At 39.9% G+C, this 57,671-nt stretch carries 54 protein-coding genes, 4 tRNA genes, 1 rRNA gene and 4 pseudogenes (2 of these 63 cut by a window edge); 47 read left to right on the top strand and 16 right to left on the bottom strand.

The features are described 5' to 3' along the window. The 3 genes from F3D68_RS00490 to F3D68_RS00480 all read right to left on the bottom strand — a co-directional run. Positions 1-605 carry the 5' portion of a response regulator transcription factor gene (locus tag F3D68_RS00490; protein ID WP_151192589.1) on the bottom strand. The gene continues 100 nt to the left of window position 1, outside the view, so 605 of the gene's 705 nt are visible here — the first part of the coding sequence; the start codon lies at positions 603-605; the stop codon falls past the left edge of the window. 75 nt (positions 606-680) lie between these two features. Next, a complete protein-coding gene (locus tag F3D68_RS00485; protein ID WP_411954532.1) occupies positions 681-2,264 on the bottom strand; it encodes a SulP family inorganic anion transporter in 1,584 nt (527 codons plus the stop codon). Between the two features lie 167 nt (positions 2,265-2,431). Further along, positions 2,432-3,157, bottom strand: a complete 726-nt coding sequence (locus tag F3D68_RS00480; protein ID WP_151192588.1) for a DNA-binding protein — start codon at positions 3,155-3,157, stop codon at positions 2,432-2,434. A gap of 199 nt (positions 3,158-3,356) precedes the next feature. Here F3D68_RS00480 and F3D68_RS00475 point away from each other — a divergent pair, with 199 nt between their 5' ends. Next, positions 3,357-5,600, top strand: coding sequence for an NADP-dependent isocitrate dehydrogenase (locus F3D68_RS00475; RefSeq protein ID WP_151192587.1), 2,244 nt, complete (start codon positions 3,357-3,359; stop codon positions 5,598-5,600). A gap of 72 nt (positions 5,601-5,672) precedes the next feature. Beyond that, a tRNA-Val gene (locus F3D68_RS00470) sits at positions 5,673-5,750 on the top strand. A 299-nt stretch (positions 5,751-6,049) separates the two neighbouring features. Here F3D68_RS00470 and F3D68_RS00465 read toward each other — a convergent pair. Then, a tRNA-Ser gene (locus tag F3D68_RS00465) sits at positions 6,050-6,139 on the bottom strand. A gap of 451 nt (positions 6,140-6,590) precedes the next feature. Here F3D68_RS00465 and F3D68_RS00460 point away from each other — a divergent pair. From F3D68_RS00460 to rpsJ, 11 genes are all read left to right on the top strand, one after another. Beyond that, complete coding sequence (locus F3D68_RS00460) at positions 6,591-7,829, top strand: MFS transporter (RefSeq protein ID WP_151192586.1); 1,239 nt, start codon at positions 6,591-6,593, stop codon at positions 7,827-7,829. A gap of 60 nt (positions 7,830-7,889) precedes the next feature. Next, positions 7,890-8,876, top strand: a complete 987-nt coding sequence (locus F3D68_RS00455) for a glucosaminidase domain-containing protein (protein ID WP_151192585.1) — start codon at positions 7,890-7,892, stop codon at positions 8,874-8,876. 189 nt (positions 8,877-9,065) lie between these two features. Beyond that, positions 9,066-10,082, top strand: coding sequence for a succinylglutamate desuccinylase/aspartoacylase family protein (locus F3D68_RS00450; RefSeq protein ID WP_151192584.1), 1,017 nt, complete (start codon positions 9,066-9,068; stop codon positions 10,080-10,082). A gap of 1 nt (position 10,083) precedes the next feature. Then, positions 10,084-11,376, top strand: coding sequence for an MFS transporter (locus F3D68_RS00445; RefSeq protein ID WP_151192583.1), 1,293 nt, complete (start codon positions 10,084-10,086; stop codon positions 11,374-11,376). A 4-nt stretch (positions 11,377-11,380) separates the two neighbouring features. Continuing rightward, positions 11,381-11,803 carry a hypothetical protein gene (locus F3D68_RS00440; RefSeq protein ID WP_151192582.1) on the top strand — a complete coding sequence of 141 codons (423 nt, stop codon included), beginning with the start codon at positions 11,381-11,383 and terminating at the stop codon, positions 11,801-11,803. A gap of 111 nt (positions 11,804-11,914) precedes the next feature. Then, positions 11,915-13,354, top strand: a complete 1,440-nt coding sequence (locus F3D68_RS00435; RefSeq protein WP_151192581.1) for a catalase — start codon at positions 11,915-11,917, stop codon at positions 13,352-13,354. 83 nt (positions 13,355-13,437) lie between these two features. Next, positions 13,438-14,730: an adenylosuccinate synthase gene (locus F3D68_RS00430; protein ID WP_151192580.1), complete on the top strand. Its 1,293-nt coding sequence runs from the start codon at positions 13,438-13,440 to the stop codon at positions 14,728-14,730. Positions 14,731-14,933: 203 nt separating this feature from the next. Beyond that, positions 14,934-15,308 carry a 30S ribosomal protein S12 gene (rpsL, locus tag F3D68_RS00425; RefSeq protein ID WP_119327900.1) on the top strand — a complete coding sequence of 125 codons (375 nt, stop codon included), beginning with the start codon at positions 14,934-14,936 and terminating at the stop codon, positions 15,306-15,308. Positions 15,309-15,337: 29 nt separating this feature from the next. Then, positions 15,338-15,811: a 30S ribosomal protein S7 gene (gene rpsG, locus F3D68_RS00420; RefSeq protein WP_117002725.1), complete on the top strand. Its 474-nt coding sequence runs from the start codon at positions 15,338-15,340 to the stop codon at positions 15,809-15,811. Between the two features lie 15 nt (positions 15,812-15,826). Next, positions 15,827-17,923 carry an elongation factor G gene (gene fusA / locus F3D68_RS00415; protein ID WP_117002727.1) on the top strand — a complete coding sequence of 699 codons (2,097 nt, stop codon included), beginning with the start codon at positions 15,827-15,829 and terminating at the stop codon, positions 17,921-17,923. 30 nt (positions 17,924-17,953) lie between these two features. Further along, positions 17,954-18,265 (top strand): 30S ribosomal protein S10, encoded by a 312-nt coding sequence (gene rpsJ / locus F3D68_RS00410; RefSeq protein ID WP_117002805.1) that lies wholly within the window; start codon positions 17,954-17,956, stop codon positions 18,263-18,265. A gap of 83 nt (positions 18,266-18,348) precedes the next feature. Here the strand turns inward: rpsJ and F3D68_RS00405 are convergent. Further along, positions 18,349-18,861: pseudogene (locus tag F3D68_RS00405) on the bottom strand (outer membrane protein); the annotation flags it as partial. 273 nt (positions 18,862-19,134) lie between these two features. On the opposite strand from F3D68_RS00405, the gene serC reads away from it, so the two are divergent. Continuing rightward, positions 19,135-20,184: a 3-phosphoserine/phosphohydroxythreonine transaminase gene (gene serC / locus F3D68_RS00400; protein ID WP_151192578.1), complete on the top strand. Its 1,050-nt coding sequence runs from the start codon at positions 19,135-19,137 to the stop codon at positions 20,182-20,184. Here the strand turns inward: serC and F3D68_RS00395 are convergent. Together F3D68_RS00395 and F3D68_RS00390 are read right to left on the bottom strand one after the other, a co-directional pair. Beyond that, complete coding sequence (locus F3D68_RS00395) at positions 20,174-20,476, bottom strand: nucleotidyltransferase family protein (RefSeq protein ID WP_151192577.1); 303 nt, start codon at positions 20,474-20,476, stop codon at positions 20,174-20,176. The genes serC and F3D68_RS00395 overlap by 11 nt on opposite strands. 4 nt (positions 20,477-20,480) lie before the next feature. Next, complete coding sequence (locus tag F3D68_RS00390; RefSeq protein ID WP_151192576.1) at positions 20,481-20,897, bottom strand: nucleotidyltransferase substrate binding protein; 417 nt, start codon at positions 20,895-20,897, stop codon at positions 20,481-20,483. Positions 20,898-21,014: 117 nt separating this feature from the next. Between F3D68_RS00390 and cmk the strand changes: the two are divergent. From cmk to rrf, 19 genes and pseudogenes are all read left to right on the top strand, one after another. Further along, positions 21,015-21,683: pseudogene (gene cmk / locus F3D68_RS11350) on the top strand ((d)CMP kinase); the annotation flags it as partial. A gap of 18 nt (positions 21,684-21,701) precedes the next feature. Beyond that, positions 21,702-22,712, top strand: a complete 1,011-nt coding sequence (locus F3D68_RS11345) for an AGE family epimerase/isomerase (RefSeq protein ID WP_224728193.1) — start codon at positions 21,702-21,704, stop codon at positions 22,710-22,712. Positions 22,713-22,727: 15 nt separating this feature from the next. Next, positions 22,728-23,300, top strand: coding sequence for a YqiA/YcfP family alpha/beta fold hydrolase (locus F3D68_RS00380; protein WP_151192574.1), 573 nt, complete (start codon positions 22,728-22,730; stop codon positions 23,298-23,300). Position 23,301: 1 nt separating this feature from the next. Further along, on the top strand, positions 23,302-24,495 hold the full coding sequence (locus F3D68_RS00375) for a beta-ketoacyl-[acyl-carrier-protein] synthase family protein (RefSeq protein WP_151192573.1): 1,194 nt from the start codon (positions 23,302-23,304) through the stop codon (positions 24,493-24,495). Positions 24,496-24,502: 7 nt separating this feature from the next. Further along, entirely contained in the window at positions 24,503-24,958 is a 456-nt protein-coding gene (locus F3D68_RS00370) for a hypothetical protein (RefSeq protein ID WP_151192572.1), read from the top strand. Then, complete coding sequence (gene fabG, locus F3D68_RS00365) at positions 24,955-25,683, top strand: 3-oxoacyl-ACP reductase FabG (RefSeq protein WP_151192571.1); 729 nt, start codon at positions 24,955-24,957, stop codon at positions 25,681-25,683. The genes F3D68_RS00370 and fabG overlap by 4 nt, the downstream gene beginning before the upstream one ends. After that, positions 25,680-26,918 carry a beta-ketoacyl-ACP synthase gene (locus tag F3D68_RS00360; RefSeq protein ID WP_151192570.1) on the top strand — a complete coding sequence of 413 codons (1,239 nt, stop codon included), beginning with the start codon at positions 25,680-25,682 and terminating at the stop codon, positions 26,916-26,918. The genes fabG and F3D68_RS00360 overlap by 4 nt, the downstream gene beginning before the upstream one ends. Continuing rightward, on the top strand, positions 26,911-27,696 hold the full coding sequence (gene dapF, locus F3D68_RS00355; RefSeq protein ID WP_151192569.1) for a diaminopimelate epimerase: 786 nt from the start codon (positions 26,911-26,913) through the stop codon (positions 27,694-27,696). Before F3D68_RS00360 ends, dapF begins: the two co-directional genes overlap by 8 nt. Further along, on the top strand, positions 27,696-28,808 hold the full coding sequence (locus tag F3D68_RS00350; RefSeq protein WP_151192568.1) for a succinylglutamate desuccinylase/aspartoacylase family protein: 1,113 nt from the start codon (positions 27,696-27,698) through the stop codon (positions 28,806-28,808). The genes dapF and F3D68_RS00350 overlap by 1 nt, the downstream gene beginning before the upstream one ends. 93 nt (positions 28,809-28,901) lie before the next feature. Continuing rightward, on the top strand, positions 28,902-29,147 hold the full coding sequence (locus tag F3D68_RS00345) for a DUF1778 domain-containing protein (protein WP_119327914.1): 246 nt from the start codon (positions 28,902-28,904) through the stop codon (positions 29,145-29,147). A gap of 113 nt (positions 29,148-29,260) precedes the next feature. Then, complete coding sequence (locus F3D68_RS00340; protein WP_191092636.1) at positions 29,261-29,650, top strand: GNAT family N-acetyltransferase; 390 nt, start codon at positions 29,261-29,263, stop codon at positions 29,648-29,650. A gap of 59 nt (positions 29,651-29,709) precedes the next feature. Next, positions 29,710-31,482 carry an arginine--tRNA ligase gene (gene argS / locus F3D68_RS00335; protein WP_151192566.1) on the top strand — a complete coding sequence of 591 codons (1,773 nt, stop codon included), beginning with the start codon at positions 29,710-29,712 and terminating at the stop codon, positions 31,480-31,482. 58 nt (positions 31,483-31,540) lie between these two features. Further along, positions 31,541-32,635: an iron-sulfur cluster carrier protein ApbC gene (gene apbC / locus F3D68_RS00330; RefSeq protein WP_151192565.1), complete on the top strand. Its 1,095-nt coding sequence runs from the start codon at positions 31,541-31,543 to the stop codon at positions 32,633-32,635. 10 nt (positions 32,636-32,645) lie between these two features. Next, entirely contained in the window at positions 32,646-33,212 is a 567-nt protein-coding gene (gene dcd, locus F3D68_RS00325; RefSeq protein WP_117002762.1) for a dCTP deaminase, read from the top strand. Between the two features lie 176 nt (positions 33,213-33,388). Further along, on the top strand, positions 33,389-33,523 hold the full coding sequence (gene rpmH / locus F3D68_RS00320) for a 50S ribosomal protein L34 (RefSeq protein WP_100550565.1): 135 nt from the start codon (positions 33,389-33,391) through the stop codon (positions 33,521-33,523). Next, a complete protein-coding gene (gene rnpA / locus F3D68_RS00315; RefSeq protein ID WP_151192564.1) occupies positions 33,513-33,854 on the top strand; it encodes a ribonuclease P protein component in 342 nt (113 codons plus the stop codon). Before rpmH ends, rnpA begins: the two co-directional genes overlap by 11 nt. Beyond that, positions 33,815-34,090 carry a membrane protein insertion efficiency factor YidD gene (yidD, locus tag F3D68_RS00310; RefSeq protein WP_411954520.1) on the top strand — a complete coding sequence of 92 codons (276 nt, stop codon included), beginning with the start codon at positions 33,815-33,817 and terminating at the stop codon, positions 34,088-34,090. The genes rnpA and yidD overlap by 40 nt, the downstream gene beginning before the upstream one ends. Before the next feature lie 14 nt (positions 34,091-34,104). Further along, complete coding sequence (yidC, locus tag F3D68_RS00305) at positions 34,105-35,790, top strand: membrane protein insertase YidC (RefSeq protein WP_151192563.1); 1,686 nt, start codon at positions 34,105-34,107, stop codon at positions 35,788-35,790. Between the two features lie 49 nt (positions 35,791-35,839). After that, a 5S ribosomal RNA gene (rrf, locus tag F3D68_RS00300) occupies positions 35,840-35,954 on the top strand. A gap of 347 nt (positions 35,955-36,301) precedes the next feature. Here rrf and F3D68_RS00295 read toward each other — a convergent pair. Continuing rightward, positions 36,302-37,702, bottom strand: coding sequence for a peptide MFS transporter (locus F3D68_RS00295; RefSeq protein WP_191092635.1), 1,401 nt, complete (start codon positions 37,700-37,702; stop codon positions 36,302-36,304). A 340-nt stretch (positions 37,703-38,042) separates the two neighbouring features. On the opposite strand from F3D68_RS00295, the gene F3D68_RS00290 reads away from it, so the two are divergent. The 9 genes and pseudogenes from F3D68_RS00290 to murB all read left to right on the top strand — a co-directional run bounded on the left by F3D68_RS00290 (position 38,043) and on the right by murB (position 47,028). After that, positions 38,043-38,119, top strand: a tRNA-Met gene (locus F3D68_RS00290). Positions 38,120-38,225: 106 nt separating this feature from the next. Then, positions 38,226-38,690, top strand: a complete 465-nt coding sequence (gene rimP, locus F3D68_RS00285) for a ribosome maturation factor RimP (RefSeq protein ID WP_151192561.1) — start codon at positions 38,226-38,228, stop codon at positions 38,688-38,690. Positions 38,691-38,720: 30 nt separating this feature from the next. Beyond that, the gene (nusA, locus tag F3D68_RS00280) at positions 38,721-40,202 is read left to right on the top strand and encodes a transcription termination factor NusA (RefSeq protein WP_151192560.1); all 1,482 of its coding nucleotides are present in this window, start codon (positions 38,721-38,723) and stop codon (positions 40,200-40,202) included. 10 nt (positions 40,203-40,212) lie between these two features. After that, positions 40,213-40,473 (top strand): annotated as a pseudogene (locus F3D68_RS11500) (translation initiation factor IF-2 N-terminal domain-containing protein); the annotation flags it as partial. Between the two features lie 195 nt (positions 40,474-40,668). Beyond that, positions 40,669-42,936: pseudogene (gene infB, locus F3D68_RS00275) on the top strand (translation initiation factor IF-2); the annotation flags it as partial. 2 nt (positions 42,937-42,938) lie between these two features. Next, the gene (gene rbfA, locus F3D68_RS00270) at positions 42,939-43,376 is read left to right on the top strand and encodes a 30S ribosome-binding factor RbfA (RefSeq protein WP_151192558.1); all 438 of its coding nucleotides are present in this window, start codon (positions 42,939-42,941) and stop codon (positions 43,374-43,376) included. A gap of 82 nt (positions 43,377-43,458) precedes the next feature. Further along, on the top strand, positions 43,459-44,898 hold the full coding sequence (gene der / locus F3D68_RS00265) for a ribosome biogenesis GTPase Der (protein ID WP_151192557.1): 1,440 nt from the start codon (positions 43,459-43,461) through the stop codon (positions 44,896-44,898). Between the two features lie 7 nt (positions 44,899-44,905). Beyond that, entirely contained in the window at positions 44,906-46,189 is a 1,284-nt protein-coding gene (locus F3D68_RS00260; RefSeq protein WP_151192556.1) for a UDP-N-acetylglucosamine 1-carboxyvinyltransferase, read from the top strand. Between the two features lie 2 nt (positions 46,190-46,191). Continuing rightward, complete coding sequence (murB, locus tag F3D68_RS00255; RefSeq protein ID WP_151192555.1) at positions 46,192-47,028, top strand: UDP-N-acetylmuramate dehydrogenase; 837 nt, start codon at positions 46,192-46,194, stop codon at positions 47,026-47,028. 220 nt (positions 47,029-47,248) lie between these two features. On the opposite strand, the gene F3D68_RS00250 is transcribed toward murB, so the two are convergent. From F3D68_RS00250 to F3D68_RS00235, 4 genes are all read right to left on the bottom strand, one after another. Beyond that, positions 47,249-47,323 (bottom strand) — tRNA-Gln (locus tag F3D68_RS00250). Between the two features lie 35 nt (positions 47,324-47,358). After that, entirely contained in the window at positions 47,359-48,198 is an 840-nt protein-coding gene (gene ispE / locus F3D68_RS00245; RefSeq protein ID WP_411954550.1) for a 4-(cytidine 5'-diphospho)-2-C-methyl-D-erythritol kinase, read from the bottom strand. Further along, a complete protein-coding gene (gene lolB / locus F3D68_RS00240) occupies positions 48,177-48,821 on the bottom strand; it encodes a lipoprotein insertase outer membrane protein LolB (RefSeq protein WP_151192553.1) in 645 nt (214 codons plus the stop codon). Before lolB ends, ispE begins: the two co-directional genes overlap by 22 nt. Before the next feature lie 5 nt (positions 48,822-48,826). Next, on the bottom strand, positions 48,827-49,366 hold the full coding sequence (locus F3D68_RS00235) for a gamma carbonic anhydrase family protein (RefSeq protein ID WP_151192552.1): 540 nt from the start codon (positions 49,364-49,366) through the stop codon (positions 48,827-48,829). A 415-nt stretch (positions 49,367-49,781) separates the two neighbouring features. Here F3D68_RS00235 and F3D68_RS00230 point away from each other — a divergent pair, with 415 nt between their 5' ends. The 3 genes from F3D68_RS00230 (at position 49,782) to F3D68_RS00220 (ending at position 51,386) form a co-directional block, all read left to right on the top strand. Then, positions 49,782-50,048: a DUF1778 domain-containing protein gene (locus tag F3D68_RS00230; RefSeq protein WP_191092634.1), complete on the top strand. Its 267-nt coding sequence runs from the start codon at positions 49,782-49,784 to the stop codon at positions 50,046-50,048. Between the two features lie 11 nt (positions 50,049-50,059). Next, positions 50,060-50,563, top strand: a complete 504-nt coding sequence (locus F3D68_RS00225) for a GNAT family N-acetyltransferase (RefSeq protein WP_151192550.1) — start codon at positions 50,060-50,062, stop codon at positions 50,561-50,563. Positions 50,564-50,711: 148 nt separating this feature from the next. Further along, positions 50,712-51,386 (top strand): pyrimidine 5'-nucleotidase, encoded by a 675-nt coding sequence (locus F3D68_RS00220; RefSeq protein ID WP_151192549.1) that lies wholly within the window; start codon positions 50,712-50,714, stop codon positions 51,384-51,386. 10 nt (positions 51,387-51,396) lie between these two features. Here the strand turns inward: F3D68_RS00220 and F3D68_RS00215 are convergent, their stop codons facing one another. The 4 genes from F3D68_RS00215 to F3D68_RS00200 form a co-directional block, all read right to left on the bottom strand. Further along, positions 51,397-52,092 carry a winged helix-turn-helix domain-containing protein gene (locus F3D68_RS00215; RefSeq protein ID WP_151192548.1) on the bottom strand — a complete coding sequence of 232 codons (696 nt, stop codon included), beginning with the start codon at positions 52,090-52,092 and terminating at the stop codon, positions 51,397-51,399. A 176-nt stretch (positions 52,093-52,268) separates the two neighbouring features. Beyond that, positions 52,269-53,153 carry a hypothetical protein gene (locus tag F3D68_RS00210; RefSeq protein ID WP_151192547.1) on the bottom strand — a complete coding sequence of 295 codons (885 nt, stop codon included), beginning with the start codon at positions 53,151-53,153 and terminating at the stop codon, positions 52,269-52,271. Between the two features lie 68 nt (positions 53,154-53,221). Further along, positions 53,222-55,168: a hypothetical protein gene (locus F3D68_RS00205; protein ID WP_151192546.1), complete on the bottom strand. Its 1,947-nt coding sequence runs from the start codon at positions 55,166-55,168 to the stop codon at positions 53,222-53,224. A gap of 128 nt (positions 55,169-55,296) precedes the next feature. Next, a protein-coding gene (locus F3D68_RS00200; protein ID WP_411954513.1) for an IS3 family transposase occupies positions 55,297-56,522 on the bottom strand; the annotation gives its coding sequence in 2 pieces (ribosomal slippage) (positions 55,297-56,244 and positions 56,247-56,522; 1,224 coding nt in all). Positions 56,523-56,612: 90 nt separating this feature from the next. On the opposite strand from F3D68_RS00200, the gene F3D68_RS00195 reads away from it, so the two are divergent. Both F3D68_RS00195 and F3D68_RS00190 read left to right on the top strand, forming a co-directional pair. Further along, complete coding sequence (locus F3D68_RS00195) at positions 56,613-57,113, top strand: ATP-binding protein (RefSeq protein WP_224728188.1); 501 nt, start codon at positions 56,613-56,615, stop codon at positions 57,111-57,113. A 294-nt stretch (positions 57,114-57,407) separates the two neighbouring features. Next, positions 57,408-57,671 carry the start of a hypothetical protein gene (locus F3D68_RS00190; RefSeq protein WP_151192544.1) on the top strand. It continues 1,500 nt past the right edge of the window, so 264 of the gene's 1,764 nt are visible here — the first part of the coding sequence; it begins with the start codon at positions 57,408-57,410; its stop codon lies off the right edge, out of view.

Here is a 57,671-nt window from a genome sequence, read left to right as displayed (position 1 = left end):
GAAATTAAGGTTGAGATAATCCGATCATCGGCAGCAATCGGGCGGTTATAAATCACTTGTGCAATATCATGCTGCGATTTTGCTTCACTGTGATTGTCATTGAGATAACTCAATAAGAGATATTCATTTTTATTAATGCTAATACTTTGCTCAGTATCATAGCGAGAGAGTGTGAAGGTCTTGCTATCAATGCGCCAGAGACTTTTCTCAGTATGTATCTTAGGCTTGTAAGCAATTGAGAGAATATTGCGAATCTTGGCAATCAATAATCGGGTATTAAACGGTTTATGCATAAAGTGCAAAGCACCCAGTTCATAAGATAAAATTTCATCGATCTCATCATCAGAAGCAGTAATGATAATGATGGGAATATTGAGTGATTCACAGATTCTGCGGCAATAGTATTTGCCATTTTCAAATCCAGGCATATTTAAATCAAGAATCATCAAATCAGCAGCAAAAGAGGTGAGAATTTCATCGGCTGCAGGTGGATTAGCAGCGTGTTGTACGTCGTATTGTTCACGTTCAAGAATATGTTTTAATTCTTGGCGAATAATCAGATCGTCGTCAACAATGATAATACGTTTTTTTTCAGTGTCTTGCATGGACTTGGTACTTCAGTACAATAATTGCCGATAATTATATCAGAATAAAATAAAGAATATGACGGTGAATAATGATTAACTAAGTTTATCGGTGGCAACATGATAATCAGGATCCTCAAGGACATTGACTTCAACGAGATTCCCGGCTTTGCCTAAGAGCTCTTTGCATTCCAGACTTAAGTGCCTTAAGTGTAAGTTTTTGCCAAGGTTGCTATAACATTCGGCAACATAAGCAATGGCGTCAATGGCGGAGTGATCACTAACACGCGAGTATTTGAAATCGATAATGACTTCACTAGGATCGTTCGCTGGGGTGAAGAGGCTTTTAAAGCGCGTACTTGAGCTGAAAAATAAAGGACCATTCAGAATATACTCTTTACTGCCGTCAGTATTGATTTTAGTTTCAGCATAGATGTTTTTGGCAGTTTGCCACGCAAAGACAAGGGACGCTAAGATCACGCCAACAATAACTGCAATCGCAAGATCCGTCATCACGGTGACAATGGTTACGACGATAATGATAAATGCATCGTGCAAAGGAATCTTGCGAATGAATTTGAAGCTTGCCCATTCAAAGGTTTCAATCACGACCATAAACATCACCCCGACAAGTGCAGCTAATGGAATGATTTTAATCAATGGCATGGCGACAACGATAAAAAATAGTAAAAACACAGCGGCAGTAATGCCAGATAAGCGTCCACGCCCGCCAGAGCTGATATTGATCATGCTTTGACCGATCATCGCACATCCTCCCATAGCTTTGAAAAAGCCCGAGATAATATTGCCAGCACCTTGGGCAATACACTCTTTGTTACCACGACCACGTGTCTTGGTGATTTCATCGATTAAGGTTAATGTCATTAACGATTCAGACAGTCCAATAATAGCCAAAATGAGTGCATAAGGTACAATAATCGTCAGTGCATGCCAAGTAAATGGAATATGTGGAATACTAAAGGCGTGGCTCACAATGTCTTTGCCAGTGCCGATCATATCACCAACGTTTAAGATGTGATTACCTGGTAGTGGGATAAATAAGGCAATTACGGTGACAATGATAATTGCCGTTAATGCCGATGGAATTGCTTTAGTAAATTTGGGTAAGAAATGTGTAATGAGCATAGCAAGTACGACAAGTCCAATCATCACATATAAGTCAATGCCTTGTAACCAAACTTTATGATCTAGTCCAGTTGGCGTGTATTTGAACTGTTGTAATTGTGATAAGAAAATGACAATAGCAAGACCATTAACAAAGCCAACCATAACCGACTTCGGTAGCATGCGAATAAACTTACCAAAGCCCAGAAGTCCTATAACAATTTGAATGATACCCGTGAGAATAACAGTGGCAAATAAGTAATTCATACCTGTAATAGGGTCATTAGGAAAAAGCAGCATAATCGAAACCATAACGACTGCCATTGAACCGGTGGCACCTGAGATCATGCCTGGTCTGCCACCAAAAACCGCCGTCATAAAGCACATAATAAAGGCTGCATATAAGCCAACAGTGGGGTTGACGCCCGCCACTAGAGCAAAGGCGACAGCCTCAGGGATTAGGGCTAAAGCGACAGTGACACCGGATAAGAAGTCGGTCATGTGTTTGCCATCTTGATTGGGCATTAAAAAGCGATTAACACGTTGTAATAACATAAATATAAGAAGTTTTTTATAAAGGTCGCATTCTACTATGATATACACCCAATGTCCTTGAATAATTGACTTATATTAGCCCCTTGCATCAAGACTTTGCCAAGATTAAAGAGATTAAGTTAACAGATTTTAGATTTGATAAACGCTTATTGAGATCGTAAGTTAGTTTATGAACGCTTTTTCTCAGCTAATGCATTATTTGATTTTTCAAGCTGTTTGCGATAGTACTCAAGTGTTTGCTCGGATTCGCGCTTCAATTGACGAATTTGTCCATTTAAAAAAGCAATTTGCCCTTCTAAAGCATCACGCAAGTCTGAAATACGCTGAGTTGTTTGCTCTTTTAGTGTTTCTGCATAAATACGCGCTTCTTTAGCAACTTGCTCGGCTGATTCGCGACGAGTTTGCTCTTTAACTAAAGCGGCATATAGCTTACGCACTTTAAGCTCAGGGTTGCTTTCGTTTAAAATCATGCTCCACTCATCAGACATGCTGCTAAGAATATCACTGCTTAATGCGTGAGAGCTCGTAAGAAGTGCTTGAATTATTGGGTCTTGTGCCTTCATTGTGCCAGTTACAGCTGACGGTTTGTCGCTAACTATTGCTTTTGCTTGAGGCTTTTCTTTAAGAGTTTTTGCTGCTTTTATTTTTGCAGTCGCGGTGTTTTCTGAGATAGGTTGCATAGTATCTTCTGTGTTCTTTGTGGTTGCCGGTTGTGCGGCTGTTTGATCAGTTGCACGCTCTTCACGCCACTGTTTTAAAAATTTACTGATAGTCGTTGGGCTGCCGCGACCAACTGTATCACGAACATTATTTATGCTAGGAGTCATGCCTTCTGCTTCTAGCTTGGTAATCGCTTCGAGTATATCTTCGTAAGAAATGCCTGGACGAGCCATGGTTTGTTATATCCTTAATCGAGTAATTGATTTAACGAAAATTTAAAGAGAATTAATATCTACAATCCATGGCGATTATAGCAAGATATTCAATTGCGTCAAACATAAGATAGGCGTCAAGCATATATTTTGTTATGATAAGGCGCGAATTTAATGTAGCAATCACTGATTGATATCCACAATATAAGAGGACATAAGCATGAGCTCAACAAAGCTAATTTATACCCATACAGATGAAGCGCCAATGCTGGCAACTTATTCATTACTGCCGATTATTGAAGCGTTTACTAAGCCTTGTGGTATAGATGTTGAAACAAAAGATATCTCACTTGCAGCAAGAATACTTGCGCATTTCCCAGAGTCATTAACAACAGAACAGCGTCATGAAGATGAGTTAGCTATTTTAGGCGAATTAGCTAAAACACCAAATGCCAACATCATCAAGCTGCCAAATATCAGTGCATCAATCCCGCAATTGCAAGCGGCAATTGCTGAGTTGCAAGCACAAGGATATCCGATTCCTGATTATCCAGTTGATGCCAAAACAGCTGAAGAAAAAGAAACAAAAGCGCGTTATGCTAAAGTGCTAGGCAGTGCCGTTAATCCGGTATTGCGCGAAGGAAATTCAGACCGCCGTGTGGCTAAGGCGGTAAAAGAATATGCCAAAAAACATCCGCACTCAATGGGTGCGTGGGATAAAGGCTCTAAATCACATGTCGCACATATGTCAGGTGATGATTTTTATGGTAGCGAAGTATCAACTGTTATCGCTGATGATACCAAAGTGAAAATTGTATTTACCGATAAAGCAGGACAAAGTGAAACACTTAAGTCAGATTTCCCATTATTAAAGGGAGAAGTCATTGATGCCTCTAAAATGTCGGTTAAAGCCTTAAGAGCATTTTTTGCTGAACAAATTGATCTAGCGCAAAAAGATGACGTATTGTTGTCACTACATATGAAAGCAACAATGATGAAAGTGTCTGATCCAATTATTTTTGGACATGCAGTGAGTATTTATTACCAAGATGTCTTTAACAAATATGCAGATGTTTTTGCCAAGCTTGGTGTGAATCCCAATAATGGTATTGGCGATGTTTATGCCAAGATTAAGAGTTTGCCAGAATCTGAGCAAGCTGCGATTAAACAAGATCTTGAGAATGTTTATAAGACGCGCGTTGAGCTTGCGATGGTTGATTCTGATAAAGGCATTACCAACTTACATGTGCCAAATGATGTCATTATTGATGCATCCATGCCGGCGATGATCCGCTCTTCTGGCAAGATGTGGGGGCGTGATGGCAAATTGCATGATACTAAGGCGATGATTCCTGATCGTTCATATGCTGGTGTTTATCAAGAAACAATTGATTTTTGTAAAGAACATGGCGCTTTTGATCCAACAACAATGGGTAGTGTTGCCAATGTCGGTTTAATGGCAAAAAAAGCAGAAGAATACGGCTCACATGATAAGACCTTTGAAATCACGGCTGATGGTAAAGTTAGTGTTATCGATGCTAATGGTAATACGCTATTAGCACATGATGTTGAAAAGGGTGATATCTGGCGTATGTGTCAGACCAAAGATGTTGCGATTGAAGACTGGGTGAAACTTGCAGTATCACGTGCGCGCATCACCAACACACCTGTTGTGTTCTGGCTAGATGAAAAGCGCGCGCATGATGCTAATTTGATTGCTAAGGTAAAAACATATCTTAAAAATCACGACACCAATGGTCTTGAAATACATATCATGTCACCTGTTGATGCGACGCGCTTTTCACTTAAAGCGATCAAAGCTGGTAAAGATGTGATCTCAGCAACAGGTAATGTGTTGCGTGACTATCTAACGGATTTGTTCCCAATATTGGAATTAGGTACTAGTGCTAAGATGTTATCGATTGTGCCATTACTAGCCGGTGGTGGACTGTATGAAACAGGTGCCGGTGGTTCAGCGCCTAAGCATGTACAGCAATTAGTAGCTGAGAACCATCTGCGTTGGGATTCATTAGGTGAGTTCCTTGCATTAGCTGCCTCTTTAGATGATTTAGCCAATAAAACAAATGATGGCAAAGTGCGTGTATTAGCCGACGCGCTAGATCAGGCAAATGCTAAGTTTTTGGATAAAAATAAATCACCATCACGTAAAGTCGGTGAGCTTGATAATCGTGGTAGTCATTTTTATCTGGCGATGTACTGGGCAGAAAGTTTAGCCAAGCAAACACAAGATGCGCAATTGGCGCATGTCTTTAAACCTGTAGCAGCAGCGCTTCAAGACAATGAAGCTAAGATTGTTGCTGAACTTAATGACGCGCAAGGTGTTGCCGTTGATATCGGTGGTTATTATCATCCGAATGCGCAGAAAATTGAAAAAATAATGCGCCCAAGTGCTACACTTAATCAGGTTATCAATAACTTGGCAAAAGAGCCTGTTAGCGCTTAATTATTAAAGTTGGCAGAAAATCACGAAATGGGCTTGTGATTTTCTATAAACGAATTATAATCTCCGCTCATTGGTCGCTTAGCTCAGTCTGGTTAGAGTACTACCTTGACATGGTAGGGGTCACTGGTTCGAGTCCAGTAGCGACCACCATCATTTTTCCTCAATTATTCCAAAATAAATGGAACATTTATGCATAAATCGTGTATTTAATATAAGTATTTTGTTTTGTATCTCAAGATTTAATGTATTTACTGTTTTAATAGGGATTTGAGTGCTGTCGAGATAATTGATTATGGGGTTATGATTATATTGCTGCCCACCTTGATTGTGTAAGCGTTGGCTGAGCGTAAGTCGAAGCCTCTATGAAGTGGTTTTCTCTAGCTTACCCTTCGACTTACGCTCAGGGTACGATGAGCACTTGTGGATGAATATCTAGTTTTAGTCTATTCTGGCGGAGGGGAAGAGATTCGAACTCTCGATACGCGTTAACGTATACACGCTTTCCAGGCGTGCTCCTTCAACCACTCGGACACCCCTCCAGAAAATTAACTTGTTCAACTCGTGGTTGATTTGTTACTAAACTCGATCATCGTGATCTTGTTAAGTAACCCGGCCTTTCGCTCCTGCTACAGGCGCTCATTAGCTCGCAGCTCAGTCGCTGCTCGAGGGTCTAATTCGCCCACTCGGACACCCCTCCAGAAAATTAACTTGTTCAACTCGTGGTTGATTTGTTACTAAACTCGATCATCGTGATCTTGTTAAGTAACCCGGCCTTTCGCTCCTGCTACAGGCGCTCATTAGCTCGCAGCTCAGTCGCTGCTCGGGGGACTAATTCGCCCACTCGGACACCCCTTGCAGAAACTTCATTAAGCTCATGCTGTAATAAAAGCATGTGCATCCTAGCAAAGTCGATCCTAGAAAGCAAGGCGCTTGACATCTTAAAATATCACGGTAAAGTCGGCGCAAATTAATTTTATCTCGCATCTTAAAATGCATAAAAATACAAATGACTCATTACGTGCGTGGCTTTCGATGTTTGCCGCAGCACTTTTCTTTTTTTATTGGTTTATTCAGTTATCACTTAATAATACGATGATTGACTATTATATTGCGCGTTACCAAATCGGTTCATATGGTTTATTTACGTCGATGTATCTGATTGGTAATGTGCTTATGTTTATTCCAGCAGGCATGATTTTGGATCGTTACAATAGCAAAAGAGTAATTGTGTCGGCACTTATTGTAATGTTGATTGGTGTGGCAATCATGACATTTGTCAGTAATCAGTTTATTGCTTACGCCTGTATGCTATTAGTCGGATTTGGCGGTGCTTTTACCTTATTGTCATGTGTACGTGTGGCAACGAGCTGGTTTGAGCATGGGCGAGTCGGCTTCCCCATCAGTATGGCGATTACGATCGCCTTTTTAGGAAGTTACTTAGGAAATGCCGGTGGGCATGCGCTGTTGGTATATTCTGGCTCTGGGCAGGTCGTGCAGATCACTAATATTGTGATGGGGCTTGTGATTATTGCTTTGGCATTACTACTGATTCAAAAGAAGCCACAGAGAGCTCAGCAAAATGAGCAACATCAAGAAAACAATAAAGCACAGCAGTCAATTTGGCGTGCGTTTAAAAATTTACGTTATGTGGTGAACAAAAAACAAAACTGGTTAGCGGCACTTTATATTTCACTAATGAATTTCCCTGTGATGATTCTGGAGTTTAGTTTTGGGCAGGCGTTTTTAAGGCATAGCTTTAGCATCAGCGCACAAGACGCGGCAATGATAGCGGGGATCATTAGTATTGGCTATATGATTGGTGGACCTTTATGGAATAAACTTTCAGATTATTATCGCTCACGCAAGCCTTTTATGTTGCTGGGGGCGAGTCTCTCATTGGTAGTAACTTTGTTATTGCTTAATGCAAATCTTGGCTATCATGCGCTGATTGTGATCTTCTTTTTTATCGGTGCGTTAACTGCAGCGCAAAATATTGGTTATCCTGTTATTGCTGAGTCAAACCCAACAGAGATTGCTGCCTCAGCAACATCATTAGGATCTTTAATTATTATGGGCGGCGGAGCCTTAGCACAGATTGGCTTTGGCATGCTTGAGCAATCATTAAGTTTTCGTGGTGCTTATATCGTTATTCCAATATGTATTAGCATTTCATTGCTATTGGTTTTCCTGATAAAAGAGCCAAAACGCACAGAAATAAAAGCGGAATAAGTCTAAGGCGACTATACTCTAAGCGGTAAAATGTCCGCATAGCATGTAAAGAGAAAAGAGATGGCAAGAATAAATAGTATTAGAAGTATTAAAAGTAACAGCATTATATTTATGGTTGTGCTTTTAAGCGCGTGCACAACAGCAAATAATATGCCAGATTCATCAAGTTATTCAGTGGTGCAAAAAGAGCAAAAAACGCAAAAACAGCAAATACACGCGGAAAGAAATACAGATACTAATAAGCATGACGTTTTAACAACACTGAATTTGCCACCAAGTTGTAGTTATGATAGTGCTTATAAGTATTTGGTATTAAAGGGTGATGCGATTGATAGGATTGCTCATCGTATTGGTGTTTCATCTGGCTGCATTGTGCAGATGAATAACCTTGAGGATAATGACTTATCTATTTCACAAGCGCTGCGATTGCCAAAGCAAGCATTTATTAATATGATGCTTACTAAGATGTGTCCGATCAACCGACAGATTCTCAAAGATCGAGACTTTTTATTAGCATTAGAATCAAAGCCTAGTGTTACTCGTCAAGATAAAGTACGTTTAAACAAGTTGGCAGATGTTTATGCGCTACAAGCTTACGCAAAGAATGATAGCAGTTTGATTAATCATCTATTGTTAAGGGTGAATATTATCCCTGAAAGCTTGACCTTGGCGCAGGCAATTGTTGAGAGTAATTGGGGTGGCTCGCGTTTTGCGGTGCATGGTAAGAATTATTTCGGATTACATTGCTTCTCACAAGGTTGTGGTATTGCACCTAAATATCCAACATCAGGAGTGATTGATGAAGTCAGTAAATTTACGGATGTGAGTGCTGGCATTGCAGATTATTATCGAGTGCTTAATACTTTGGCGCCCTATGCTGAGTTCAGAGAGCAACGAGCGCAGTTAATTATGTTAAATGGCTATGACTTAGCAGATTATTTGCAGTCTTATTCAGGTTTAAAAGGTGACGAATATGCGACGATTCTAAAGACTGTTATGCGTCATAATAATCTTGGGCAATATGATGGTCTATGTGAAAAAATCTAGGCGATTTAATGCTCTTTTTATATTAAAAAAGTAAAAATTTATGTGTTTTACTGTTTAGCTTATGTCAATAATAGCTATACTCTTTCTAGATGATTTTCAATGATTTCAGTTATGTAATATTTAGGGTCTTTTATAGGATCCAAGTTGCTGTTGAGATTAAAATAAAACAAACAAGGTCAGTAATAAAAAATGAAAAATAGTAGTTTCAAAATTTGTGATGCCAGTGTCCACCCTGGTGAGAAAGCGACATTGGCATTGCCCTTGCCTGAGCAGTATTCATGCTCGCCAATGTATATGCCAATTAAAGTCATCAATGGCAAACAAAATGGACGTAAACTATTAGTCTTTGCAATGGTCGATGGTAATGAATTTAATGGGTTGGAAATTGCTAATCAATTATATGATGACATCTCTGCTGATGAACTGCAGGGGACATTGATCGCTATTCCAGTTTTGAATGTTTATGGTTTGTCGCATTTCCCCAAGCCAACGCCAAGTGGTGTGAGACTAAGTGCTTGCTTCCCAGGCGATGAACATGGCAGTTTTGGTGAGCGTATTGCACATATCTTTACCAAAGAAATATTGACACAGATCGATTGCTGTATTGAGTTAAATACGGGCTCGCTAAACCATGAGATTTTGCCACAAGTGTATTGCAGCTTTGATAATGTCGAGGCGAAGAAATTAGCCAAAGCATTCCAAGCGCCAGTGATTACTGAGGTTGAGACTAAGCAAAGCGGTATTCGTGTCACGGCAGAGAGTTTGAATATTCCTTTGCTAGTGTATGAAGCAGGCGAGGCACAACGTTTTGACCAAACGGCGATTCAGGTTGGTTTAGATGGTATTAAAAATGTGATGTGCAAACTTGGGATGCTCAGTGGTGAGATCGATGATAGTGTGACACCGGTATTCTCAAAGGATGATGATTGGCTTATTTCATCATCATCCGGTGTCTTGCATAGTGAAGTGGCATTGGGTGAGTCGATCAAGAAAGGTGATAAAATTGGGCGCCTGACAGATCCATTTAGCAATGAGAATGCAACAGTAATTAAATCAGATCTTGACGGGGTGATTGTTGGGATTAATCGCTCACCATTGATTCAAGAGGGCGTTTCTATCTTTAAGGTGGCGTCTTTTATTGATAACCAAAAGGCTGAGGAAATTCTAGAGGAATGGGAAGAGAATAAACCTGAGGTTGACGAATAATATGAGTCAAAATCAAAAAATGAGTTTTATCGGCACGATCATTTGGTTGGTGTGTGCGTTATTCTTCATGTATGAGTTTTTACTTAGAACGATTTTGGGCACATTTGAGCATCCTATTATTCAAGATCTTAATTTAAATCTTGTGACATTTGCCATCTTAAGCTCAACCGCTTACCAGCTGGTTTATGGCATTATGCAAATTCCAGTAGGTATTATTACCGATCGCTTAGGCTTAAAAAAGGCATTATTCGTTGCCGTATTTTTCTGTGCATTGGCAGTTACTGGTTTTGGCATGAGCTTTGGCTTTGATAGTGCTTTTGTCTTTCGAGTATTAATGGGGCTTGGTTCATCTTTCGGCTTTATCTGTTTGTTAGTGGCTGTATATGACTGGATGCCACGCAAACATATTGCATTGTTTATTGGCTTATCGCAATTCATAGGCACGATGGGACCCATGTTGGCAGCAGGTCCTTTAAATAGCTTATCATCGCACTCTGAGCTGCCATGGCGTTATATTTTTTATGCGTTAGGTGCAATTGGTATTGTGATTGCGATTATTGTGCTTCTCATCGTTCGCAATAATACCGATTACACGGGAAGCTTTCGTATTTTAAAGCGCCAAGAGCGATTGCAAGTCAATCTTTGGCAGCTGATGCGTCAACGTCAGGTTTGGTATATTGCCTGTTATTCAGCATGTGTGTATTTCGCCATAGAATATTTCTCTGAAAATAGTGGTAAAGCATTTTTGATGTTGCATGGCTTTAGCTCGGGTGTGTCATCTTATATGTTAACGCTATCATGGTTGGGTTATGCCATTGGCTGCCCACTTTTGGGCTTTATCTCAGATCGCACCAGTAAGCGTAAACGCATGATGGTGTTTGCCGCAGTTGTTTGTGTGTTGTCGGTTTTATGCATTACCTATTTTCCGGTCAATATTGTCGTCATTAGTATTGCCTTTTTTGGTCTTGGTATTGGTGCCAGTGGTCAGAGTATTGGTTTTGCGATTATGGCGGAGCAATGCAACAACAACTATCTAGCAGCAGGCTTGGGTCTTAATAATGCGATGATTATGCTTGTAACCTCTTTGATGGCGCCTTTGATTGGCGGGGTACTTGCCTATTTGTCAAAAGGGCACGCTTTAAGTATTACTAATTATCAGCATGGCTTTTTATTAATTATTTCTGTGATAGCTATTGGTGTATTAATTAGTATTTTCTTGATTAAAGAGACGTTTTGTAAGTCAACCAAAGAAACCACCAAGTTGACTGTAACCACATTGAAAACAGTAGAGTAAATCAATGACGACGGTGAAAGTGGCATTAAAACGATCTTTCATCCAGCTTGTCGTCATCATCTTATTATTTGGCTTTTGTCTTGTTATCATTTTTGAGCTCTTACATGCAGCGCTTTTTTATAGCGCTTTTATACTATGGGTTATTGCCTTTATTGGCATGTTATTACATTATTTATCGAGTAGGCAATTAAACGAAATTATTTTAGTTGAAACTGCGCATACACGTAAAATTAATCTGCACTATGGCGCTCAGTGGCATAACGATGTGACCGTTCGCCGTAGCATTATGATTGCAGGAACGTTATATTTAGAATGCCAATGTGCACAGGAGAAGCGTTTAAAGCTGTGGTTATTTAAGGATCGGTTTAAAAGTAGCAAGGAGCGTTATCAGTTGATTAGATTTTTAGTATTGCATAATGATAAATAAAATATATTAAAAATAAAAATATAATATATTTCTCATAAGAGAGAGGTGGAGATAAGATTGAAAGTATAAAAATTTCAACAAGTTGCATAACCACAATAAGGAGAGTTCAAGATGGACAAGAAGTATTTAACAACCAATAATGGCGCACCGGTGCCCAATGATAATACCAGTATCAGTGCTGGTGAGCGTGGCTCGTTAACCTTTGATAATTTCAGGTTATTTGAGAAGCTTGCGCATTTTAATCGTGAGCGTATTCCTGAGCGTGTTGTACATGCACGTGGCTCTGGTGCCTATGGTGTATTTACTTTGGAAGAAGATTTGTCACATTTAAGCATTGCCGATTTTTTACAGGGCAAGGGTAAACAAACAGAGGTATTTATCCGCTTCTCCACGGTTGGTGGCGGTCAGGATTCAAGTGATTATGCACGTGATCCAAGAGGTACCGCAATTAAGTTTTATACCAAGCAAGGCAATTACGATATCGTCGGTAATAATACACCAGTATTTTTCCTAAGAGATCCCAGTAAATTTCCAGATTTTATCCATTCACAAAAGAAAAACCCACAGACCAACTTACCAGATCCCGCAGCGATGTATGAGTTCTGGTCCAAGAATCCACAATCGTTACATCAAATGACGATTTTAATGTCTGATCGTGGTATTCCTAAGAGCTATCGCCATATGCATATGTTTGGCTCACATACCTTAAGTTTGTATAATGCTAAAGGTCAACGTTTTTGGGTCAAATGGCATTTTAAAACCCAGCAAGGTATAGAGAATCTAACCGATGAAGAAGCGGCTAAAATGCCTGGGTTTGGTGCGCAGAAAGATCTTTTTGATGCTATTGCCAAGGGTGATTTTCCAAAGTGGGATGTCAAAATTCAGGTAATGACAGAACAAGAGGCGCAGAATTATCATATTAATCCATTTGATTTAACCAAAGTCTGGCCACATGCTGATTTCCCATTACAAAAGATTGGTGTGCTTGAGTTAAATCGCAATGTTGATAATTATTTTGCCGAAGTTGAGCAATCAACTTTTGCGCCAAGTAATCTCGTACCTGGTACGGGTGCATCTCCTGATAAAATGTTGCAGGCAAGACTGCTAGCCTATCAAGATGCACATCGATATCGAGTTGGCGTTAACGCGCATCATTTACCTGTTAACGCGCCAAAATGCCCAATGCATAATTATCAACGTGATGGTGCGATGGCAGGCACGGGCTTAGATATCTCGCAAAATAGTGATGTGAACTTTTATCCTAACCAACAAACCAGTGCTCCAACTGAAGCGCCTCAATATCAAGAGCCACCATTAAGAGAATCTGGAGATATTGGTTATTATGATGCGCAAGCTGAGGATAATTACTCACAAGCGGGTGATTTATTCCAATTGATGAGTGAAGCACAGAAGCAGCAGTTAGCACATAATATCGCCGGCGGATTAGTGCATGCGACAAAAGAAGTTCAAGCAATCATGCTCGAGCAATTTAACTTGGCACATCCGGAATATAAGAAGTATGTAGAGGCAGCGCTCATGCAGATACGTTAAACAATAAAACCCAAGCATTTTGTTTGTCAAGCTTATCAAAAATCTTTAACATGCTACTGTAATTAGCAAAGTGAGGAATTTCAGTGAACCATAACATTGTTATCTTAGGTAGCCAGTGGGGTGATGAAGGTAAGGGTAAAGTCGTGGACTTTTTGACAGATAAAGCCGATGCGGTGGTGCGTTTTCAAGGTGGGCATAATGCTGGTCACACCTTGGTGATCAATGGCGAGGTAACTAAGCTTCGTCTTATTCCATCAGGTATTTTACACAAAGGTGTTAAGAGCTTTATTGGTAATGGTGTCGTAGTGTCATTAGAGGCTTTACATGCTGAGATGGATGAACTGTTGGCGCGCAATGTGCCGGTGTCTGAGCGCTTACGTATTAGTGAAGCATGTCCTTTGGTGTTGCCTGTGCATGTCGCTTTGGATGAAGCGCGTGAAGCAGCATTAGGTGAGCATAAAATTGGTACAACAAAGCGTGGCATAGGTCCAGCGTATGAAGATAAGATTGCGCGTCGCGCGATTCGTATTGGCGATTTGGCGCATCCTGAGAAGTTAAAAGCAAAACTTACGAATCTATTAGATCTACATAATTTTACTTTGCAAAACTATTACAAAGTAGATGTCCATTTTGATTTGGAAGAAACCTATGCATCATTGTTGCATTATGCAAAAACGATTTTGCCAATGATTACCGATGTATCTGCGGAATTAAATGCTATTCGTGTGAATAAAGGCAAAATTATCTTTGAAGGTGCGCAAGGAACATTACTTGATATCGATCATGGTACTTACCCCTTTGTAACCTCATCAAATACGATCTCGGGTACGGTTGCCTCAGGAGCGGGCTTTGGTCCATGCTATATTGATGCGGTTGTTGGTATCACAAAAGCCTATACTACGCGTGTAGGAAGTGGTGCTTATCCCACTGAGTTGTTTGATGAAATTGGCGAGCATTTGGGTGTCAAAGGCTGTGAATTTGGGACAGTAACAGGGCGTAAGCGTCGCACAGGTTGGTTGGACTTGGTGGCATTGCGTCGTGCGATTGAGATCAATAGTATCACGTCTATTTGTTTAACAAAGCTTGATGTTTTAGATGGTTTAACAGAGATAAAGGTTTGTGTGGCATATGAATTAGATGGTAAAGAGGTTTCCTATCCGCCGTATGATAATGCCGACTATGTGCGTTGCAAGCCGATTTACAAAACATTAAAAGGCTGGTCCGAAGAGACATTTAAGCAAACAGACTATAACAAATTGCCTCAAGCGGCGCGTGATTATGTGCGCTTTGTTGAGCAAACTTTAAATGTGCCGATTGATATTATTTCAACGGGTCCTGAGCGCAATCAGAATGTGATTGTAAAGAATATTTTCTAATTACGATGGACGTTATCTTGTGATTAATCGTCATGTCGCTGGCGTTTACATTTCAGTTGAGATTGCCATCGCGTCAATGGTTTAAAGTCCGCGATTAAAAACCTAAATCCATTTCTTGCAAAACAGCATGGCTTTTGTATATAATGCCGCGTCTTTTTATATTTATGCAAAGATTAGATGTTTAAAAAACTACGGAGTAAATAATGGCAACTATTAACCAGTTGGTGCGCAATCCGCGCAAAAAAAAGGTTGTAAAAACAAACGTGCCAGCGTTGAAAGCATGTCCGCAAAGACGTGGTGTATGTACGCGTGTTTATACAACAACCCCTAAGAAACCAAACTCAGCGTTAAGAAAAGTAGCGCGTGTGAGATTAACTAGCGGTTTTGAAGTAACGACTTATATTGGTGGTGAAGGTCATAACCTACAAGAGCATAGCGTTATTTTGATTCGCGGTGGTCGTGTAAAAGACTTACCAGGTGTGCGTTATCACACAGTTCGCGGTGCGCTTGATACTTCAGGTGTTAAAGACCGTAAGCAAGGCCGTTCTAAGTACGGTACTAAGCGTCCTAAAGCATAAGTTTAATTTGTATTTGAAGGAAATATAAAATGTCTAGAAGAAATCGAGCACCAAAGCGCGAAGTGTTGCCAGATCCGAAGTTTAAAAGCGAGATCGTTGCAAAATTTATCAATCACATCATGTTATCAGGTAAAAAGTCTGTAGCCGAGAGAATCGTCTATGGTGCTTTTGACCAAATCGAAACTAAAAAATCAGGCGAGAAAGCGACTGAAGTTTTTGAAAAAGCTTTAGAAGCTGTTGCTCCTATGGTTGAAGTTAAGTCACGCCGTGTTGGTGGTGCAACTTACCAAGTTCCTGTTGAAGTTCGTCCAGAGCGTCAAATGACCATGGCAATGCGTTGGATCATTGATGCTTCACGTAAGCGTAAAGAAAAAAGCATGGCATATCGTGTTGCAGCTGAATTAATGGAAGCTGTCGAAGGACGTGGTTCTGCTGTTAAGAAGCGTGAAGATACACACAAAATGGCAGAAGCAAACAAAGCCTTTGCTCATTTCCGTTGGTAAGATTGGAGAAAACTCATGTCACGTGCGACTGAACTTAGAAAATATAGAAATATTGGAATTTGTGCCCACGTAGATGCGGGCAAGACAACAACAACTGAGCGTGTGTTGTTCTATACAGGTGTTTCTCACAAAATTGGTGAGGTACATGATGGTGCCGCAACAATGGACTGGATGGAGCAAGAGCAAGAGCGTGGCATCACGATCACCTCTGCTGCGACCACCGTTTTTTGGCAAGGCATGGACCAACAGTTTGACAAGCATCGCATTAACATCATCGATACCCCAGGACACGTTGACTTCACAATTGAAGTAGAGCGTTCTTTGCGTGTGCTTGATGGTGCTGTGGTTGTATTCTGTGGCTCATCAGGTGTTGAACCACAATCAGAAACTGTATGGCGTCAAGCAAATAAATATCACGTACCGCGTATCGTTTTTGTTAACAAAATGGATAGAGCGGGTGCTAATTTTGAGCGTGTATTAGGTCAGATTAAAACACGTTTAAAAGCAACCGTTGTTCCTATGCAGCTTAATATCGGCGCTGAAGAAGAATTCAAAGGTGTAATTGACCTTGTACGCATGAAAGCAATCATGTGGAATGAAGAAGATAAAGGTTTGACTTACAGCTTAGAAGAAATTCCAGCTGAGCTTCGTGACCACGCTGAAGAGCTTCGTCAAGAAATGGTTGAAGCAGCGGCTGAAGCGAATGAAGAGTTGATGAACAAGTATCTTGAAGGTGAAGAGCTAACCGATGATGAGATTCATGCGGCATTACGTCAGCGTGTGATTAACAACGAAATCGTATTGGCATTCTGTGGTTCTGCGTTTAAGAACAAAGGGGTGCAAGCGGTTCTTGATGGTGTTGTGCGTTATTTGCCAGCGCCTGATGAAGTCCCAGCGATTCGTGGTGAATTAGAAGATGGCACAGAAGCATCACGTAAATCGTCTGATGACGAGCCTTTCTCAGCGTTAGCATTTAAATTGGCAGCAGATCCATTTATTGGTAACTTGACGTTTATCCGTGTTTACTCTGGTGTATTAAAATCAGGTGATGCAGTTTATAACCCAGTTAAAGAGAAAAAAGAGCGTATCGGTCGTATTGTGCAGATGCATGCTAACAAGCGTGAAGAGCTAAAAGAAGTTCGTGCGGGCGATATCGCTGCATGTATCGGCTTAAAGCAAGTCACAACAGGTGACACTTTATGTGATGAAAAGCAAATTATCACACTTGAGCGTATGGACTTCCCAGAGCCAGTTATCTCAGTTGCGGTTGAGCCAAAATCTAAAGCAGACCAAGAGAAGATGTCATTGGCATTGGGTCGTTTAGCGGCAGAAGATCCGTCATTCCGTGTACAAACGGATGAAGAATCAGGTCAAACGATCATCTCTGGTATGGGTGAGCTTCACTTAGAGATTATTGTTGATCGTATGAAGCGTGAGTTTAAAGTAGAGGCTAACGTTGGTAATCCACAAGTAGCTTATCGTGAGACGATCAAACAAACGGTTGATGCGGAAGGTAAATTCGTACGTCAATCAGGTGGTCGTGGTCAATACGGTCACGTATGGGTTAAGCTTGAGCCGCAAGAAATGGGCAAAGGCTTTGAGTTCGTTGATGAAGTTGTCGGTGGTGTTGTTCCTAGAGAATATATCAACGCGGTTGGTAAGGGTATTGAAGAGCAATTGCAAAATGGTGTAATCGCTGGCTACCCAATGATCGACGTTAAAGCGACACTTTATGATGGTTCTTATCATGATGTGGATTCATCTGAGATGGCGTTTAAAATCGCAGGTTCTATGGCGGTTAAGTCAGGTGCGCAAAAAGCATCTCCTGTGATCCTTGAGCCTTTGATGAAGGTTGAAGTAGTTACGCCTGAAGAGTACATGGGTGATGTTATTGGTGACTTAAACCGTCGTCGTGGCATGATCTCTGGTATGGATGAAAACCCAAGTGGTAAAGTAGTGAATGCATTGGTGCCATTGGCAGAAATGTTTGGTTATGCAACTAACGTACGTTCAATTTCTCAAGGACGTGCATCATTCTCTATGGAGTTTGAGAAGTATGCAGAAGTACCAAACAACATTGCAGAAGACATCATTAAAAAGCGTAACTCATAATTAGAAGGTTTGAATAAAATGGCAACAAATATTAGTAACCAACGCATTCGCATCCGCTTGAAAGCGTTTGACCATAAATTAATAGATCTTTCAACAAAAGAGATCGTTGAGACAGCGAAAAGAACTGGCGCACAAGTAAAAGGTCCTATCCCTTTACCAGTACGCAAAGAGCGTTTCACTGTATTGATTTCTCCACACGTTAACAAAGATGCGCGTGATCAATATGAGATCAGAACGCATAAGCGTTTGATCGACATCGTTGAGCCAACTGAAAAAACAGTTGATGCCTTAATGAAGCTTGATCTCGCTGCTGGTGTTGATGTGCAAATTAGCTTAAGCTAAGACCATTATCTAAGCCGCTTTAAAAGAGTGGCAATTCTTGAAAGCGACCTAGTGTCGCTTTTTTTATATCTGGGGCTGAGCAATTACATTGGTAATGTATAGCTGATATAGGCGCTTAAGCTCGCGCTTGCCATCACTTTAACATCGCTATTATGGAGCGAGTCACCAGAGCGTATTTTTGCGGTTGAGCCAAATAAGTAACTAAACTGTCCACCAATATTAATCCCATTTTGAAATTTATAACCAGCACCTGCAACAATGGTTGGTAGAAAGTCAGAGTTACTCCTGTCAACATTAGGTGCGAAATAGGCACCCATATTGGTGATATCTTGATGGACGTAAGTTGCACCACCTTTAACAAAAACATTAACGCCATTAGTGAATGTATATTTGCCGGCGACAAGAAGTGGAATATACCATTGATTGAGCATTGATTTGTCTGAACCGTCGGCTTTGAGTGACGCTAGATCATAGCCATAACCAAAGCCAGACTCCAAACCTACGCTAATATGTTGATTTAAAGCAAGGTCATAACCGATCATGACACTGCTTATTGGTCCGCCTTCTGTTTTGGTGGTATTGCTGGTAATGCCGCTTGAATCATAGCTGGCAGTCTAAGCAGCGCCTGCTGATGCACCAATAACAAGACCTGTTTGGGCGCTCTGAGCAAAAACGGATGTTGATAATAGGCATAATGCCGTGAGGCTTAATATTTTTTTCATAGATACTTTCCTTTGGTGAATTACTCAAGGTGAGTATAACCTTTAACAGTTGGTAAATGGAATAGAAAGATGCTTCAATAAACACTGCAAAATAAGGTGCGAGTAATATATAATTTTCAGCAATTTTAATGCACCAATTCACATAAAATGTATCAACTTAATTTTTGCGCAGGTCCTGCGAGTTTGCCAGAGTCTATTTATCAAGCGTTGAGCCAAATGGTTTTAAACTACCACGATACCGGTTTATCGCTGTTGTCCTTGTCGCATCGTGATCAGTTGTTTGCTGAGATCAATAATAAGATTAAGCGGCATTTGCGTACTTTGTTAGCGTTGCCTGAGAGTTATGAAATACTGCTCATGCCAGCAGGAGCTAGTGCGCAGTTTGCCGCTGTTCCAATGAACCTTAAGCAAAATGGCAGGGCGCTATATATCAATAGTGGTTACTGGGCAGCTGCAGCAATTAAAGAGGCAAAAAAATTTATTGAAGTCGATCCGATTGAGGGTGTAGATAATGTCATTGATCATATTGTAGATGGCTATGATTATATTCATTACACAGAAAATGAGACCATTGATGGCGTGATATGGCAAAAGATTCCTGAGACTAATCTGCCGTTGGTTTGTGATATGTCTTCAAGTTTTTTATCAAAGCCCATCGATGTCGCAAAATATGATGTGATTTATGCTGGAGCGCAGAAAAACATTGGTTTGCCGGGTGTGACGGTTGTTTTAATTAAAAAAGCATTGATTGAAAATATCAAGCAAAAGGCGATTCCGGCTGTGTTAAGCTATCAGGCAATGCAGCAGGCGGATTCTTTGTATAATACGCCAGATATGTTTGCTTGGGCAGCAATGGAGCTGGTACTTGCTGATTTAATCAAACAAGGCGGGTTAGATGTTGTTACTGAGAAGAATGCGCGTAAAGCTGCGCTACTTTATGAGACAATTGATCAATCAAAACTATTTAGCAATAATGTTTCGCTGCATAATCGCTCACCCATGAATATTGTATTTCAACTACCAAGCGATGATTTAACGGCTAAATTTCTAAGCTTTGCCGATAGCCAAGGTGTTTATGGCATTGCCGGGCATCGCAGTGTCGGTGGTGTGCGTGTCAGCTTATATAATGCAATTGAGCTTAAGGCTGTAGAGCAGCTTGTTTCAGTGATGTGTGAATTTGAAACGCTTAACGTGTAAATAGTGTAATACCATGGCGATCAATATGTGACTTAAGCTCAGGGTTGGTTAATTGTGTATAAATCGATAGATCAAACAAATAAGGCAGGAAAAGCGCATCAATAGCTTCTTCAAGTTGAAATAAATCCTTCACTGTTAGATCATCTCCAACAAGTGTCAGATCAATATCAGAACCAGTGTGATAGTTTCCCTTGGCGCGTGAGCCATACAAAATAGCTTTTGTAATCTTTGGCTGCTGACTTATCGCGTGGGTAATTGCAGCAAGCGTTTTATCCGTTAATCCGTAAGGCATGTTGCTACTCTTTTGCTGTTAGGTTTTTTAATGTTTCGGCAAGCTCAGTAAAGCAGCTGATATATTCATTTAAGATCAATGTAGCAATTTCTTCGACCGTGCTTTCATCATAAGTGTGAGAGGTTAAATTGCGACTTTTAATCATTTGCATCCAAATATCACCCTTGTCAATTAAGCCATTGGTAAATGCTTGCCTTGTTGCATCTTTTGATCCGAAAATATCTTCGGTACTGCCGCGATGTTTAAGAAAGTCTTTTAATGTTTTCCAAGCGAGTTCATGGGTATATTCAAAGGCTTGAATAAGACCTTGCTTTTCAAGTAATGACAAAGGTCTTTGATGTGCTAGCTTGACGGCACTTTGTAATTGCGAGAGTGCTTTTTGATAATTGTCAAAGCGTTGCAGCCAGCGAATATCTGTCATTATTATATTCCTAGTTAAGTTGAAAGTGCTTATAAGGGGTATTATAGATTGGTTTCTGAAACAATAGATAGTAGAATTGGGCAAAGACTCGCGTATCGCGCTTAGGATTTATTTTAGATGTCAAATAAAGTTGAAATTATTACCATTGATGGTCCAAGTGGCGTCGGCAAGGGGACGTTATCACGCCTATTAGCACAGAAGCTTGATTATGCATTGTTGGATAGTGGTGCGATTTACCGCTTGGCAGCACTTTATGTGCTTGATCATGGGATTGATATAAGTAATGAGCATTTGCTGTATGATGAACTGAGGCAATTAAATATTCACTTTGCCGTTGAGGGCAATCAAACAAAAGCTTTTTTAGATGGCGTGGATGTCACTATGCGTATTCGTCAAGAACAAACGGGGATGATGGCATCAAAGATTGCCAAGATCTCAATAGTGCGCGATGCATTACTGGCTTGTCAGCAGGCTTTTGCTCAAGGTGTTAGAGGTCTAGTTGCCGATGGACGCGATATGGGGACGGTGGTTTTTCCCAACGCAAGACACAAATTCTTCTTAGAAGCTGATAGTAAAATTCGCGCCCAAAGGCGCTATGATGAGCTTATCGCTAAAGGTCAAAAAGCCGACTTTACAGAGATATTAACGCAACTTGAAGCACGTGATCATCAGGATCGCAATCGTGAAGTGGCGCCATTGAGACCTGCTGAAGATGCATTGATTATTGATACGAGCTCGTTGAATATTGATGGAGTTTTTGCTAAGGTTTATGCGGCAGTTAAGGTTAAAAATCATAACGAACAGATGACAGCTGCTATTGATGCCTATTATCAGTTGTTGATAAAAGCGATTGATCAGTTGGGGTATGCGCCTGAGTTTTTAAATGCCCCACAAAAAATAGATCAGGCTAATACACGCTTATTATGTCAAACACGTAGTTTATTCTTTCTATTGACCTATGGTGAGTTAACAAATACGCAAGCTGCTAACGCGTATGCCTATAAACTATATCAAGTGATGAAATCGCAATATTTCAATGAGCACAGCAAAGTTTGGATTAAAACGCAAAGCTCAAAAAATGACAATGATCTGTATGAGTATGCTTTTGTCTTGTTTTCCTTGTCAGTGCTATATAGCACGTTTAAAGAGCAAGTGATTAGCGAGGGCATCGAGCATGTTAATAAGCTAATCACGCAAAAGTTTATTGCAGACGATTTCAAAGCGCTCAAAGATCAACGTGGTGTCATTGGACAAAATTCATTAATGCATCTCTTTGAAGCGTATTTAGGCGCATACCGCCACACTCAAAATCCAAGTTTTAAAACCCTCGCTGAAGCGTTATATCAGAAGATTATTGCACTATTTTTTGACCATGAAAGAAGCTTGATGCGCGAATATTCTAGAGAAGATAAAAGCGCACTATTTGAGCCAGGGCATAGCTTTGAGTGGAGTAGTTTGATTGTTGAGGCACAAGCGTTGGGCGTTGATGTTGATATAATGAGTGATCATGTTGGCTTATATCAAGCGGCGACTAAAGTTGGCATAAATGATTGTGGGTTTATTAGGCCCAATTTAAATGATGCGTCTAAAGATACACAATATCGCATTTGGCCAATGTTGGAGTATATGCGTTATTTGGCAATGACAGCAAATTATGAGCGCTTAGATAATGCCTTGAATATTTTTTCAACGGTATTTCTTAAGCATAATTTACCGATTGAATATGTTGATAGTGAAGGTGCTGTAGGCTTTGATGATGTTAAATCAACAACAGGCTATCATTTGATTAACTGTTGGCAATATATGTTGCGATAAAAAGAGGGTGGATGGATGACAAATAATTATTTTCTCTACTTACATGGCTTTCAAGGCTCACCTAACTCGCCCAAAGCACAAAAGCTTAAAGCTTGGCTAAATGATCAATTTCCAGAAGCATCGATCGATGCACCTGAGTTACCGATGCAAACAAAAGCTGCACTTGATCTCACTCATAAGCTGCTCGATGACGCAAAGGCTGATAATAAAGTAATTATTGGTAGTTCATTGGGTGGTTATATGGCGCACTTATTGAAGCAAACGCGTGATGATGTTATTAAGGTGATTTTGATTAACCCAGCGGCACGCTTAGATTTAATCGCGCAAATGCCTGCGTATAACCATATGCATGATGAAGCGATGGCATTATTTAATGCAATGCCAAAGCAATTATCCTCATTGTCAGATTATCTACTGTTGTTACAAGAAGATGATCAAACGACCCCAATAAATTTGGCGCTAGAAGCCTTTAACGGTGCGCAGATCGATCTTAAATCTGGTCAAGGGCATGCCTATAGTGATATAGAGGTAAGCTTTGATGCAATCCGTCAGTTTCTTACAGTTCATTCAACGGTGTGTGATTCATAAAATGCGGGATCCTATTTATATCAATGATTTTGCCGTGTTAAATGCGCTTGGTAATAATAAACAAGAAGTCGCTAAAGCACTGTTGACGAATGTTTCGCCATTGGTGCCATATGATAAGCTTTTTAGTCGGCGGCAAACTTATGTTGGCAAGGTAAATTGTCAATTAAACGCATTGCCTAGTCAGTATCAGGCAATTGATTGCCATAATAACCGGATGTTGTTTAAGGCATTTCAAGAAATTAAGCCTGTGTATGATGCGTTAGCAAAGAAAACGGATCGACATAGGATAGGCGTTATTTTAGGCACAAGTACCTCGGGCATTTTAGAGGGTGAGAAGTCATTTACGCATTATATGCAAACAGGAGAAATGCTTGCTAATTTTCATTATCACCAGCAAGAATTTGGCACAATGGCAGAGCTTATTGCTGAGCTTGCTGAGGCTAAAGGCCCTTGTTATGTAATCTCAACAGCATGCTCTTCAAGTGGCAAGGCCTTTCTCTCGGCAAAGCGTTTAATCAATTCAGGATTATGTGATATCTGTATTGTTGGCGGGGCAGATAGTTTATCTGAATTGCCGCTTAATGGTTTTGATGCTTTAGACTCCGTGGCAAAAGGCATTTGCCAACCCTTTGGGCAAGATCGTGATGGCATTAATATTGGCGAAGGTGCCGCGTTATTTGTGTTAAGCAAAACCCCAGCTGATTTAGTACTTTTAGGCGGAGGGGAAGCTTCCGATGCTTACCATATTACTTCTCCCGATCCTGAAGGATTAGGGGCAAAACAAGCAATGTTAAACGCACTAAAAAATGCCAATCTTAATCCAGATGATATTGCCTATGTCAATGCGCATGGTACGGCAACGCCAAAAAATGATCAGATGGAGAGTAAGGCCATTTTTGAAGTGTTTGGTAAAAATGTCTTATGTAGTTCAACAAAACCTTTAACTGGGCATACATTAGGTGCGGCAAGTGCGACTGAGTTAGCACTTTGTGCACTATTATTATCTAAAGAGTACAACCCAAATCATAGATTGCCTGCACAAATCAGCACGGCTAAGTTGGATCGTGAGTTAGCAGAGATTAAATTAACCAACGAAGAGAGTGTTTGGCAAAAGCCTTGTTTTTTAAGTAACTCATTTGCATTTGGTGGTAATAATGTCAGCTTGATTATTGCTAGAGCTAATAAAGGAAGCTAAGTTTATTATGTATGACTTAAATGAAATTATTCCACAATCACCACCGATGCAGTTGATTGATTCCTTGCAGGAGGTTGATCAAGAAAAGGCGGTTTGTCTTGCCAGAATTACGCCCGAGCATATTTTTTATGATGCTGAGATTAAAGGTGTATATGCTTGGGTGGGCATTGAGATGATGGCGCAAGCTTCGGCTGTGTTAGCTTATTTCCAGGGCGATGAAAGTGATCACGCACCAAGGCGTGGGTTTATGATTAGCGTGCGTAATTTTAAAGCGACGCGTGCAAGCTTTGATGAAGGCGATGTATTAACGGTTGTGGTGCATAAAGAGTTTATAAGTGATCCACTGGGGGTGTTTATGTGTGAGATTCATCATCAGGATCAATGTGTTGCACAAGCAAAATTTAGCGCCTATCAGCCAAGTGATAAAGAGTTTACAGAAATTATTCAGGGGAAAGTATTTTGAGTAAAAGAGCATTAGTGACAGGGGCAAGCAAAGGGATTGGGCAAGGGGCTGCAATCATGCTGGCGCAATCTGGCTTTGAGGTTGTAGTTCATTATCACAGCGATGTTGAAGGTGCTCATCAAACCAAGCATGTGATTGAGGCAAATGGTGGCAAGGCATCACTGATTCAATTTGACCTACAAGATAGAGCGGCGTGTCATGAAAAATTAAACACTGAAATTGCGCAAAATGGCGCATTTTATACAGTTGTGAATAATGCAGGAATTTGTCAGGATGCGCCATTTCCAGCAATGGAAGATGCCATGTGGGATCGCGTGATTCAAACCAATTTGGATGGCTTTTATAATGTGCTTAAGCCTTGTGTGATGCCGATGATTCAGCTAAGAAAAGGTGGGCGCATTGTCACATTAGCCTCTGTTTCAGGAGTTGCAGGCAATAAAGGGCAAGTCAATTACAGTGCGGCAAAATCAGGTATTATTGGCGCGACAAAAGCCTTGGCGCTTGAGCTTGCTAAACGTAAAATTACCGTTAATTGCGTAGCCCCTGGCTTAATTGAAACAGATATGATTAAAGATTTAGAGTATAAAGACGAGATTGAAAAGCATATTCCAATGCGTCGGGCAGGTAAGGTTGAAGAAGTTGCGTCAGTGATTAATTTTTTATGTTCTGATGCAGCAAGTTATATCACGCGTCAAGTAATATCAGTTAATGGTGGCTTGATATGAATAAGCGCGTTGTCATTACTGGAATGGCTGGTATTACTGCATTAGGCAATGACTGGCATACGATTAAATCGGCATTGCTTCAAGGCAAAACGGCTACAAAAAAAATTAACGCATGGCAAGAAATCAAAGGCTTACATACCAACTTAGGCGCACCGATTACTGATTTTGAGATGCCGGCACACTATACCCGCAAACAAACCCGCTCAATGGGGCGTGTTGCTCAGCTAGCAACTGTTGCCAGTGAGAATGCCTTGAAAGATGCGGCAATTTTTGATCATAAAGCGCTACTTGAAAGTGGCAATGTTGGCATCGCTTTTGGCTCGTGCTCAGGTAGCACACAAGCTTTGTGTGATCTGATTAAAATTGAGACTGAAAAAACCGTTCAAAATGTCAGTGCGACGACTTATGTAAAATCAATGAGTCATACTTGTGCGGTTAATATTGCGCTTATTTTTGGTTTAACGGGGCGCGTGATCCCGACATCAAGTGCATGCACTTCAAGCTCACAAGCAATAGGTTATGCCTATGAAGCGATTAAGCATGGTTATCAAAAAATCATGTTGGCAGGGGGTGCTGAGGAATTATGCCCAAGTCAAGTGACGATTTTTGATACTTTGTTTGCTACAAGTCAGCAAAATGATAAACCGCAGATGACACCAAGACCTTTCGATCAAGCACGTGACGGCTTAGTGATTGGTGAAGGCGCATGTACGTTAATCTTAGAGGAGTATGAGCACGCCAAGGCGAGAGGTGCCAATATTTATGCCGAGATTATCGGCTTTGGCACAAACTGTGACGCAAGACATATCACACAACCCACGGCACAAAAAATGGTAGAGGCTTTGAAGCTTGCGATGGCAGATGCTAAGGTTAATGCCGATGATATCGGTTATATTTGCGCTCATGGTACGGCAACTGATCGCGGTGATATCGCTGAAAGTGAGGCGACTTTTACCTTGTTTGGCGCTAAAACGCCTATCAGTTCACTAAAGGGTAATTTTGGTCATACATTAGGTGCTTGTGGCGCACTTGAGTCATGGTTATCGATTATGATGATGAAAGAAGGTGAATTTATGCCAACGGCAAATTTGCAAAAGGTCGATGAGTCTTGCGCCGATCTTAACTACATTATTGGGAATCCAAAAAAACTTAAAACAAAAATCGTTATGAGTAATAATTTTGCTTTTGGTGGTATTAATACCTCGTTGATTTTTAAGGATTATTACAATGAGTAAACCATTGCTGTTTAAAAAAATGTGTGCGTTAGGCAATGACTTTGTTGTTATTGATGAACGCAAAAAACCACGTAATTGGCAAGCGCGTCAAGTGCAGCAAATCTGTCATCGGCGTTTTGGTGTCGGCGCCGATCAGCTATTGTTGATTAGGAAATCTGGCAAAGCTGATGCCAGTATGCATATCTATAATCAAGATGGTTCTAAAGCCAAGCAATGTGGTAATGGCTTGCGTGCAGTGGCAAGTTTACTGCTCACGGAAAAAGCAAGCTCAGAAGTCAATATTGAGGTCGGAGGTTTTGTTCACCGTTGTCGCTTGGTTGCGCATGATTGGATTGAGGTGGCTTTTCCTTTACCTGTAGTTAATGAGAGTCAAAAAAGACTGATGGGTGACTCGGGCTTTGATCACGCACTAGAGGTTGATGTGGGTAATCCACACTTGGTATTGTTTCGCTCGCAGCATACTGAGTTAAAAGATTTTGATGATCTGGGTAGAGCACTGCAAACGCAATACGCTGGCGGTATTAATGTACACGCATTAAAGCAGTTATCCAAAGATCGTATTTATTTAGATCATTGGGAGCGCGGCACGGGAATCACACCTTCTTGTGGCAGTGGCAGTATTGCCAGTGTGTATGCTGGTGTTTCATTGGGGCTTTTAAAGCCTAACGTAGTAGTGGAAAATGCCATCAGTAACTTAACTGTTGAATGCACGCCGGAAGAAGTACGATTAAGTGGCGTGGTGAGATTGATTTTTAATGGTCAAATAGAAGTAGCATAATGATAAATATAAGAGAAATTCCTTTTAGAACAACGATCTCAGGCTTAACACATAGCATTAGTGTGATTGAATATAAGCACCCAAAAGCCAAAGCGAATATCTATATGCAGGCGGCATTGCATGCCGCTGAGAGCAATGGCATTGCATTGATTTATTTATTGCGTGAGTACCTAGAAACGCATGATTTCCCATACAATGTGACATTGGTGCCGTTCGCCAATCCTTTTGCCATGGATATTAAAATTGGTGAGTATACCTATGGACGTTTTGATGCTAAAACTGGTGAGAACTGGAATCGCGGATTTAAAAATTTGCTTACGGCACATGCCGATTTAGAGAAGATTGATCTTGATGCGCTTGTTAAAAAGTATCGAAACCAAGGCTTTGATACGCTATGTCATGAGTTTTCAGAGCTTCTGAGAGCGCGCTTAGCGGTGAGTTTGCAAAATGATACAGCGCCTCATGAGAAGCTTGCCAACGTTCTGCATGATTTGGCATTAGCTGCTGATTATAGTTTTGATTTACATTGTGACTCGATTTCAGCACCGTATATTTATGCGCCAAGTTATTTGCATTCAGAGCGTCTAAAACACTTTAATAGTAATGCATTTATTCTGACACCGAATGAGCCTAGTGGTTGCTTTAACCAAGCTATATTTTATCCGTGGTGGCAATTAACTGATTGTTGGAATCGCATTACAGGAGATAGTAAAACACCACCAAAACATGCGTTTACCTATGAAATGGGCAATAAGGAAAGTTTTGATCTTAAGAATGCTAAGCACTTATTGGAAGGTGTTCTTGAGTATATTAATAATCCAGCAAATGTGAAAAATACCAGTAGCAAATATGCTTGTTATGAGCAGGATTTCTCACGTGTTAGAGCCCCTATTGGTGGCATGGTTAATTATCAGGATAATTTATTGGGTTCACTACAAAAGCCGAATACACCATTGGCAACGATTTATGATAAAAATAGTATTATAGGGATTAGTAAGCCGCAGGTTTTAAGTGTACCGCATGAGGCTTTACTGCTAACACGCACTTCTTCGGCAACCGTGCATGAAGGCGATGAGGTATTAAAAGTAATGACGAATTGTTTTAATATTTAAGTGTTTGAAACTTATGCGAAATCAACTATACTTGCCGTTAAAATAACGGGTCGTATTTAGATTTTATCAGCAGGTGAATTTGAGGTATAAGCTATGGCGCATGCAAGAATTGAATTAAATACTAAGGATGATATCAAACAAACGATAGAGAAGGCTGCCGCACTTTCTGGTATGGCAGTATCGGCATTCATTATTAGTAATTGTTTGCCTAGAGCGCGAAAAATCGTTGAAAATGAAAAGAGAATCAGCTTGGATAGTAAGGCGGCACAAGCGTTCTTGTCATTATTGGATAACCCACCTAAACCAAATCAGAAATTAAAAGATTTGCTCAAATCATGATGGGGCTTAAGGTTAGTCCTCTGAGTAAAATATTTAATCGTAGTCTTTTTAATTGTGGCGTTCATGAGCTTGATATATTTATACAAAAATTCGCACTGCAAAATCAAAAGAAGATGTACAGCAAAACATATGTTGCACATGCTGTGGATAGTGATGAGATCATGGGTTACTATACAATCACTGCGGCAGAAATTATTCAAAAAGCACTGCCCAAGCATATCAATCACCCAAGGTATCCTGTTAGTGCCGCAAGAATATGCCGCTTAGCGGTGAATAATCAGCATAAGGGCGCGGGTATTGGTGCTTATTTGCTAAAAGACGCTCTGCTTAAAATTGTGGCAGCAGCGCAAATTATGGGCGTCTTTGCTGTTATCGTCGATGCCAAGAGTGATGAGGCAAAGGCGTTTTATAAAAATTATGGTTTTATTGAATTAACAGGACAGTCGTTGCAGTTGATATTGCCTGTGGCAACAATTGAAAAAGCAGTACAAGAAAATCTGTAAAATAACTGGCTGTGGGTATATAATCGAGCTTTCAAAATTATCATAATGAGTTTTAGATAATGACAGCTACGGCGAATCACACTGCTATTTTAGAAAATTACTTAACTGATTTATTTGTACAAGCCTTTGATGTTTTAGGTTTTGATAGTCGTTTTGCCAAAGTGCAATTATCAGCGCGTCCTGAGCTTGGGCAGTTTCAATGTAATGGTGCGATGCCTCTGGCTAAAATTCTTAAGAAAGCACCGATTCAAATTGCTAATGATATTGTGACACAAGTGCAAAGTGATAAGGTTTTCAGTGATGTAAATGCAGTGATGCCAGGATTTATTAATATCACCTTAAGTGATGATTTCTTGGCGGGCTGGTCAAACCGTATGCTTAAAGATTCACGTTTAGGTTGCCCTAAAACGACCAATCCATTAAAAGTGATGATGGATTTTGGTGGTCCTAATGTCGCGAAGCCATTGCATGTTGGACATATTCGCTCACCGTTAATTGGTGATTGCTTACAGCGCGTTTATCGCTTTTATGGTGACGAGGTGTTAAGTGATGTCCATTTAGGGGATTGGGGTACACAAATGGGGATGTTGATCGAAGAAATTCGCAAAATGCATCCTAATTTGCCGTATTTTGATGAACATTACACTGGAGAATATCCTAAAGAATCGCCGGTGACGGTCGATGCATTATCTGAGATTTATCCACGGGCTTCAGGGCGTTGCAAAGAAGATGCTAATGAGATGGAAAAAGCACGTTTGGCAACGGCTGAGCTGCAAAAAGGGCGTCGCGGTTATCGCGCGCTGTGGCAGCATTTTGTGGATGTATCGATTGCTGAGCTTAAAAAAGATTATGGCGATCTTGGAATCTATTTTGATCTATGGAAAGGTGAGAGTGATGTTCAACCAATCATTGATCAAATGGTTGCGGATTGTTTAAAGCAAAAAGTTGCTGAAAATAGTCAAGGTGCAATTATTATTCCTGTGGCTGAAAATGAAGATGACAAAACGCCACCATTGATTTTGGTGAAGTCTGATGGTGCGGTAATGTACGGCACAACCGATTTGGCAACGATTTTAGAGCGTGTCCAGGACTATCAGGCGCAAAAAATTATTTATGTGGTTGATAAGCGTCAAAGTCTGCACTTTAAACAAGTATTTGCAGCGGCTAAAAAATCAAGCATTGCGCCAGAGACTGAGCTTGTGCATATTGGCTTTGGTACGCTAAATGGTAAAGATGGCAAGCCATTTAAAACACGCTCAGGTGGAGTGATGCGTTTAAGTACCTTAATTGATGAGGCAAAATCACGTGCTAGTTTGCGTGAGCAAGAGGGCTTAACTGAAGCTGAAAAGGCAGATATTATTGAGAAAGTAGCATTGGCTACGGTTAAGTTTGCTGATTTGGCGAATGTTTATACATCAGATTATATTTTTGATCTAGACAAATTCTCGCAATATGAAGGCAAAACAGGTCCTTACTTATTGTATTCAGCCGTGCGCATTAAATCGATTTTGCGTAAGCTTGGTCGCAATTTGGAAAATGTCAGTACTGATGTTGGCAAGGCAAGCAATGATGCTGAGCGTAATCTGCAGTTGAAGTTAACTGAATTGCCGCAAGTTTTACAAAAAACCTATGATAAATGTGAGCCGCATCATTTGTGTGAATATGCTTATCAAGTTGCTGTGCAGTTTAATAAATTCTATGCTGAATCACCGATTGCCAATGAAGAGGATCATGCATTGAAAGAGGCAAGAATCGCTTTGTGTCAGTTGACTTTAAAACAGTTAGTTTTTGTTTTGGGACTACTTGGGATAGAAGTGCCTGAAAGAATGTAGACTATAAATCGTCTTAACGTTAGACTGTCTAGATCTTTGAAATCATCAATTACTTTTTATGTTAAAACAAAGCCTACAAGCTTATAGTCAAACCATTTTAGACCTGCCCGCTGAGAATTTTCTACGCAACTTGCAAATCATTGAGCAAGATGGCGTTGCTACTATTTCGCTGCGCCTTGGTTTTTTTCTTAATGCTAGTCAAATAGATCGTGTCATTGCGCAGTTAAGTGATTATTTATATGCTCAGAATGTCACGCAAGCTTTTGAGTTTAGTGTGCTATGTGATGTGACTACGCATAAAGTACAGCCTGGTTTAAAGCCGATTAAAGGTATCAAAAATATTATTGCAATTGCTTCAGGCAAAGGTGGCGTGGGTAAATCAACAACAACGGCAAATCTTGCGATCTCATTGCAAAAAATGGGTGCCAAGGTTGGTATTTTAGATGCGGATATTTATGGACCAAGTCAACCGCTCATTATGGGTAGCTTTGATAATCCTAAAACTAATGATAAAAAGAAAATTGAGCCACTATTGCGCCATGGCGTTAAGATGATCTCAGTCGGTAATTTAATCGACCAGGATTCAGCAATTATTTGGCGAGGACCTATGGTATCAGGTGCTTTAATGCAGCTGTTAAATGATACTAACTGGGGCGAGCTTGATTATTTGTTGATTGATTTGCCACCAGGCACAGGTGATATTCAATTAACGATGACAAAGAAGATTCCATTAACAGCGGCAGTCACAGTAACAACACCGCAAGATCTATCTTTAATTGACGCCAAGCGTGCGATTGCAATGTTTAATAAGCTTGATATTCATGTCGCAGGTATTGTTGAGAATATGAGTGTGCATATTTGCCAAAATTGTGGTACCGAGTCAGCAATCTTTGGTGCGCATGGCGCTGAGTCATTAGCGTCACAGTTTGATCTGCCATTTTTAGGTGCCTTGCCATTGGATATATCTATTAGAGAGGATGCCGATAAGGGGCAACCAACAGCGAACAAAGATAATAAAATTGCCAAAGTTTATGAGCGAATTGCGTTAAAGCTTGCGGCTAATATGGCGAGCTTGCCAAAAGCGATGATGATCAATATGCCGGGTGTTAAAGTTGAGTTTAGTGATAATAGTAAAAATAGTGAAAATAAGTAAGGAGTAAAAAGTGTCCATCAAATCAGATAAGTGGATTAAAAAAATGGCTATGGAGCAAGAGATGATTGCACCATTTGAAGCTGGACAAGTACGTCACAATGAGCAGGGTAAAATCGTATCATTTGGCACATCAAGCTATGGCTATGATGTTAGATGCGCTAATGAATTTAAGATCTTTACCAATATCAACTCAACGATTGTTGACCCAAAAGACTTTGACCATAACAATTTTATCGATTTTGTCGGTGATGTTTGTATTATCCCACCGAATTCCTTTGCGTTAGCACGCACGGTTGAATACTTTAAAATTCCGCGTGATACATTGGTTGTGTGTTTAGGTAAATCAACGTACGCGCGTTGCGGCATTATTGTCAATGTCACCCCTTTAGAGCCAGAATGGGAAGGGCATGTGACGCTTGAGTTTTCAAACACCACGCCATTGCCTGCTAAGATTTATGCCAACGAAGGGGTCGCGCAGATGCTATTTTATCAATCTGATGAAGTATGTGAGACATCTTATAAAGATCGTGGTGGTAAATACCAAGGTCAGACGGGTGTGACGCTACCGCGCACGTAAATAACCAAAGGATAGTTATCGACAGCGCCTATATTTTGCGCTAGAATGCGCGGTTGAAATTGCTAGGGCATTTTAATTGACCGAAATTTATTTTTGGCGTAGAATCTGCGCCTTGCATGAATGTGGCAGATTTGCAGTAAATTTTATAAATACAAATACAAACTGAGGATAATACGATGAAAAGAACGTTTCAACCAAGTAACTTAAAAAGAAAAAGAACTCACGGTTTCCGCGCACGCATGAAGACGCTAAGCGGTCAGAAAGTGATTCGCAACAGACGCGCTAAGGGCAGACATAAGCTTGCCGCTTAATAGCTTAGCCAAAGAATTTATCTTAGATGCCAAGGGTTTTTCACTTGGCTTTTCGCGTATCTGTCAAAAAGTTCATACCAAACACTTTTCTTATTTGATTGCTAAAGGTGAGGATCTACACTCAGGTGTCGGGGTTATCACAGGCAAAAAAAAAGTTAAAAGAGCTGTGCAGCGCAATTTGTGTCGCCGCTTAAATAAAGAGATGTTTCGCCAGCATAAGGCGTTGTTTGAAAAGACGATGTTGATCGTTGTTACAAATCACAATGCCGCACGCGCGACAAAGGAGGAATTGTGGCACTCTATCAACGAATTTCTCGCAAAATACGCTTAATTATTGCGTTTCCTTTTATTGTTCTCATTCGTTTCTACCAAATAGCGATTAGTCCATACCTTGGGTCTCGTTGTCGTTTCTATCCCACTTGTTCACAATATGCGCTAGAAGCAATTAAATTGCATGGTTTAGTGTTTGGGCTTTGGCTAATGACAAAAAGACTGCTAAAATGCCACCCAGCTTGCAAAGGCGGTTACGATCCAGTGCCAACGAAAGAAAAGGTTAAAAAAGGGTAAAAAGGTTAAGTATAATGAAGTCAAACTACGTGAGAATATTCTTGATCGCGCTTATTGTCGTGATTTTTATGTCGTTGATGGCGCGCTGGGAGGAGATGTATGCGCCTAAGCAGCCAGCGAAAGTTGATACGCCAGCACAAACAACAGCAGTGCAAAAAGATAACAAAGATGTTGATGCAAATAATGCAGCTGATCAAAGTGTAATGACGGATGTCACTAAGCAAAACTTTAATAAGACAGACCTGAAACCTATTACATTAAATACAGCGGTGTTTAGTGATTTGCAAATTAGCCCATTAAATGGTGCGATTATTAATGCTGCATTGAAAGATTATAACGTGAGTTTAACGGATAAAAACCCAATGCCGATGTTAAATAATACAGCAGGTAGCAAATACATTGCGCAAAGTGTTATTTACATTAATGGTCAGCCACAAAGTATTGTTTTTGGTCAAGAACATACAGCTAAAAAAGATGATCAAACGATAGTGACTTTGAAGGCAACTGTTCAAGGCTTAGATGTTACACGTCAGTATATTATTAACGATACCACCTATGAAATCACGCTTAAGCAAAGTGTTAAAAACACCACCAAAGCGCCATTAAGCGTTAGTTTTGACAATGAAATTACGCGTCAAGTGAAGCCTGAGAGTCATAGCTTTAGTATTTTAGATGCGCACTCTTATTCTTTCCAAGGTGTTGGTTTGTCCTCATCGCAACGCACTTTCCAAAAAGAATCATTTGCAGATTTGGCTAAATCCAATGAAAAAGTCGATGTTTCAACCAATAAAGGTTGGGCAGCAATGATTCAGCATTATTTTGTCAGTCTTTGGGTGCCAAATAATCCAGGTACAAGCTTTAGCGTTTATGCCAATAAACTTGCCGATAACACTTATCAATCAGGGGTTAAGACGCAACCTGTTGTATTAAATGCTGATCAAAGCGTTGAGAATACCAATATCCTTTATACAGGCCCTACAATTACCAAGAATCTTGAAGCGATTGTTAAAGACTTCGGTGCTAATAAGCCAGATGGTTTAGATAAGTTGGTTGATTATGGCATGTTGTCATTTATCTCGGTAATTATCTTTTGGTTGATGACGATTATTCATGGCGTTGTCGCCAACTGGGGATTATCAATTATATTGGTCACGGTTTTAATTAAATTGTTGTTTTACCCATTGTCTGCCAAAAGCTATAAGTCAATGGCAAAAATGCGTATGTTGCAACCGCGCATGAAGAAGCTGCAAGAGCTTTACAAGGGTGATCGCCAGAAGCTTGGACGCAAGATGATGGAGATGTACAAAGAAGAGAAAGTGAACCCTGCAAGTGGCTGTTTACCGATCTTGATTCAGATTCCTGTCTTTATCGCGCTTTACTGGGTGTTATTGGAAAGTGTGCAGCTGCGTCAAGCGCCATTTATCTTCTGGATTCATGACTTAGCATCTAAAGATCCGTATTTTATCCTGCCGATTTTGATGGGTATCTCGATGTTTGTGCAGCAGAAAATTAGCCCAACTTCAGCCGATCCAACACAAGCAAAAATCATGATGTTAATGCCGGTGATTTTTACGGTGTTCTTTGCATCATTCCCATCAGGCTTGGTATTGTACTGGTTGACAAACAACGTGATCAGTATTGTGCAACAGTGGTATATCACTAAGAAATATACAGCGATTTACAAAGCAAAACGCGCTTAATCAAAAAAACTTCTAGACATTTATCTCAAAATATATAAAATGCCCTTCGTCTGACGATAATAGCAAGTTGGCACCACCTGATTCCATTCCGAACTCAGAAGTGAAACAGCTTAGCGCTGATGATAGTGTGGCATTCGCCATGTGAAAGTAAGACATCGTCAGACATCTCAAAAATTCCCAATTTTTTATACAGCGCATTATTCCATTAGTATTTTCGTACAGATTGAGCCATCTGATTGATGTTTATTATTGTAAGCGGTGCGAATTGTATCGATTAATGTTTGCAGCTATTGATTGTTTTCTCATAAATAAATGGCGTTACGCACTTTAGAAAAGCTGTGGTTTTATAAACACCCCGTCAGCCTACGGCTGCCACCCCTCTTGCAAAGAGGGGAGTTAGGCAAAGCTTGATGATTCCCCTCTTTGCAAGAGGGGTGCCGAGCTTGCGAGGTGGGGTGTTGAAATAGCAAAAGTACGTAACTACAGTAAATAAAAAACAAAGATGAAGATACTATATCTTATAAATACGTTTTAGTAATGGTGATAAGATCAATACGATAATGCCAACAGCTAAAGCAACAAGTGCTAAATGGTAGAATACGTTGAAATAAGCAGCAGCTTGTTCGGTACCATTACCGCCAACATCGGTAAATGTTGCAATATAGCTGGCAAAGTAGTTACTAAAAGATGATTTAATGCCCCATACGCCAAATAATACCGCAACGACATCAACTGGTGAGACTTTGCTGATTGCAGCCAGTCCTGTTGGGCTGCAAGCCAACTCGCCCATAGTAATTAGCAGATAGCTACCAACAATCCATAGCAATGAAATAGGTGAGCCTTGCATTGCTTCATAAGCGCCAAGTGTTAAGACGCCCATTGCTGCACTTGTAAGTAAGATCCCGCTACCCATCTTGGCAAATACGGTTGGATTCCACTTTGACCAAAGTGCAGCAAAGAAAGGGGCAAGCACAATAATGAAAAATGGATTTAAAGACATCGTGCTTGCCGATGAAATTTCAAAACCAAATAAGTTAAGATCAACTAGGCGTTCGGTAAAAAGTAAGACACTCGTGGCTTTTTGCTCAAAAAGGGCAAAGAAGATCATAATGATAAACGACATTTTGACAACTGCTAAAATCGCCAGAATATATTCTTTACCACCTTTGATTGCTTTGTACAGTAAATATAAGCCAACGAAGCCTGCTACGATATACAGTAGCTTTGAAGTATCTGTTGGGTGAGCAATAAAATAAGTAAATACAATTACGGACAACAATGCGCCAACGATTGCTAAAATACGTGTTAATTTAGAAGCGCTAAATTGATCTTTGGGTAGCACACCTTTCTTTTGACCTAATAGAAAAACCACTAACCCTAGCGCCATCCCAACAGCGGCGGCGCCAAAGCCAACATGCCAACCAAAGTATTTTGCGAGCATTGGTACTAAGAGCACAGCAAAGAATGAGCCGAAGTTTACTGCCATATAAAACAAAGTGTAGCCTGCGTCGCGACGTTTATCACCTTTGTCATATAATCTGCCGATGCTTGCTGCCATTGATGATTTGAAAAAGCCTGTTCCAGCTACAACAAAGGCAAGACCAACGAAGAAACTTGCCTCAACCGTTAATAATAAGTGACCGATCACGATCAGTACACAGCCATATTTAACACTTGTTGTATGTCCAAGGTAAGCATCTGAGATATAGCCGCCAATCACAGGTGCCATATAAACAAAGGCGACATATGCCCCATAAGTTAAATAAGCGTCGGTATCACTCATGCCCCAGTATTCGCTTGTTAGATATAAAATCAGTAATGCGCGCATCCCGTAATAGCTAAAGCGCTCCCATACCTCAACGCCAAATAAGTACCATAAACCTTGTGGTTGATTTGCTGTTAGTGCTTTCAACTGTATCTCTCCTCTTTTAAATTCATTTCAGAGTGTAAGTAAATTTTACTGTAAAAGCATATTTTTTATTTTGTATAGCTATCCCATTTATGCTTTAGGTATTTAGTTTCTATATATGCTTGAGTGATTTTGCATGATGGTGTTGCAGTTAATAGCTAACTCTATTAGCAAAACAGCATCATGTAAAAGTGCCAAGTAGATGACGAAAATTGTACAGAAAGTATAGATGGGCTAGCTATATGCATTTGAATCTAATCAAAATGTTTTCCAAGTGATTAAGAAAATTTTAAACTTAAGTCTTGCAATTTAAAAAAGATTTGCTAATATGTCCCACAGTTGACGCGGGGTGGAGCAGCCTGGTAGCTCGTCGGGCTCATAACCCGAAGGTCGTTGGTTCGAATCCAGCCCCCGCTACCAACCTAAAAAGAATTTGAGAAATTGCGGGCCCTTATGGGCCTTTTTGTTTTGTAGATAAAAAGGACTCATAGTAGTCCTTTTTTTATATCCCAAGGAGTGTGTTGGAATGTTGGTTGATCAGTTAAAAGCGCTTATTGCGCCAGAAGTAGAGAGCCTTGGATTTATTTTATGGGGGATTGAAATGGATGCGTATTCTGCAGATACCGGCAGCATGACCTTGCGTATTTTTATCGATCATGAAGAAGGCATTTCAATTGATGACTGTCAAGAAGTCAGTCGTGCAGTTGGTGCAATTTTAGATGTTGAAGACCCAATCAGTGGCGCTTATTCGTTGGAAGTATCTTCTCCAGGGGTGAATCGTCGCGTGTTTAATGCGGTACAGGCAAAAGCCTTGGAGGGTTTTGAAGTTAAAGTGCAATTGCATCAAGCAACAGAGAATAATCGCCGCCGTTTCAAAGGGGTGATTATTTCAGTAGACAATGATGATGTGCTTGTTAAAACAGAAGAAGACGAAGAAATTCGCTTTGATTTTCACAATGTTGACAAAATGCGCGTTGTGCCAAAGTTTTAATCTTTAATAATGTGGATATAGGTGAAAGTTATGAGTAAAGAGTTACTACTGGTTATTGAAACCGTTGCTAATGAGAAGGAAGTCTCAAGAGATTTACTTTTTTCAGCCATGGAAGAAGCCTTGGCGATGGCAACTAAAAAGCGTTTTGAAGAAGATGCCGAAATTGTCGTTAAAATTGATCGCAAAACCGGTGATTATGAAACATATCGTCAATGGCAAATCGTTGATGAAGACCATGAGATTGAGAATTATGCAGCCGAGCTATACGTTGATGTCGCCCAAGAGAAAGGGCATAACGTCGTCGTTGGTGATGTGCTGATGGAGCCGGTTGAGTCAGTTGAGTTTGGACGCATTGCCGCGATGACTGCTAAGCAAATCATCATGCAGAAAGTGCGTGATGAAGAGCGTCGTTTAATGGTGGCAAAGTTTCGCGATAAAGTTGGCAAGATTGTTTATGGTGAAGTTAAGCGCACTACACGTGATTTTTTAATTATTGATTTAGGTGAAGACGCTGAGGGTGTGTTGCCTAGAAAAGAGCTATTACCTAAAGAGAATTATCGTTTAAATGATAAATTACGCGCTTGTATCTTACGCATCGATGATGATGGCAAGGGTCCGCAAATTATTTTGTCACGTGCTAACAAGAAAATGTTGCATGCTTTATTGATTCTTGAAGTGCCTGAAGTTGCTGAAGAGTTGATGGATATCGTTAGTATTGCGCGTGATCCAGGCTCGCGTGCTAAGGTGGCGGTGAAATCAAATGACAAGCGTATTGATCCTGTTGGCGCATGCGTTGGGATGCGTGGCTCACGTATTCAAGCGATCACTAATGAATTACAAGGTGAGCGTGTCGATATCGTATTGTGGGATGATAATCCAGCGCAATTTGTGATGAATTCATTGGCACCAGCTGAGGTGACGTCTATCGTGCAAGATGAAGATAAGCAAGCGATGCAGGTGGCTGTTAAAGAAGATCAGTTATCACAAGCGATTGGTAAAAGCGGGCAGAATGTGCGCTTGGCGACTGCTTTAACGGGTTGGCATATCAATGTTATCTCAAGCACTGTTGCTGAAAAAGCGCAGCAGGAAGAAGAAGAAAAAACCATGCAACTCTTTATGGAAGCATTGGATATCGATCAAGATATTGCAGAAGTTTTGATTGAGGAAGGCTTTACCAGTCTTGAAGAAGTCGCTTATGTGGCACGTGAAGAAATGCTTGAGATTGAAGGCTTTGATAATGAAATCTGTGAAGAGCTACAAGAGCGTGCCAAGACAGCACTTATTTCACAGGCATTAGCTGCCAATAAACCTGCTGATGACCTTTTAAATATGGAAGGAATGACCGCTGAGTGGGCAGATGCGCTAGCGCAAAAAGATGTGATTACAATGGAAGATTTAGCTGAATTGGCGGTTGATGATTTACGCGAAATTATTTCGATCTCTGAAGATGAGGCAGCAGCTTTGATTATGACTGCGCGCGCGCCTTGGTTTGAAGAGGATAACGAGAAGTAGGAGAAATGTGATGGCAGAGATGACAGTGGCGCAACTAGCCAAACTAATTAAAATTAATGAAAGTGTATTACTTGAGAAGTTTGAACAATCAGGTGTACATAAAAAAAGTATCAATGATTTAGTAACTGATGCCGAAAAAAACCAGCTTCTTAGTTTTATCCAAGGTGGTTCGACAGAGAAAAAATCATCAGTAACTTTGCAAAGAAAGACGACTAAGCAGTTGAAAGTCGCCGGAAATCGCAAGGTAAATATTGAAGTGCGTAAAAAGAAAACGCTTGTTGCGCCAGTACTTGATATTGCTGATGAGCAACTTGAAGATGAAGTATTTATTGGTAAACAGCATGAATCAGCGATTGAATTAGAGGCAACACAAGACGCTATTACAGCAAATGATGATGTGACAGAAGAAGTAGTGGTGTCTGAACAACCTCAAGCAGATCAAGCAGCAGAAGCAGTGACTGTTGATAATGTGTCTTCAGAAACAAAAGAAGTGAAAGAAGCGAAAGAATCGAAAGCGCAGGCGGGTAAATCTATTCCTAAGCCTAAAAAGCTAGAAAAACCAACAAAGATTGAGAAGCCAACGGTGGTTGATGAAGTTGTAGATGAAGCAACAAATAGTGGTTTTATGATTACTGAAAAACCGGCTGAAAAGCCAAAAAATAATGGTTTTAAAATCACTTCAAGACCTGTGGTTGTTGAAGATAAAGAAGTCGCTGATAACAACTCAGTTAATGAGGCAAAAGCTACGCATAAAAAAGTGCTTGATAAGACAAAGCGTAGAGCGGATGAAGATGAAGATAATGATTCACGCAAAGGTGCGAAAAAATCAAAATCAGCAGCAGCGAAGAAAGGTTCACGTGGCATGTATGATGATGAGGATGATTATGGTTCAGGGTTCTCACGTAAGTCATCTAAGCCAAAGAAATTGCAACTAAACAAAGTCAAAACGCAGCAATTTACTAAGCCAGTTGAAAAAGTGATGAAACAAGTAGTGCTTTTTGAAGGTATCACAGTTAATGAACTGGCACAAAAGATGGCAGTAAAAGCAGCTGAGCTTATCAAAGTGCTATTTAAAATGGGTGTAATGGCGACGATTAACCAACCATTGGATCAAGAAACTGCGATTTTGATCGTTGAAGAGTTGGGGCATGAATATACATTGCATCGTGATGACACATTAGAGGAAACGGTTGTCGTAGACTCATCAAATCAAGAAGCAATATCACGCGCACCTGTGGTGACGATTATGGGACACGTTGACCATGGTAAAACCTCCCTTTTAGATTATATTCGTAAAACACGTGTTGCGGTGGGTGAAGCCGGTGGGATTACACAGCATATTGGTGCTTATTCAGTAACAACACAAAAAGGTCAAATTACATTCTTGGATACTCCAGGGCATGAAGCATTTACTGCCATGCGTGCTCGTGGAGCGGGAAGTACGGATATTGTTATTCTTGTGGTAGCGGCCGATGATGGTGTGATGCCACAGACAAAAGAAGCGATTCAACACGCGCGCGCTGCTGGTGTACCGATTGTCGTTGCAGTGAATAAGATGGATAAGCCAGATGCTGATCCAGATCGCGTTAAAACGGAGCTTTCACAGCTTGATGTTATCTCTGAGGAATGGGGCGGAGATGTGATGTTTGCTCACGTTTCAGCGAAATCAGGACTTGGAATTGATACGCTGCTAGATGCCGTGTTATTGCAAGCTGAAGTATTAGAGCTTAAAGCGGTTGATAAAGGTTTAGCAAAAGGTGTCGTTATTGAATCACGTTTAGATAAAGGACGTGGTGCCGTTGCTTCTGTGTTGGTGCAAAGTGGCGAGTTAAATCAGGGTGATATCGTATTATGCGGTACGGAATACGGACGTATACGCATGATGATGAATGATCTTGGGCAAAAAATTGACACAGCAGGTCCGTCAACACCGGTTGAAATCTTAGGTCTTTCGGGTGTGCCAAATGCCGGTGATGAGATGGTTGCGGTTAAAGATGAAAAAACAGCGCGTGAAGTTGCTGAATATAGATCGCAAAAGAAAAAAGATGAGCGTTTAAAGCAACAGCAAGCCAGTAAATTATCAAGCCTATTTGATCGCATGGGTGAGTCGACGGGTGAGCGTCAAACTTTGAATGTCATTGTTAAAGCAGATGTTCAAGGCTCAGTTGAAGCAATTCGTGAATCATTAGTTAAGCTTAGCAATGATGAGATCAAGGTTGAGGTTATTGCATCAGGCATTGGTGGAATTACCATCTCTGATGTGTCACTTGCAGTGGCATCACAAGCGGTGCTTTTTGGCTTTAACGTGCGTGCGGATGCAACAGCGAGAAAACAAGCTGAGACTGATGGTATTGAGCTACGTTATTACAGCATCATTTATGATTTAATCGATGATGTGAAACAAGCGATGTCGGGGATGTTGTCGCCTGAGTTAAGAGAGCAAATCATCGGTGTTGCCGAAGTGCGTGATGTCTTTAGATCATCAAAATTTGGTTCAATTGCTGGTTGTATGGTTATTGATGGTGTGATTAAACGTCATAACCCGATTCGTGTATTGCGTGATCAGGTGGTGATTTATGAAGGATCTTTAGAGTCGTTAAAACGCTTCAAAGATGATGCCGTTGAAGTCAAGAAAGGCATAGAGTGCGGTATTGGCGTTAAGAACTATAATGATGTTAAAGTTGGTGACCAGATCGAAGTCTTTGAAACGGTTGAAATCAAAAGAGAGATATAATTATGGCAAGTAACTCGCGTGTTGAGCGTGTTGGCGATGAGATTCAAAAGATCATCGTTGCATTGCTAGCAACCAAAGTGCGTGACCCGCGCTTGCAATGGGTCTCCATTACTGGCGTTGAGGTCTCTAAAGATTTATCTTATGCTAAGGTGTTTTTCTCATCATTAAGCACGGAAACGCATCCATCGCAGGTAGTGAAAGCTTTGGATTCAGCCAAGGGCTTTTTCCGTACAGCGCTTGCCAAAGAGCTGCGTTTGCGTGTCGCACCTGCTTTGCGCTTTTTCTATGATGAATCATTAGCCTATGGTAATAAAATGAACTCGTTAATCGAGAAAGCTCGTCAGGAGGACGAGAAATTTATTCAGCAGGAAGAAAATCAAAATGAAAATAATGATCACAAGGATGGTGATCATGATGAGCCGCGCGAAAGGTTGCGTTGATCGCGTATCAGCATTTGTTCTTTAGACCTAAATAAGCTATAGTGCCAAGCAGAAATATCAAGACTACTTAAGTTCTAGAATTATGGTTCCTGTCATTGCTATCGTCGGTCGTCCGAATGTCGGTAAATCGACACTTTTTAATGCTTTAACACGCACGCGTGATGCGTTGGTTTACGATATGCCAGGGGTGACACGTGATCGCCAGTATGGCCAAGCGGAGTTTGAGGAGCAGCCTTTTATCGTCATTGATACCGGAGGTTTATCTGATAATGATGCTGGTGTCGATGGCTCAATGGCTGATCAATCAATCCTTGCCATCGAGGAGGCCGATCTTGTTTATTTCGTTGTTGATGCACAAGCTGGGTTAACAGCGGGAGATCTGTATATTGCTGAGCTTCTGCGTACACGTGGTAAGCCTTCGGTATTAGTGATTAATAAAACCGATGGCATGCAGGAAGAGGTTGCCGCAGCTGACTTTTATTCACTGGGTTTTGAAGCATTATTTCCCATTGCTGCAAGTCACCGCCGTGGTGTTGGTAATCTATTATCAAATACGTTATTGCCTTTGTGTGATAAAGAGCTGAATGACTCTGAGCATGCTGAAGGAGAAGCCAACAAGCGTGGAATTCGCTTTGCTTTGATAGGTCGTCCAAATGTTGGTAAATCAACACTAACTAATCGCATGTTGGGTGAAGATCGAGTGGTTGTTTATGATATGCCGGGGACTACGATTGATAGTGTTTATATTCCTTTTTCACGTAATGATGAAGATTACACCATTATTGACACTGCTGGTATTCGTCGTAAGGGCAAGGTCAGGGAGACTCTCGAGAAATTCTCGGTGGTTAAAACGCTTCAAGCGATCAAAGATGCCAATGTGGTGATTGTGTTAATCGATGCTAAAGAAGGATTAACCGATCAGGACATGCATTTGATGGGTTTTGCGTTAAACGCGGGACGAGCGATGGTTATTGCGGTCAATAAATGGGATGGCATGAGCGCGTCAGACAGAGAAAACCTCAAAGAGGAGATTAATCGGCGCTTAGTATTTTTAAAAGACTATGTTGATATTCATTTTATCTCAGCGTTACATGGTACTAATGTTGGGCATTTGTTTGCATCATTAAAAAATGCCTATAGAAGTGCCACCAAAAGAATACCAACACCAGAGCTGACACAAGTCTTAAAAATGGCGACACAAGATCATGTACCGCCGATGTCCGGTAAATCAAGGATCAAACTAAAGTATGCACATATGGGTGGGCACAATCCACCAGTGATCGTGATTCATGGTAATCAAGTAAACAGCCTGCCTGGATCGTATAAACGTTATCTAGAGAAGTTTTTCCGTGAGGCTTTTAATCTTGTGGGTACGCCGATTAGTTTTGAGTTTAAACAGTCTGAAAACCCTTATGAACCAACGAAGCAGAAAAAATTAACACCATTGCAACGTTATAGGGATAAGCAGACGCAGAAGGAGAAAATGCAGAAAAAACGTGCGTTAAAACACTCTAAAGATTAGTCATTTTATGCAGTTAAAAGTCAGTAAACGTCACCATCTTCAGGATGTTAATATTAAATTATCAGGCGCTAAGAATGCTTTGTTGCACTTGCTGTTTGCTAGTTTATTGACTGAAGAAGCAACGACGTTTAATAATGTGCCATCCAGTTTGCGTGATTATCATGCTGTGTGTGATATCTTGCAGGCAATTGGTGGTAAAGTTGATAGCCAAGATGGTATGGTGACTATTTCTGCACCGCAAAAAGTCAACAAAATAGAGCTTTCCAGTAATTACACGCGACGCACACGGACTTCACTGATGCTGCTTGGTGCTTTAGCTAAAAAGGTCAGTGTGTTAAAAATAGGCTATCCTGGCGGATGCTCTTTTAGCGAGCAAAGACCCTTTGATATTCACTTATTAGGTTTTGAAGCCTTGGGAGCTAAGGTCACACATGATGAATATCATATTGTGATTGAACATCAAGCGGATAAATCGGTTGAGCATACATTGCGTTATCCATCGGTGGGCGCAAGTATCAACTTGATGCTATACGCAGCAACAGGAACTGCTCAAGTGAAGCTTAATAACATTGCTTTAGAGCCGGAGGTGATTGAAGTTGCAAGTTTTCTCAATTATGCCGGTGCTAAGATCAAAATTGATCACAGTGCACGCATGATGCAGATTGATGGTGTCGAGAAGCTCTCTGGTGTGACTTTCCGTGTAATGTACGATCGTATCCAAACGATGACTTATGCGGCTTTAGCTTATTTGCATGGTTTAAATGTCTGCGTTGAAGGGGTTGATACCAAAGAATATATTGCAAAACCTCTGGATGTTTTAAAACAAATGGGGGCGAAATGGCAGTTTGATGCTGAGCATAGCCGTATTTGTTTTTATGGTAAGAAAAGCGTATTAATGCCGATGAACATTATAGCAATGCCTTATCCGGAATTCCCAACGGATTTACAGCCAATTTTTGCGGTGATGTGTGCTAAAGCTGATGGTGTATCTGAAATTGCTGATACCGTTTATCCTGAGCGCACCAAGTATGTTGATGAGCTTAAAAAGCTGAACTTTCCAATAGATTACCAAGACAATAAGATCAAAGTGCTCGGCAGTATTGTTGGGCCTTTGCATGCCACAAGTATGAAAAGCTATGATTTAAGAGCTGGGATGGCAGTCGTGATGGGCGCATCGTTATCCGATCAGGTGTGTACGATTACTTCAGCTGAGCAGATTTTTCGTGGCTATGAAAATCTACTTGAGAACCTCACCCACTTTATGCATATCAGCATTGATAAAGAAGAATGATTATGTTTTCGTTAAAGTCTTATAATACTTACCATATCGAGAGCTTTGCCAAGCATGTGTATTTTCCGCAATCGATAGATGAAATCATTGAAATATACAAGCGCCACACAAAGGTGATTATCTTGGGCAATGGCAGTAATATCATTTTGACTAAGAGCATGTATGACGATGTTGCATTTATTGTGATTAAGGAGCAGTTTAAAAAGATCACTCACGTGAGCGACGGTGTTTATGCTGAAGCTGGGGTGTTACTGAAAGAATTGTCACTATATGCCTATGATCATAGCTTAAGTGGTGTTGAGACATTTTTTGATGTGCCGGCAAGTATTGGTGGGGCGATGATTATGAATACTGGTGCTTATGGTGATGAAATTTATGATCATGTGCGCTATGTTGATGTTTTGGATAGTGAGAGCTTTAGACAACAGCGGATTGATAAAGCGAATATCGATTACGGCTATCGCTATTCGATGTTTAAAACAAGATCCGTGATTATTCTTGGGGCATGTTTTGATTTATCGCTAAAACCGCAGATAGAAATTAAAGATAAAATGGATAATATCCTGTCACAGCGTCAAGCAAAATTACCTTGTGAGCCAAGTGCGGGAAGCGTGTTTAAGCGTCCTAACTATCATATTACTGTCGGCGAGATGGTTGAGAAAATTGGGCTAAAAGGTTTCCAAATTGGTGGCGCGCAGATATCACCAAAGCACGGTGGTGTGATTATCAACACCGGTAATGCCACAGGACAACAGATACTTCAATTGGTCGAGCATATTAAACAGGAAGTATTAATGCATTATCAAGTGCAGCTGGAGTTAGAGCAGATCTTGGTTTAACGTGCTGTGCAGCAGATCATCGATAGAGATTATAAGCAGAAATTTTTAAGTCTCAATTTGCCTATCTATGAAATCGGTATTTCCTTTGATCAAGACATGCGTAGCATTAACGGGTTTGAGCTTAATAGATCAAAGGCATGATAATAATGCTTCAATAAAGCAAAATGGATAATTCTTGAAGTTTTTTATTGGATTTTTTAAAAAAAACGATGATGCTTTATGGCTGGGCTGCCAGGATTCGAACCTGGGTATGACGGGATCAAAACCCGTTGCCTTACCGCTTGGCGACAGCCCAATATTGATCGTGAAAACCGCTTAGCTAAGGGGTTGTCATCGTTCGACAGGTGCAAAGTTTAATGTTTTCACTATCCAACTGTCAACATCTTTTTCTAACTTTTTCTGATTTTGTAAAAGCTGATTGTAATCCGTGCTAAGGAGGTAAAAGCACGCACCTGATCCAGTTAATCTTAGCGCTTGTGCATTGGGTAGTTTTTGTAAATTTTGCCATACCTTTGGGTAAAGCTTTTGAATGACTTCAAGAAAGACATTGTCATGCACTAGTGGGTTAGTGATTTCTCGATGATTTAATAGCGCTCTGTTCTTCTTTAATAAGGGATGGCTAAATAATTCCTGAGTGCTGGCATGAAAGTCTGGCTTAATAATCAGTGCATATTGTTCGATATAAGCTTTAGGCGTTAGTATCTCACCAATTCCCTCTGCCCAAGATGCTTGTTGTAGTAAAAATATCGGCACATCGGCACCAAGATTTCGACCAATCTTATGTAACTGCTTATTAGAAAGATGACACTGCCATAATGTGTTAAGGGCAATTAGCGTGGTTGCTGCATTGCTACTGCCGCCACCTAGACCCGCCCCCATTGGAATATTTTTATCAATATGAATATCAATGCCAGTATGCGCTTTAGCAAAAGGCTTTAAAGCGAGTGCTGCTTTGTAGATTAGGTTATCTTCTTTTTGGCTAATGTTAATGTTACTAGACAGGCTGATTTGATGATCTTCTGTAAATGAAAAATGTAGAAAATCTTTAAGATCAACAAACTGAAACCAAGTTTGCAGATTATGATAGCCATCATCGCGTTTGCTTGTGATATGCAGAAAAAGGTTGATCTTGGCATAAGAGGGATAAGTTACGGGTTTAAAAGCCATGATTTAATCACTAGGGTAATTTTTAAATCGTCACCATAACGAAATATAATTTTTTCAGCAAGTGGATATTGCGTGTCATACAGCATATAGTCTTTATATTGGATTTGCCAACCTTGCTGTTTAAGATTTTGCACTAAACCAAAGTTGTTAAGCGTTTTGTTATAAGGCACTTGTGGTATATATAAGCCACGCGCCCAATAATATAAGCCTTTAATCGGTAGACTCCAGCCAAGTTGTGATTGCATAAGCTCTTCAAGGCTTTGTGATTTAATCACTTCACCATCACTACGCTTAAGTTTTACTTGATGATTGTCACCTGCGAAAGTCGTAGCACCTATACCTAATGGTCCATAAATCTGAATCCAGAAATCTTGTTTGTTCTGTTTCCAGATGAAATTAGCAGATTCGCCTTTGTGATTGATGATAATGCCAATCACCCCAGATGCTTGCCATTGGGTTAGTTTTTGTAGGTTTTTTTGATAACTCTGCCACTGTGTTTGTGGTGAGGTCGTTGGCATAAGCGGTGTTTTAGGTGTGCTTATTGTGGTGCAACCTGTTATTAATAAAAGAAAGAAGGTAATCAAAGAATATAAAGCGATGGTAGGGGTAATATGTTTTTTAAACATGGGCTTTAGACCCCAAGCTCTTTTTTATGTATTTGCATGACTTCAGCATAGTTTTGGGCATTGGCTTTAATATAAGCTTTTTCACTGTCTTTTAATGGGCGAGATTGAGAAACCGGTGAGCCAATATATAAAAATCCAGATTCAAGGCTTTTGCCTGGTGGCACCAGTGAGCCCGCGCCAATAATGACATCATCTTCGATAATCGCACCATCTAAAATAATAGCGCCCATGCCAATTAAAACGCGATTGCCGATATGGCAGCCATGGATAACCGCACTATGACCAATGGTGACCTCGTCACCTATGCGTGTATCGTAACCCGTGCCGGGGTTGTCAAGAAATTGTGTGGTATGCAAAATCGAGTTGTCTTGGATATTGGTTTTATAGCCAATAGTGATATTGAGAAGGTCACCGCGAATGCTGACGTGAGGCCACACAGAGCTCATCTTGCCAATAGAAACATCTCCGGTGACGGTTGCCATTGGGTCAATAAATGCATCTGTAGCAATACTTGGTGTTTTGCCATTGAATGAACGAACGGGCATGGTAATAGTCTTTTGTTTTTGCATGATAAAAGGCAATATATACCCAACACAAACCATTTTCCAGAGTTTCTTGCTTTGCAACTAGACACCAAATGGCTTGTAGCAGAAGTTAAAAACTAAGGTAGGATAAAAAAGGTTAAAAGAATACTAAATATTCACCGACAAGTGCTCACCGTACCCTGAGCGTAAGTCGAAGCGGTGCACTGAGCATCAGTCAAAGTGGGCAGCTTGGAAAATCATCCTTCATAGAGGCTTCGACTTACGCTCAGCCAACGCTTACACAATCAAGGTGGGCAGCAATATGGTTATAGTCAGGACTGTTATGAAAGTAAGTGTTATTGGTGTTGGTCACAATATTGACTAATTAGGTTTTGGAAACTAAAATATCCGTATAATTTACGGATGAGGCGATATTGTGAGTAAATCAGCACGAATAGAGTTTAAAGTGACAGATGATAGCAAGGCTATTTTTGAGAGAGCAGCTCAATTAATGGGTGTGTCGTTAACTGAATTTGGTGTGCGAGCCATGATGAGCTTTGCTAAGAAGGTTACGACCGAGCAAAACTTGATTAAGCTAAGTTTGTCACAACAAGAAAATTTTTTTGCGGCATTAGAAAATCCACCCAAAGCGAATGATGCATTGAAAAAAGCATATCAAACATATAAGAAAACTATGTCTTAGCAGGGTGATTAATGGCAGTAAAGATTGAGTTGTTAACAAAACAAAAAATGTCTGGCATTACATTTGATTGTGGTTATGTGGAATTAAACAACTACATACTTAAGCAAGCTAAACAAGATATGAAAAGACACGTTTGTGCAACGTATATCTTGCAAGATAATTCTTCTTTAATAGGATTCTATACGCTTTCATCAACCATTATTCATGTGGATCAGTTATCCAGTATAAATGATGAAATGGCGAAGAAGCTGCCAAAATATCCATACTTGCCGGCAACACTATTAGGTCGATTAGCAGTTCAAAATGAAGCAAAAGGCAAAGGGTATGGTGAGCTGCTTTTGATTGATGCTCTAACTCGTGCTTATGACAATAGCGCTGTTATAGGATCCATGGCAGTAATAGTTGATGCAAAAGATCAAACGGCAGAGTGTTTTTATAAACGCTATGGGTTTTTAGCATTGAGGGATAATCAACTTTTTATCACAATGGATACGATTAAAGGAATGCTTGGATAGTTTGTTCGTGTCAGAGTGTATTGAATGTAAATGATTTTTCTAGTTTACTTTGATTATCAATTATCGATAAGTTCTTAAGCAAAGAAACACTGTCAAATGCTTGGCAACTGGTATAAGCTGACACCATAGGAAATAGCTACAACATCTTATGCATTTAGATTTTAAACATTTTGTTTTTGACTTAGACAACACGCTTTATTCAGCAAGCTCGGCATTTTTTGATTTGCAATTACGCAACATGTCGGACTTTATTGTTGAGAAATTAAAAGTAACCCGCAAAGAAGCCGACTTTTTGCGTGAAGAATATTATCACAGCTTTGGCACGACAATGCATGGTTTAATGCATCACCATGCAATCGATCCCTATGAATTTTTGGCAGTGATTGATAATGTGCCATTGGAGCGTTTGCATTTGGATGATGAACTTTTAGGCATGTTGAATGATTTGAAATCAAAAGGTAAACACTTATCTATTTTCACGAATGGTTCGCTTTATCATGCGGATCGGGTGATGTCGAAATTATCCCTTAATCAATTGATTGAAGATGTTGTCACATTAGAGTGCACGGGACTCGTGCCTAAGCCAGACCCTAAAGCGTATCAATTTTGCTTTGAGCGTTTGAATATAGACCCTAAAAAAGCAGTATTTTTTGAGGATTCATCGCATAACTTAATCCCAGCTAAGCAGATGGGGATGGCAACAGTGCTTGTTAATGCTGATGACATGGCGCATGCGCGTTTTATTGCACACCCTGAGATTGATTATTTTGTGCAAGATGTACCGTCTTTCCTGAAAGGAGAGTTTTTAGAAAAACGTGTTTAGGGGTAGTTTACTACTCCTTTGTTAGCTTTGTATGGCTTTGTAACATATAGCCAACGCCATATATGCTTTTGATTAACTTACCTTTGTTATTTCTTTTGAAAATATTTCTAAGTTTATGTATTGTAATATCAACTATTCGATCGCTTTCAAAAGATCTGAATTGATTAATTCTTTCAAATATTTGACCTCTGGGGACTACTTGAAAGGGATTTTCAAGTAGTATTTCTAAGGTTTTGTGCTCTGTATAACTAATTTCTAATATTTCTGTCGATCCAACCTGCATCAATGTCATTGGGACATTTTTTAAAATAAAATCATCGAATCTATAAGAATATTTTTCCTTTTGGCTGTAAAGATCAATAGTGACAAAATTTGTTTGCTTAGCATATAGATTAAAGGATACTCCAACCAAAATATCTAATGGCACAGGGGCATCTAAAGAGCATAAAAGTCCACGATGATAATACTTATATAAATTTTGCTTTTGATAATTAGGTGGAAGCAATAAAATAACTTTTGAGAGACTATTCATTAACTCTAAACTACTTTTGCTTGAAGCGTTTAAAGTATGGTCGATTATGCAGACGTCAGCTTCGTCTATATATTCATCGTTGAAATTAATTGTTACCGATGGTTTCTTTCTCAAAAACAGAGTCTTTAACTGCTCTTTTAAAAGCAAATTTCTGGATTCTATAAAAATGCGCATAATATCGTCTCAACCAATTTTTAATATCGCTAAGTAGAGTCTATTCATACGCTTGTTAAAAATACGTAATAAAAGTTTAAACGTTTTGATAAAGTTGTTACATCCAACCAACTTCGTTATACGGTAATCTCATTCACCCGCAGTGCTCTGTCTTCAACCGCATAGAGACACTTTATTTATCTATCGATCACCACAACCTTTATACCTAATGGAGTCAGATTATCTTCAATAAATTTTTCATCCTCTTTGGACACATTTCCTACCAAAATCATCTTCTCCAAGCTCTTTACTTTATTTAAATCTCTTAAAAAATTAAAACTCAAGCTATTACCACCTATAGTAATGCTTTTTATATTCAACTTGTTTAACATTAAGGTGAAATCAAAATCATCATGATAATTTTTGGCAAAAGAAATATCTAGATGCTTTAAATTTGTTAATCTACCCACTGCTTTTTCCTCAAAATAACTGTAAAAATCATAACTTATCAGAGGAAGCCTTAGTTCTTCTACAGATCGATTACTCATAATGGAATCAAGAGCTTTTTTGTAAGTCTTACTACTATAACCCCTCCATTTGAGCGGAAATATTAATTTCTTTAGATTTTTGCATTTATTTTTAATTGCGATTCTAAAAAAATTGTGCTCGACTCTTTCCTTAGCATAGAAAAAATCTAGCTCTTCAACTGAATCAACATAAACAACATAACCTAAGTTAATGTTTTCTATTAAACTATCAAGCGATAATATATTGGTTTCATATACGTGGTCATTACCATCAAGGTAATGCGTATATCTAACTGTTATCACTCCATCAGGAGCAATAGATATACTTTTTAATGCATAACTTTCAGAAGCCACACAACAAGAATAATTTTTGATCTCTTCAGAGGTGGGCGCTAAAAAAGAGGAGATTAGGCCTTTGATATTATGACTAACAAAATAAGTTGGCTTTTTAGCGTTTCCCTTAACTGCATTGAAATCAGGATCACTTCCAGCAAAAGAATTGCTACGTATAAAAATAATAGTCAAAATCAAAATGATTTTAATTACTTTACTCATTTATATATTCCTATGGTATTTATTAAATATTGAACCCTATAAAAAAGCATTGCCTTATGTGTAAAACTTTAAACAGCTAGTTTTTGAAAACCTAAAGTTAATAAGTTAAAATAGACTGCGCTATAACCACGAAGGCTAGGATTACGTCTTAATATATCTGGGTGCACTTTATGAGTAACTATTCTTTTTATTTTTTTATAGTCTTCTTGGCTGAATTTCTCCAATGTTGCATTGTGGCTATTGTAATAAAATTTTATAAATGCACGGAGAAATGGGTAAAAATTATACCCTTCTCTATGATACCTCTCAAGGTCATTAGAAAAGTTTTGATTTATGAAATTTATAATATCTTCAGCACTTCTATTTGCAGACTCAAAACTTTGCCTTTCTTGTCGTGCTTGCTGCTCTTCCTCAGCTCTTTGCTGCTGCTCTGCGTGTGCTCTACGCTGCTCTTCCTCAGCTCTTTGCTGCTGCTCTGCGTGTGCTCTACGCTGCTCTTCCTCAGCTCTTTGCTGCTGCTCTGCGTGTGCTCTACGCTGCTCTTCCTCAGCTCTTTGCTGCTGCTCTGCGTGTGCTCTACGCTGCTCTTCCTCAGCTCTTTGCTGCTGCTCTGCGTGTGCTCTACGCTGCTCTTCCTCAGCTCTTTGCTGCTGCTCTGCGTGTGCTCTATGCTGTTCCTCCTCAGCTCTTTGTTGTTGTTCAAATGTCCTATTTTTTAAAATAGATGTATTAACAAACATTTCTCGATAACTTGCCACTCCTCTCTGCACAGCTAAAGGCATGTTGTTGCTGGACAAAAACTGATTCATATTAAAATTACCAACATCATTGAGCAAACTGTAAAATGCTAAAAAATCACTTTCATTCAATAAAATATTTATAGATTTAATGATAACTCCCGGATCAATCGAGACATTATTCAGAACCGAATTCGTCACACTACTTTCATGATTGAATATTTTATCTTTTATGCGTAATGAGTTTATTGCAGGCGACCATGTACCATCATGTGGGTTAATAGTGATACTCTGCGCAGCTGTACTATCGATATGTAAAGATGCACTCATATTCACGGCCATATGTCCTGTCAGCCCGTCAGAAAAAAGAGCATGGTGCTTTATAGTGCTATTAAACATATTATCATTAAAATTAGTACTGCCTAACTCGTTACCAATCTCCGATTCACTAGGTTTATACTGTATGATAAAATAAGCTTCACTATTATCTTCTGCTTCTAATTTCACTGCAATAGGGTTTAAAAATAATGTCTGTGCTGGATTGTAAGTTTGAATTAAAGGCACATTAAATGGAAAGTTAAATCTTGCCCCATAACTATCAGTCCAAGCATTGCTTGTGGGAATACTTATATTATAAGTACCGTAAAGTTTGCTAAGATTATCAGGAAAGTCACTACTCACGATCCCTCTGTATGTTAATGCAAAGTGATCTGAAATCTGACCAGCTCGAATATTCCTATGAACGAAAACATTAAAAGGCTCCTGCCCCTTTAATGCAATCTCTTGCTCAACTTCGTGCCCATTAACATCACTTGCAGTGACTATAAGCCTTGCTTCATGCTTATTTTGATTATTGATTTGTGGTAAATAGCGCACCGTAACATAGTAATAATTACCGTCACGCTTTGTATCCATAATTTGAAAACTACTTGCGTCCAAGTCTTCACCATCAGAAACCTCACGAATCACTGACTCTAACCGATAATGTCCCAAGTTACTATCTAGAGATTGCGATTGGAGCTGAAAACTAAACTCATACTCTCGGTGAAGAATAGTATTCACCATGAATCCAGAGGGGATGTTTATCGGAACTATTCTAGAAATCCGAGTAGAAGCATCTGATGATGAAGTTGAATTGTCAGATCTTGAGCTTGAAAGAGAGGAGGGAGGTAAATTAATAGATGGTGCTTGACCAGCACTAGAATCACCGCAAGCATTTAAAAATATGGTACTAGATATTATATAAATTGTTTTTCTGAGTTTTTTTGCACTTAGCATGTGGAGTGTCTCTTTGGTTATGATTGTCAGAAAAGAATTTTATTGAGTTAATTGTTTCAAATTATTCCTAATTATACTAAAGTCTCCCCATTGTCTAGACCACTTTGCAATAAAAATGGGATATTTTTCTACTGCAAATTCAAGTCATTAATTATAGGTTTTAAGCAAATGTCTTTGTCTGCTTTTAAACCTGATAAAAATGATTCTTTAAACGTATCTACCTCAGCATTTTTATAGCTAGTATTGAAATAAACCTCAGCTGGCTTTTTATACTCAAGACCTTGGTGATGCCTTTCATAATTGTAAAAATCAAAGTATCGCTTCAACGAGCGCTTGGCTTCTTGCATGTCAGCATAATCTTTTATGTAAACCTCTTCATATTTAACGCTACGCCATAAACGCTCTATAAAAATATTATCAAAAGCACGACCTCGACCATCCATACTAATCCTGACCTCATTCGCCAAAAGAAGCCCTGTAAATTCAGCACTTGTATACTGCGACCCTTGATCACTGTTAAAGATGTCAGGCGTGCCATAGCGCAATAATGCATCTTCTAATGTGCCAACACAAAAAGCGGCTTCCATCGAGTTGCTAAGTCCCCAACTAAGCACATAACGACTATACCAATCCATGATCACAGATAAGTAGATAAAGCCTTGATTTAGGCGAATGTAAGTTAAATCTGTACACCAAACCATATTTGCTTGATCGACCGTTAAATCTTTGAGTAAATAAGGATATTTCTTGTGTGCAGGATGCGATGCACTTAAGTTCTTTTGCGGATAAATGGCCATAATCCCCATCATTCTTAATAGCCTACGCACACGCTTTGGATTAACATGGTAGCCTAAATCTTCTAAGTATTTAGTCATGCGCAAAACCCCTTTAAAAGGATGCCTTGTGTACTCTTCATCAAGTAGACGCATCAACTCGACATTATCCGAATCTTCAGGCTTGCTTTGATAATACAAGCTTGAACGATTTAACTTTAAAAGCTGGCATTGTTGCCTCATGCTTAAGCGGCTTTCATTAGCATCGATCATTGCCTTACGCTCCATAACACTTAGCTCCAAACACTTTTTTTTAGAAAGTCATTTTCACAGGTCAATTGCCCTATTTGTTGATAGAGCTTATCCATTTGCTGTTGCGAGTCTAGCGAGGCTTTTTCTTGCTTACCATTAAAGCAGGTTTTTAATGATGCCAAAGCTTGCTGCTTCCAACGATTAATCTGCGTTGAGTGCACACTATATTTTGAGGATATCTCATTTATCGTTAAATCGCCTTTAATAGCATCCAGAGCAACTTTGGCTTTAAACTCCGCTGTATAGCTTTTATTCTTTTTAGCTGGCATTTGTCACCTCCTAATTTGACACACAGTTTAGCATTTTTTGAGACCTTTTTTGTGTCTCTAACTGTGGTCTAAAATATGGGGAGTATTATAGTGATACGAGATCTAGCAACCTGTCATTTTATCAAAGAAGGTAGCCCTGTCATCATTGAGGGACCTTGTGGCACTGGAAAAACACACATCGCTCAGGCGATTGGGCATTGCGCTGTGCAGAGTGGTTACGATGTCATATTAACCTCTCAGACCAAACTTGCACAGCAATTGCAATCTGCCAAGGCGCTAAATACTTATGAGCAAACGATGAAGCGCATTGCTAAGGTACCATTATTGATCATCGATGATTTTGGCTTAAAACCATTGCGATCACCAGAAGATGAATATCTGCATGAGTTAATAGCTGAACGTAGTGAGTTTAAATCAACTTTGATTACCAGTAATCTTTCAACACATGAGTGGCATCAGGCTTTCCCAAATAAGCTGCTTGGCGCTGCTACGATTGACCGTTTAGTGCATAACGCATACATGCTGACGATAGAGGGGAAAAGTTATCGTACGATTAAAAATTTGCAAAAAGGAGATGATATGACAACCTAATTTTCTTAAACTAAATCCGGTCTTTTGATGCGCCTTAAGTGGGATACTTGGCTGCGATTGAGATGGGTTAATTAGGGTGCTAAATGACATTTGCCCTAACTGGTCTGAATTTCATGACCTACTATATAATATTATGCAGTAAACATAATGCTTAAGTTATGTCTGATTATTATCAGACTAAACACAACCTATCATTATAACTCTTACATTTTTATTACATTCTAATATCACTAATAATACATTCTATTGATTATTCTCTTACTCGTCCAAACAAGAAGAAATTAGGAGAATAAAATGAAAAAGTTATCACTATTGGTTAGTTTAATTAGTGCCACTATAGCAAGTCAATCTTTTGCATTAGAGTCATGCGCTTGTATATCAAACGAAACTTCTCATGCTGTTAAATTAAAAATCTCTCAAGTAGATAACTTTGATTGGGATAATAAAAATGAAAGACCCGATACGCAGTTTGATGGTAAAGAGCTTGGACCATATGATGCAGTTTGTGCTACCCTAGACACTAAATCGAGAGCAGACGGTTCCCCTTACCGAGTAACA

Source organism: Cysteiniphilum sp. JM-1, assembly GCF_008711525.1.
In the GTDB taxonomy this organism is placed as follows: Bacteria; Pseudomonadota; Gammaproteobacteria; order Francisellales; family Francisellaceae; genus Caedibacter.
This window is presented reverse-complemented; position numbering and strand designations above follow the sequence as displayed.

What these genes read in the sequence shown, in the direction of transcription:
- F3D68_RS00485 (WP_411954532.1), bottom strand. Translation starts at nt 2,264, where the DNA reads ATGTTATTACAACGTGTTAATCGCTTTTTAATGCCCAATCAAGATGGC.
- F3D68_RS00480 (WP_151192588.1), bottom strand. Translation starts at nt 3,157, where the DNA reads ATGGCTCGTCCAGGCATTTCTTACGAAGATATACTCGAAGCGATTACC.
- F3D68_RS00475 (WP_151192587.1), top strand. Translation starts at nt 3,357, where the DNA reads ATGAGCTCAACAAAGCTAATTTATACCCATACAGATGAAGCGCCAATG.
- F3D68_RS00460 (WP_151192586.1), top strand. Translation starts at nt 6,591, where the DNA reads ATGCATAAAAATACAAATGACTCATTACGTGCGTGGCTTTCGATGTTT.
- F3D68_RS00455 (WP_151192585.1), top strand. Translation starts at nt 7,890, where the DNA reads ATGGCAAGAATAAATAGTATTAGAAGTATTAAAAGTAACAGCATTATA.
- F3D68_RS00450 (WP_151192584.1), top strand. Translation starts at nt 9,066, where the DNA reads ATGAAAAATAGTAGTTTCAAAATTTGTGATGCCAGTGTCCACCCTGGT.
- F3D68_RS00445 (WP_151192583.1), top strand. Translation starts at nt 10,084, where the DNA reads ATGAGTCAAAATCAAAAAATGAGTTTTATCGGCACGATCATTTGGTTG.
- F3D68_RS00440 (WP_151192582.1), top strand. Translation starts at nt 11,381, where the DNA reads ATGACGACGGTGAAAGTGGCATTAAAACGATCTTTCATCCAGCTTGTC.
- F3D68_RS00435 (WP_151192581.1), top strand. Translation starts at nt 11,915, where the DNA reads ATGGACAAGAAGTATTTAACAACCAATAATGGCGCACCGGTGCCCAAT.
- rpsL (WP_119327900.1), top strand. Translation starts at nt 14,934, where the DNA reads ATGGCAACTATTAACCAGTTGGTGCGCAATCCGCGCAAAAAAAAGGTT.
- rpsG (WP_117002725.1), top strand. Translation starts at nt 15,338, where the DNA reads ATGTCTAGAAGAAATCGAGCACCAAAGCGCGAAGTGTTGCCAGATCCG.
- fusA (WP_117002727.1), top strand. Translation starts at nt 15,827, where the DNA reads ATGTCACGTGCGACTGAACTTAGAAAATATAGAAATATTGGAATTTGT.
- serC (WP_151192578.1), top strand. Translation starts at nt 19,135, where the DNA reads ATGTATCAACTTAATTTTTGCGCAGGTCCTGCGAGTTTGCCAGAGTCT.
- F3D68_RS00395 (WP_151192577.1), bottom strand. Translation starts at nt 20,476, where the DNA reads ATGCCTTACGGATTAACGGATAAAACGCTTGCTGCAATTACCCACGCG.
- F3D68_RS00390 (WP_151192576.1), bottom strand. Translation starts at nt 20,897, where the DNA reads ATGACAGATATTCGCTGGCTGCAACGCTTTGACAATTATCAAAAAGCA.
- F3D68_RS11345 (WP_224728193.1), top strand. Translation starts at nt 21,702, where the DNA reads ATGACAGCTGCTATTGATGCCTATTATCAGTTGTTGATAAAAGCGATT.
- F3D68_RS00380 (WP_151192574.1), top strand. Translation starts at nt 22,728, where the DNA reads ATGACAAATAATTATTTTCTCTACTTACATGGCTTTCAAGGCTCACCT.
- F3D68_RS00375 (WP_151192573.1), top strand. Translation starts at nt 23,302, where the DNA reads ATGCGGGATCCTATTTATATCAATGATTTTGCCGTGTTAAATGCGCTT.
- F3D68_RS00370 (WP_151192572.1), top strand. Translation starts at nt 24,503, where the DNA reads ATGTATGACTTAAATGAAATTATTCCACAATCACCACCGATGCAGTTG.
- F3D68_RS00360 (WP_151192570.1), top strand. Translation starts at nt 25,680, where the DNA reads ATGAATAAGCGCGTTGTCATTACTGGAATGGCTGGTATTACTGCATTA.
- dapF (WP_151192569.1), top strand. Translation starts at nt 26,911, where the DNA reads ATGAGTAAACCATTGCTGTTTAAAAAAATGTGTGCGTTAGGCAATGAC.
- F3D68_RS00350 (WP_151192568.1), top strand. Translation starts at nt 27,696, where the DNA reads ATGATAAATATAAGAGAAATTCCTTTTAGAACAACGATCTCAGGCTTA.
- F3D68_RS00345 (WP_119327914.1), top strand. Translation starts at nt 28,902, where the DNA reads ATGGCGCATGCAAGAATTGAATTAAATACTAAGGATGATATCAAACAA.
- F3D68_RS00340 (WP_191092636.1), top strand. Translation starts at nt 29,261, where the DNA reads ATGTACAGCAAAACATATGTTGCACATGCTGTGGATAGTGATGAGATC.
- argS (WP_151192566.1), top strand. Translation starts at nt 29,710, where the DNA reads ATGACAGCTACGGCGAATCACACTGCTATTTTAGAAAATTACTTAACT.
- apbC (WP_151192565.1), top strand. Translation starts at nt 31,541, where the DNA reads ATGTTAAAACAAAGCCTACAAGCTTATAGTCAAACCATTTTAGACCTG.
- rpmH (WP_100550565.1), top strand. Translation starts at nt 33,389, where the DNA reads ATGAAAAGAACGTTTCAACCAAGTAACTTAAAAAGAAAAAGAACTCAC.
- yidC (WP_151192563.1), top strand. Translation starts at nt 34,105, where the DNA reads ATGAAGTCAAACTACGTGAGAATATTCTTGATCGCGCTTATTGTCGTG.
- rimP (WP_151192561.1), top strand. Translation starts at nt 38,226, where the DNA reads ATGTTGGTTGATCAGTTAAAAGCGCTTATTGCGCCAGAAGTAGAGAGC.
- nusA (WP_151192560.1), top strand. Translation starts at nt 38,721, where the DNA reads ATGAGTAAAGAGTTACTACTGGTTATTGAAACCGTTGCTAATGAGAAG.
- rbfA (WP_151192558.1), top strand. Translation starts at nt 42,939, where the DNA reads ATGGCAAGTAACTCGCGTGTTGAGCGTGTTGGCGATGAGATTCAAAAG.
- der (WP_151192557.1), top strand. Translation starts at nt 43,459, where the DNA reads ATGGTTCCTGTCATTGCTATCGTCGGTCGTCCGAATGTCGGTAAATCG.
- F3D68_RS00260 (WP_151192556.1), top strand. Translation starts at nt 44,906, where the DNA reads ATGCAGTTAAAAGTCAGTAAACGTCACCATCTTCAGGATGTTAATATT.
- murB (WP_151192555.1), top strand. Translation starts at nt 46,192, where the DNA reads ATGTTTTCGTTAAAGTCTTATAATACTTACCATATCGAGAGCTTTGCC.
- lolB (WP_151192553.1), bottom strand. Translation starts at nt 48,821, where the DNA reads ATGTTTAAAAAACATATTACCCCTACCATCGCTTTATATTCTTTGATT.
- F3D68_RS00235 (WP_151192552.1), bottom strand. Translation starts at nt 49,366, where the DNA reads ATGCCCGTTCGTTCATTCAATGGCAAAACACCAAGTATTGCTACAGAT.
- F3D68_RS00225 (WP_151192550.1), top strand. Translation starts at nt 50,060, where the DNA reads ATGGCAGTAAAGATTGAGTTGTTAACAAAACAAAAAATGTCTGGCATT.
- F3D68_RS00220 (WP_151192549.1), top strand. Translation starts at nt 50,712, where the DNA reads ATGCATTTAGATTTTAAACATTTTGTTTTTGACTTAGACAACACGCTT.
- F3D68_RS00215 (WP_151192548.1), bottom strand. Translation starts at nt 52,092, where the DNA reads ATGCGCATTTTTATAGAATCCAGAAATTTGCTTTTAAAAGAGCAGTTA.
- F3D68_RS00210 (WP_151192547.1), bottom strand. Translation starts at nt 53,153, where the DNA reads ATGAGTAAAGTAATTAAAATCATTTTGATTTTGACTATTATTTTTATA.
- F3D68_RS00205 (WP_151192546.1), bottom strand. Translation starts at nt 55,168, where the DNA reads ATGCTAAGTGCAAAAAAACTCAGAAAAACAATTTATATAATATCTAGT.